This window comes from Microcoleus sp. bin38.metabat.b11b12b14.051 (assembly GCF_013299165.1).
Lineage (GTDB): Bacteria > Cyanobacteriota > Cyanobacteriia > Cyanobacteriales > Microcoleaceae > Microcoleus.
Genome location: NZ_JAAFKD010000005.1, coordinates 114353 through 172023, shown reverse-complemented (window position 1 = coordinate 172023; position 57671 = coordinate 114353). Strand labels below are relative to the sequence as shown.

The following is a 57671-nucleotide window of genomic DNA, read 5'->3' as shown; positions in this document are numbered from 1 at the left end:
CTTCGGCTGACTGATGCAGCACTTGCGCGAAATATTCAGATGTTGACTCTTGATGAAGCACCACACCGAGCTGGGCTTCAATTGCAGCCGTTACCTCAGCGCAGGAAGCACCGACAATGCCGGTGACTGTTTCCTGTACGCGGCCATCTGGATAAATCACAAACTCTAGTGTTTCCATAATTCCGAGCTGACTGAATAGGAACAATAAGACCAGACACCGACGCCAGCAAGCTGGCTGCGATGACTCATGAGGTCGCTTCTTGAGAGTTGGCTGACTCGCAAACCGCTATATCAATTTTGACTAATTGATAGGTTTTGAGTCACAACTTAACAGAAGTTATTAATATCTAGAGGCATTACGTCAGTGTTATGTAAAGTTTCGCGTACATTGTGACATCAGTCAAGTCGATCTATAGCCTTTCAAGGGAAAGCTCGGGTACTCATGGGCATCGGGCATAGGGCATCGGGCATCGGGCATCGGGCATAGGGCATAGGGCATCGGGCATCGGGCATCGGGCATACCTGACTTTTTTGAGAACTGCTATATTTTGGATTTTAGATTTTAGATTTTAGATTTTGAAGCCAAAAGTATAAATGCTCGCACTCTCCCCCTTTCCCCATCTGCCCCTCTCCCCCTCTCCCACTATTCCCCTCTAATTCCCTCTGGGGTCTAAAACGTCTCGCAGCCCGTCGCCTAAAAGGTTGAAACCCAGAACTGTCAAGGTAATTAGCAAACCGGGAAATACAATAGTCCAAGGAGACGAAAGAGCGTATCCGCCTTTGAAAGCATCGGAAAGCATAGTGCCCAACTCCGGGGCTGGTGGCTGCGCGCCCAAACCGAGAAAACCTAAACCGGCAGCTTCTAGCGTGGCTGTGCCCGTGGAAAGAGTTGCTTGTACAACTAACGGCGCGAGACTTCCCGGCAAAATGTGGCGAAAAATAATCCGCAAGTCGCTGGCGCCCAAGGCTTTGACAGCTAACACAAATTCTTGTTCGCGCAGGGATAGCACCATGCTGCGTGTGAGGCGGATGTAAATCGGAATTTGTACGACGCTGACGGCGATAATTACGCTTTGCAGGCTGGGCCCGGTGACGGTGACAACGGCGATCGCCAGTAAGATTGAAGGAAAAGCTAGTAAAATATCCGCCAAAGTGCCGATCGCCACTTCCACCCATCCGCGAAAATACCCAGCCAGCAATCCCAACAGCGAACCCACAAATAATCCGGCACCCACAGAAACCAAGCTGACAAGCAAAGATATCCCCAATCCGTGCCACACTCGCACCAGCAAATCCCGCCCTAAACCGTCGGTACCGAACCAATGTTTGATGCTAGGAGCGACTAATCTGGACAAATAATCGCGATCGACCGCAGCATTGTAAGGGGAAAGTAGAGGGGCTAACAGTGCGGAAACAATCAGCGCTAAAGTCAAAATTAGGCCGATTTTCCCGGAGGTCGATCGGGAAAATCGCCGAACAGCTTTTTGCTGAAATATTAAACCCTGCTGCAATTTTTGCTGTTCCATTACAATCTAAAATCTAAAATCTAAAATCCAATGTACCTAGCAAATGCTAAGCTGTAGAGCATTTAAAATGGTATTGTAGGGTGCGTCAGTTTTAAGGCATTTCCCATGTATAGTGAGTGTTGTAGCTGACGCACCCTACGTAAATAGTTAGTGGTTTAAATGCTCCACAGCTTATTTACCAAATACTTGATAAGTCTAGAATAGGAAATAGGACTTAATTTTGCTTGACGTATTGCTTGACGTATTTTAACGTAAACGCACTCACTAAGTAGAACAAATTTAATCGGGCAGGACTTACTCACGAGTGGTCAGAAACCGGGTTTTTTGCGAGAATATTTCGTTACAACCCTTGAACCTGGCAAAAACCCGGTTTCTTTGGTCGGAGTGCGTAAGTCCTGTTTTACATCTTCTACTGCCACCTAAAAAAACTCAGGATTTAGGCAACACATAGATATAATCATAGGAACCATCTTTTGGTAAAATAACTTTGTAATCGATGGTATACCCCGACGCACCTGTAATATCTATTGAGTCACGTATAGCCTCACCACGACCAAAATCTAAAGTTTTTCTGAGTTCACCATCGACGTAAATCTTGACAGATACACGAATTAGATTAGAGTTGTCAGGTAAACCGTAAGCTAGTTTTAGTTCACCTGGGTTGTTAATGATTTTACAGGTGATAGATCTGGGCCTTGAATAGTTCATGTAAAAACGGCTTGTAGGTTCCTCAGTGCGCTTGCCAATAGTAATTAAGTTATCATAGTTTTCTGCTTTCGTTCCGTACATTAGTTGGCATTTAAGATCCTGAGTTGTACGAGTAGTAGGCTTGGGAGGTGCAGCAGGTGCAGAAGAAGCTAGAGTTGGTATTACTAAAGCAATAGCAAGACCTAAGAGAAAACCCAATTTAGGGTGATTGAATTTGCGATAATTTTGGCTCATGATTTTTTTTTGCTCGTTTGACTTGACAACCCACATAAATATCAACGTCGCTAAATCCGATCGCCCTGACTTACAAAAGACTCCAAGTTTATCAATTACACTTTTGAGCAATTGATAAACAAGTTGCGACGCAGTTGATTATATCATGTCTACAGAGAATACACTGTATCTGGTGTTACCCGATCGCCCCCTCACCGATCCCCACGGCCCACCAGCCAACAGTCGATCGCCTGCTTATCACTGATGACTTCCTTAAACACCCTTTAAGATATAGAGAAGAAGATAAATTTAAAACCCAAATGACATCAACCCTGCTCAAATCAACCGGACGATCGCCCTTGAACGCTCCAACAGTGCGCCATTTCCCCAACGGCCTCACAGTTATAGCGGAACACTTGCCGGTCGATGCTGTGAACCTCAGCGTGTGGATGAATCTAGGATCAGCCGTCGAATCCGACGAAATCAACGGCATGGCGCACTTTTTAGAACATATGATTTTTAAGGGAACTCCCAGTATTCCCAGCGGAGAATTTGAGCGGGCGATCGAGCAACGCGGCGCTGTCACCAATGCAGCCACCAGTCAAGATTACACGAACTATTACATCACCACAGCGCCTAAAGATTTTGCTGAACTAGCGCCGCTACAAGTCGATGTCTTGCTCAACGCCAGCATTCCCGACGACGCTTTCGATCGCGAACGGCTGGTAGTATTGGAAGAAATTAGACGATCGGAAGACAATCCCCGCCGTCGTACCTATCAGCGATCGATGCAATTAGCCTTTGAAGTCCTGCCCTACAAGCGACCCGTACTCGGCCCGACTTCCGTCATCGAAAATCTTAAAGCCCAACAAATGCGGGATTTCCACAGCAGCAGATATCAGCCAGGGGCGATGACAGCAGTCGCTGTTGGTAACTTGCCGGTCGATCGACTAATTGAAATTGTCGCCGAAAGTTTTGCCGCCAAAAGCACAGCACAAAACAGCACCATAAATCTGCCCGCCATCAGCAACTTCGACCCAAAATCTGAAATTCTCAACTACGGCCAAGAATCGCCGTTTACCGAAACAGTCCGCCGCGAATTCGTAGACTCAGCCCTTCAGCAAGCCCGATTGATTATTATGTGGCGAGTCCCCGGTTTTGTGGAAATGTCCGAAACCTATGCCCTCGATGTTTTGGCGACAGTATTGGGTCACGGCCGCACAACTCGCTTGGTTAAGGATTTGCGCGAAGATAGAGGGCTAGTTTCGTCAATTTCCGTCAGCAACATGACTCAACGGCTGGGCGGTGTCTTCTCGATTTCTGCTCAACTAGCGACAGAAAATATAGAAGAAGTCGAAGCAGCCATCGTCGGACACATCCGCACCCTGCAAACCGAACTCGTGACAGATGCCGAAATTTCCCGCATCCGCACCCAAGTAGCAAATCGGTTTATCTTTGGTAACGAAACTCCCAGCGATCGAGCAAGCTTGTACGGTTACTATCAGTCGATGGTAGGAGATATCGCTCCCGCCCTCAACTACGCCGCCTGTATCCAAGCTCAAACTGCTGAGGGTATCCGGGAAGCCGCCGTCAAATACCTATCTCCCGACGCGATGGGTGTCGTGGTAATTCGCCCCGAAGCAGCATAAACGCGACTGCTTCCTTCCCAGCCGCAATCCTTTGCTTGTCAAGCTAGGAAGACTTACCACAGCACAAAGAAAGTAAATCATCGCCTTCTTTGATAGAAAAATACTGCGTCATATCATGTCTGACCTACGAGCCTAACAAAAAAAGGTTCGTAGTACGGACTTTAGTCCGCTCTTCATCTGCGGACTAAAGTCCCCACTACAAAAAAAGGTTCGTAGTACGGACTTTAGTCCGCTCTTCATCTGCGGACTAAAGTCCCCACTACAAAAAAAGGTTCGTAGTACGGACTTTAGTCCGCTCTTCATCTGCGGACTAAAGTCCCCACTACAAAAAAAGGTTCGTAGTACGGACTTTAGTCCGCTCTTCATCTGCGGACTAAAGTCCCCACTACAAAAAAAGGTTCGTAGTACGGACTTTAGTCCGCTCTTCATCTGCGGACTAAAGTCCCCACTACAAAAAAAGGTTCGTAGTGCGGACTTTAGTCCGCTCTTCATCTGCGGACTAAAGTCCCCACTACGAACCAATCTTATTGCGATCGATCGACTGGACAGGATATCAAGTTCGATCGGCTCTCGCCTTAAAGGTTTGTATCGAATCATGAATACAAAGCCCTTAAGGTGCGGACGATCGGTAAAATTGCCGTAAATTTCTGAGATTATAAACTTGGAATCTTTGAATTGTGCAGGGAAGCATGAAATTACAAAACTTTCTAAAGTCAAAACTTAGGTATGATTCTAGGGCGATCGCTGCTGACGGCGAACTCAGTCGCCAAATTCAAAGTCGCCTCATTGACCTGGGTTTACTGAAACCTCCGGTAGACGGTAACTTTGGCCCTCTTTCAACCGCAGCCCTGCACCGATTTCAAACCCTGATGAAGTGTGGCGAACCGGGTTTTTTGGGAGCAGTCACAGCCGAAAAGCTGATCGAAGCCAAACCGGCGGACATTCCCAAACCTCGCCCAATCCTGAAGATCCTCAAAGACACGATTTTTAAATCAAAACCGCTGGCGTCTTCTCAACTTCAGGAAGCGGAAAAACAAGTCATCCCAGCCGGAAAAGAGTTTGAACTTCTAGCTTTTGCTCCGATTCGCGGTCACATTAGAGTTGCTCTCCGCAACGAATCTTTCAAAGGTTCAGGAATTTGGTATGTTTTCGGAGGACACGCTCAAATTACTCTCGACGGCGTTTTGCTGTATCCCAAACCGAATCCACCGACGGTCAGACTCGGCATTCCTTATCGATCGCAAATGGATAACTTGTACAATCCTACAGGTGCTTGCAATGTCACTTCCATAGCGATGTGTTTGGACTTTTTGAGAGTACCGCGGCGCCAAAAAACCGGACAATATGAAGATGAACTCTACCAATATGCGATCGACAAAGGTTACAGTCGTTGGGAACCAAAAGATTTAGCAAAAATCGTTAGAGATTACGGCGCTCAAGATTACTTTACCGAGAATGCAACTATTGACGACGTTCAAGACTGGCTCGCCAGCGGAAATCCCGCTGTCATCCACGGATACTTCACCTCTTTCGGTCACATTATAGTTGCTGCTGGTTACGACAGCGAAGGATTCTTCGTCCACGATCCCTATGGTGAGTGGTTCCCCACGGGTTATGACACAACTGTTAGCGGTGCTTACCTGCATTATTCCTATCGATTAATCCGCAATGTTTGTATGGCTGATGGGAATTTTTGGGTACATTTTATCTCGAAATAATTGGGCATTGGGCATCGAGAATTGGGAATTTGGAATTGAGCGTTGAAAATTGGAAATTAATTATTAGTTATTCACACTAATAAATAACCAATAATATCAAATCTGTTAGCATCAGAATTACCGCTCTCTCTCTTCTCTTTCTCTGTGTTCTCTGTGTTCTCTGCGGTTAAATCATTCCGATGCAATTAGAATTGATATAACAATAGTGAACAGCGAATAGTCAATCAAAATAATCGATTACCCTTGCGAGGAAAAGACGGCAATGCCGTTTCCCTACCCTAATTAATTGTAGGAAAACGGCATTTCCGTCTCCTGATATCAGTAACTAACTATTAATTTTCATGCTCAAATCTAGCCAAGTCGATCGCGTAATTGGAGCGCTAGTTGAAATATAATCAACACCCGTTTCCGCCACACTTCTAATTGTTTCTAAAGTAACATTCCCAGAAGCTTCGATTTTTACGCGATCGCTCTTTTCGCGAATTATTGCCACAGCCTGCCGCATTAAATCAAAAGACATATTATCCAACATAATAATATCAGCCTTGTGCTGCAAAGCAGTTTCCACCTCAGCAAGGCTTTCCGTTTCCACTTCAATTGTCAGCGGATAGGGAATAGAATTGCGGATTTGGGCGATCGCCTCACCAATTCCTCCAGCCGCCGCGATATGATTGTCTTTAATCATCACCGCGTCATCCAATCCCATGCGATGATTGCAAGCACCGCCAACTTGAGTCGCGTACTTTTCCAACAATCTCAATCCCGGAGTCGTCTTGCGAGTATCGACCAATTGCACTGGTAAATCGGCAATTTTGTCAACATATTTGCGAGTTAAAGTAGCAATTCCGCTCAAACGCATTGCCAAGTTTAATGCAACTCTTTCCCCCGTTAGCAGCGCATCGAAATTGCCAGAAATCTCGGCAATTACTTGTCCTTTGTCGCACAATTGCCCTTCAGACACTTGCGGGATGAAATTGAGGCTGCTGTCTAAAAGTTTAAATGTGCGATCGGCGATCGGCAATCCAGCGACGACTCCAGCCTCCTTGACAATCCATTTAGCAGTACCTGGGACGCTGGCTGCGGGGAATAAGGCCGATGTTGTGCGATCGCCCCTACCGATATCTTCTAGTAGCCAGTTGTGCAACAGCGAGTCTAAAATAATCCAAGGCGGTAATATTGCTGTCATGTTTTCTTTGTTATTCCTGCTACTGGGAACAATAGTCGATCGGGCAATTTTCGGCAAGTTGCAAGATAGTGATGGTGTGAATGCGATTTTGGGCGATCGGGCTAGATAATGGGCTATTCTGTTGCTGACATTGGGTCAAGAGTGCTTTAATGGGATAGATGGGCGATCGCGAGTAAAAACAATGATACAGCCAGTCATCTTAGAAAAACTAGAATAACTCCCTGAGTCTCTTCAGACAGAAGTGCTTCATTATATTGAGTTTTCGCTAGAAAAGCAGGCTAAAAACTTAAGTCAAGAAAAGCCAACAAAGCGAGGCGGACTTGGAATTTGGAAAGATAAAATCTGGATCTCTGATGATTTTGATGAACCTCTCGAAGATTTAAAGGATTATATGTAAACATGAATATTCTACTGAATACCCATACTTTTCTCTGGTACTTGGAAGACAGTAAACAATTAAGTTCTAAAGCAGCAGAAACTATTGAATGTCGCCCTTATTTATGATATTTTACCCAATATTTTGTTAACAATCGCATCCGGCAAACCAAGCAACTGAGCGATTTGAGATGGTTCGATACCTTGACTGTGCAATTTGCAAACGACTTCAGCGACATCAATTTCCAGCCGTTCGATCTGAGTTTTAAATGTGGATTCAGTGGGGGGATTGTTGTCGGAGTTGCTAGGCGAAAAAGGACAGGGTTTGAGGTTGAGGGTGTGGACGTATTCGACGTATTGATGAATATAATCTCTGCCGAAGTTGGAGGTATTGCTAATATTTCTGCGATCGATCGCAGCTTTGAAATTGGCTTTTTGCATCTCTTCATCCATAACTACGGAGAGATTTTTGAGCAGCTTGTAGCCGACTTCTCGGACGTATTTTGTGGTGTAGCGGGTGTCGCGGGCGATCGTTTCGTAGGTTTTGCCATCATACATTCCCTCAAGCACTAGCCGTTGTAGCGTATTGAGATGTTTACCAGTTTTCTCAAATATTAGACCATCGACCAATTTCAGCAGTTCGTTATCGTCAGGGACGGCTTGCAACGGGCGATCGTCGTTGGGCTGCATGGGTTAAGTGAAGGAAAAATAAAGTTGGGTGAAACTCCGGGCTTTTTCAGTCTTTTTCGGGCTTTTTCAGCCATGACATAGATGAGACAGGTGAGGTACAGTTCCTAAATAAGTTTATTTGTACCAACACGAAGGAGAGCGACACAATGCCTGACAATTTGGCTCTGCTGGAAAAAACCGAAGACTTTTTGAATGGTAACACAGGAAACGAATTCATTTCCGATCGTTCTGGTGGGGATATTGGGCGATCGAGTTCTCAAGTCAGCGATGGTCGAGCCCTTCGCTTATCTGAGAGTGGCGACCTGTTTACGGCGACACCCGATCAGTCAGGTCAGTATATCCAAGGTATCCTTGGCTTGGGGGGCAACGATACACTACAAGGCTCTGTCGCAGAAGACTTTTTGAATGGTAATGCAGGAAACGACTTCATCTCCGGTCGTGCTGGTGACGATTTGCTCTCCGGCGGTATCGGTGCCGATACGATCGCGGGTGACGAGGGCGATGACGTTATTAGCGGTGGCGAGGGCAACGACCTATTGCGCGGCGGAGCGGGCATAGACGCTCTCAATGGCAATCAGGGAGAAGATACGCTGTTTGGCAATGAAGATAACGATGTTTTGCAGGGCGGTCGTGGGAATGACCTTCTCGACGGCGGGGCTGGTAACGATCTGCTCATCGGCGATTTTGGCATTGATACACTAACGGGTGGCCCTGGAAACGATACATTCGTGCTGCGTTCTAATACGGCTACCTCTGTCGTGAGCGAGGCAGATATTCTGACAGACTTTAACAAAAGCGAAGATTTTATCGGGATAGATCTCGATCTCGCCGAGGCCGATCTATTGCTACAACCAACAGTCGCCAACAATCGATCAAGTACGATTATCCGTGTTGCTGCCACCAATTCAGTATTGGGGGTCGTTCAGGGGGCGACACCTGACGATTTACGCGGTCGCTTCGTTAATTTGGATGCTAACCCCGCCCTCCCAGAAGAGACTGTAACCTATGAAGCGCCAGTTGTCCGCAGTACCGGGTCGAATACCTATGATTTCATTTTGAACGGTAGCGATGGTAGTCAATATGTTGTCAATATTAAGCGATCGAGTGATGAAATCAGCGCTCGTGAGTTACGCTACCAACCTGGCCCTCAAAGCAGTATGCCCGCTCACACCCTTAACATGAGTGCTGATGGTAAGCGGATGGAGGCTCAGGTTCAAGGTTCGACCAGCAAATCAATTTTCGATCGGCAAGATGACGGTTCGATCGTTGCCAAGCGAAAAGATGGGGCTGGTCGTGAAGAGACGATTGCTACCGTAGTTGGCCCAAGTGACCCCTCAATACCAACCACGCCGACGACCCCAGCCGCACCAACATCAATAACCCCCTGCGAATTATTTAAGGGACTTTGCGAACTTTCACAAAAGAATAATGTCTCTGATAACCTTGCTCTTGGAGGCCTTTTCGCGGTAGGAGTTGGAACTGTGGCGGCTCCAGCGACATTAGGGACGAGCGCACTGATAGGAGCAACAGTAGGTGGTGCTTTGGAAATAGCCGCTGCTGGTGTCAAAGTGTTCGATACTGTTTGCCTTGTTCTCAATGGTAATGATGGAGCTATAGCCGAGAAAGCCTTTGGTTTAATTCCTTTCGGTAAACTATTGGCTAAAGGTAGTGCACTCGGTAATGCTGCACGTCCTCTCCAAGCTGGTGTATTGAAAGTAACGAGAAAGGCAATCAATTTTGTTACAGAAAGAAGCGAACTGGCTGGTAATGTAGTTAAGACATATGGTAAGATAGCTGCTAATGATCTTTTTGGGCAAGTGGGGGGTGCAGCAAAAAATATTGCTTATAACTTCACTTCCAAGCTTTACGACAAGGTTGCTAATACAGTTGGATTTAGCAAAGGGGATGGAATGAAGACGCTCAGAAAGAGTCTTGGACTAGATTTCTGTGATCAACCTTCGACTACTCCTGTAACACCTCCACCAACACCATCCACTCCCTTCTTAAAAATAGAGGTAAAACCTTCTGCTATCCCTTATCAGGGGACTGCTAACCTGAATGTCAAATACTCGAATCCAGACAACAACAGCAAAAATATAGAGATTTCGGGTAGTGGTCGAAAAGGTATTGGAAATCCCACATTTCTAATTCCAGAAAATAAAAAAGGTCAAGGAGAGTTTAATTTCACTTTGACCAATATCGGTACAGAGCTAGGAGGACCTGGTAGTGCAAGCCTGAAGAATTTCTTAGACGTTTCGATTGGAACTGGAGGGGGAGGACAATTATTTGATACTGTTAATTATCGTCAACAATCATTCGATCTTCTGGCAGCGCCAAATGGTGCGAATAATATTTTGCCTAATGTCTATACGCTTAGTTCGGCAGATGGGTTGATGCGGCGATAACGGTTATAATCGGGCGGGCACGGGGGCACCGCCCCTACAGTCATCATTTGGTGGGATATCTATTGGTAGGGGAAATCCCCCGTGGTTGCCCCTTTTACTCGTATTATCAGCGGGCTACCATTTATCAACTTTATTTTGGATGGCAACGGAGGTATTTGTCAACTTTGTGGCTTTCAAATTACACCTATTTAATTTAAATTCTGCGTGGGGTGGGGGCGGGTTTTTATCATTTGTCGATGGGTATCAATATGATTCGAGAAACAAACTAATATCAACTCCGAAAAAATCGGCGAGTTTCCGGGCTTCATCTATTTCGAGCGCCCTTCCACTAACAAAAACTTTCTCAACCTCTGTTTCGGTTCCCAAAACAGGAATCAGATCGAATTTTTCCAAATCTCTCGCATCCATTAAATGTTGCAACATTAAACCAGCATTTCCTGCCGGAATTGGATAATTTTCAGCTTCAAATTTTTCAATCAGCGTTATCAAAAGCTCCAGAAATAGCTCTGACTCCAGCGATCGCATAGGACTATGCTCCAGTTCGCAAGCGAGAGCGATCGCGGCATCGTTTTCTGCTTCATTTGCGATCGGTTTTGGTTGATAGCGAACAAGTAAATCTGTATAAGATTTTGCATCAAAAGTACGGATCATTTTTCCACTCATCCTTATCATACTCAGCGTGAGTCAGAACATATTTGATGTAGATTCTTTGAGAAACATAAACCAAATCAACAATCAGCCGATATCGATTTCCCTTAATATTAAATACGGTAAAATTGCCGACTGACTCAGCTTTTGGATAAATCTGCTGAACATCAATTAAGTTCTGCCATTGGGCTTTACTTGACACTCTATACCAGTCATAAAGTGCATCGCAGGAATCCGCATGGCTTTCACAGAAATCTCGCAGGATTTTTCGGCTGATAACACGCATTTCACCCTTGTTTTCCAAACTACACCAGATTTTGTTCTGGACTTACGCACTTGTTATATTATAAACATCTGTAAGTCCGTAATAAACTAAAGCTCTTTTCCGTCGTTGCTGGAAAAGAGCTTTAGTTTATTATTAACCTGGCACTGAGCTATTTTACCGGGCAGTGACCCGCCGAGTATCTTCGCCATAGTAACGTTTAACAGCCGAGTTCGAGATGGATCGGAGTGGTTCCATTACACCATAAGCACCAGGAAAGCTTTGAAAACTTTAAATCCTGTGTCTGCGTTAAGTTTGATGCGCTGCATCTCTTTCGCTTGACCCAACTAGATTACCAAGCATTCCCCAGTTTGTCAACCCCTTTGTCAAAAGTTTTTTTAAAGGTCGTTATGAGGGGCGAGAAACCGGGTTTTTTCGGCAAATCTTTCGTTGCGACAGACAGATTCGGTAAAAACCCGGTTTCTGGGAGTTGGATGAGGGGCGAGAAACCGGGTTTTTTCGGCAAATCTTTCGTTGCAACAGACAGATTCCGAAAAAACCCGGTTTCTGGGAGTCGAAGCGCGTCAGCCGTATCACAAATCCAAGAAAGCAGCATCAGTTCCCTGCTCTCGGCGAATCTTCCCGTCCTTTACAAACCACGCCACGACCTGCTTAACTGTTAATTGCTCGATCGCCCCCTCAGCCTCTACCGCAATTTGCCTCAACGGTCGCAAAGACGAAACCACCAAATTGGTAAAAAAGTTCTCAAAACTAGCATCAACTTGAATCGACTGTCGAATACTCTCATCATTCTTAATCCAATCCATCACCTGCTGATTCGACACCTCAGTTATCGGCAAACCAGTCTCCTCAGCAATTTGCTTGAGCACCCTCAAACCATAAATTGCCAACCGAGTCGAAAACTTTTCCTTCGACGACAACAGCGCCATATCAACTTCGGCGCACTCTTCCGGCTTTAAAAAATCTGCTAATGGTTCCATATAAATTGGTAATTGATAATTGGTAATTGGTAATTGGTAATGGATAATTGGTAATTGGTAATTGGTAATTTTAAACCCTCATCCTTATTTATTCTTCCCTCATCCTTCTTCCTTCTTCCTTCTTCCTTCTTCCTTCCTCTTAGCAATAGAATAACCGCAGCGCTGTTCCCCATCAATAATCCAGTGAGTCCGTTCCACGGTGCAATCGGGCAAAACCGCAGCAAACATTTCCAACTCATTGCCGCACACACTCGGAAAAGTTTCAGCCACATTAGAAATCGCGCAGTTGTGTTCCATCAACACAAATCGATCGCCCTTAACATCACCGCACACTTCCACATCTACCGATTCTACAGGATAACACTCAGCCATGTAACCTTCAGCCCTGCGGAGTTCCACCAACTTACTCACCCGCTCGGCCAACAAACCAACACCCACCAACCGCCGATACTCCGTAGCCTTGCGCTGCCACTGTTTTTGCAGGATAGTAATAACTTGCTCGCGCCCGACGGTTTCCGCCAAAGTATCGAGGAAAGACACAGCAAAATCGCCGTAACGATTCGGGAAGCGATCGCGCCCTAGACTGGTAAGCTCATACATATGCTGGGGACGCCCCATACCAGCCTGAACCGACTGATATTGAATCGCCCCCTCCGCCTCCAAATCCTTCAAGTGACGGCGAATCGCCTGCGGACTCATCTCCAAAGACTCCGCTAACTCAAGAGCCGTCCCTTGACCTCCCTTGAGCAAATATTGCAGAATGTCTTGTTTCGTGGAAGTTTGCTGAGTTGTCTCCATCATCTTCACAAAAAATTATTTATTTGACTTTGACAATATCACTATTGTTAATGTAGCTTAAAATATACTAAAGCAACAAAATAGTTGTTTAACTCGCCAGCAGCCCCCAGAACTCGCCGGGCCCCCGACAGTTCAAGCGTCTGCCATCTTTGAGAGACTTATCCAGAACACTCGAAAGCGCAAAATTAATGAGCTCTACAGTCACAACCCTAGTCAACCAGCCCTATAAATACGGTTTCGTCACCGACATCGAGTCCGACACCATCCCCCGCGGCTTGAGCGAAGATTTGGTTCGCCTGATATCCTCCAAGAAAAACGAACCGGAATTCATGCTGCAATTCCGCCTCAAAGCATACCGGAAGTGGCTGACGATGACCGAGCCTACTTGGCCTCATGTCAACTATCCCGCGATCGACTACCAAAACATTATCTACTATTCCGCGCCCAAACAAAAGCCCAAAAAGCTCAACAGTTTGGACGAAGTTGATCCGACACTATTAGAAACCTTCGAGAAACTCGGCATTCCCCTCTCCGAACAAAAACGGCTGGGAAACGTCGCCGTCGATGTCATTTTCGACAGCGTTTCAATTGCTACAACATTTAGAGAAAAGTTAGCCAAAGACGGCGTTATCTTCTGTTCAATTTCAGAAGCCGTCAAAGACTATCCCGAACTAATAGAAAAATATCTTGGTAGCGTCATACCAATCGGCGACAACTTTTTCGCAGCTTTAAACTCTGCCGTATTCAGCGATGGTTCCTTTGTCTACATTCCCAAAGGTGTCAAATGCCCGATGGAATTGTCAACCTATTTCCGCATCAATAACGGAGATTCTGGTCAATTTGAGCGCACGCTAATTGTCGCGGAAGAAAACAGTTCTGTGTCTTACCTCGAAGGCTGCACCGCGCCAATGTTTGATACGAACCAACTGCACGCCGCCGTCGTGGAATTGGTAACCATGGATAATGCTGATATCAAATACTCGACTGTGCAGAACTGGTACGCCGGCGATGCGAATGGTAAAGGCGGGATTTATAATTTTGTTACCAAACGTGGTTTGTGTCAAGGAGTCAATTCTAAGATTTCTTGGACGCAAGTAGAAACAGGTTCGGCTATTACTTGGAAATATCCCAGTTGCGTGTTAGTCGGCGACAACTCGGTGGGCGAATTCTACTCGGTAGCGCTGACAAATAACAAACAGCAAGCTGACACCGGTACTAAAATGATCCACGTCGGCAAAAATACTCGCAGCACGATTATTTCTAAGGGAATTTCGGCGGGTAATTCTGCTAACAGTTATCGCGGCTTGGTGAAAATGGGGCCGAACGCTAAGGGCGCTCGCAATTATTCTCAGTGCGATTCGATGTTGATTGGCGATAACGCTCAAGCAAATACTTTCCCCTACATTCAAGTGCAGAACCATACTGCTAAAGTGGAACACGAAGCTTCTACGTCTAAGATTGGTGAAGAGCAATTGTTCTTCTTCGCTCAGCGGGGAATTTCTGCGGAAAATGCTATTTCGATGATGATTAGCGGTTTCTGTAAAGATGTTTTCAATCAGTTGCCGATGGAGTTTGCGGCGGAAGCTGATAAGTTGTTGAGCCTCAAGCTCGAAGGCAGTGTCGGATAGAAACAACTTATGATTAGGTTTGTAGTAAGGACTTTAGTCCGTCTTCTTCTTAACGACCAAACTCTGATTCATCAGCAACAATTCGGCTCGTAGTGAGGACTTTAGTCCTTCTATTTCCAAGATTACGCAAAAAACAACAATTCGGCTCGTAGTGAGGACTTTAGTCCTTCTATTTCCAAGATTACGCAAAAAACAACAATTCGGCTCGTAGTGAGGACTTTAGTCCTTCTATTTCCAAGATTACGCAAAAAACAACAATTTGGCTCGTAGTGAGGACTTTAGTCCTTCTATTTCCAAGATTACGCAAAAAAACAACAATTCGGCTCGTAGTGAGGACTTTAGTCCTTCTATTTCCAAGATTACGCAAAAAACAACAATTCGGCTCGTAGTGAGGACTTTAGTCCTTCTATTTCCAAGATTACGCAAAAAACCAACAATTCGGCTCGTAGTGAGGACTTTAGTCCTTCTATTTCCAAAGTTACGCAAAAACCAACAATTCGGCTCGTAGTGAGGACTTTAGTCCTTCTATTTCCAAGATTACGCAAAAAACAACAATTTGGCTCGTAGTGAGGACTTTAGTCCTTCTATTTCCAAGATTACGCAAAAAACAACAATTCGGCTCGTAGTGAGGACTTTAGTCCTTCTATTTCCAAGATTACGCAAAAAACAACAATTCGGCTCGTAGTGAGGACTTTAGTCCTTCTATTTCCAAGATTACGCAAAAAACAACAATTTGGCTCGTAGTGAGGACTTTAGTCCTTCTATTTCCAAGATTACGCAAAAAAACAACAATTCGGCTCGTAGTGAGGACTTTAGTCCTTCTATTTCCAAGATTACGCAAAAAACAACAATTCGGCTCGTAGTGAGGACTTTAGTCCTTCTATTTCCAAGATTACGCAAAAAATGGTTGGATGCGCTACTTGTCTGGATACAAAGAAGGACTGAAGTCCTCACTACGAACCTAGATTGTGGAAGGACTGAAGTCCTCACTACGAACCTAGATTGTGGAAGGACTGAAGTCCTCACTACGAACCTAGATTAAAGAAGGACTGAAGTCCTTACTACGAGCCAAGATTGTTGAATCGCAAAAAGACCAAAGAATTAGAGGAGTCTGGAAAAAAAGAGATGATTGTAGAAAATAGTCAAGTGGTGTTATCTGTCCGCGATTTAACTGCGAATGTGGAAGATACCCAAATCCTTAAGGGTTTGAATCTGGAAATTAAAGCGGGAGAAATCCACGCGATTATGGGTACGAATGGTTCGGGTAAAAGCACTTTATCCAAGATATTAGCCGGCCATCCTGCTTATACGGTGACGGGTGGAGAAGTTACGTTTTTGGGACAGAATCTGCTGGAATTACCGCCGGAAGAACGTTCTTTAGCTGGAATTTTCCTCGCTTTCCAATATCCTTTGGAAATTCCAGGCGTTAGTAATGTGGATTTCCTGCGCGTGGCTTACAATTCTCACCGCAAACATCGCGGTTTGGAAGAGTTGGATGCTTTTGATTTCCAAGATTTAATCGAGGATAAGTTGGATGTTGTTAAGATGAATCCGGCTTTTTTGGGGCGCAGCGTGAATGAGGGTTTTTCTGGTGGCGAGAAAAAGCGGAATGAGATTTTGCAGATGGCGCTTTTGGAGCCGAAGTTAGCTATTTTGGATGAGACTGATTCGGGTTTGGATATCGATGCTCTCAAGATTGTCGCTGGTGGTGTGAATCAGTTGTCAACTGCTGAAAATTCGATGTTGGTGATTACTCACTATCAACGGTTGTTGAATTACATTATTCCTGATTTTATTCATGTCATGGAAGCTGGCAGAATTATCTTGACTGGCCCGAAAGAGTTGGCGCTGGAATTGGAAGAGCGCGGTTATGACTGGGTTGTGGAAGAGGAAGCAGCAGGAGTTGGCGCGCGATGATAAATACGCAAGTTGCTACTAGGGAAATGTTTTTGGCTGATTTGGTGAATCAGTGCGGTAAGTTGGATGTTGCTAATAGCAATTCTTCGGCTTATGGGTTGCAGGATTTGCGGGATGCGGCGACTGAATACGTGCTTGCTGCAAGTTTTCCGACGGTGAGGGATGAGGAATGGCGCTTTACTGATTTGTCGCCGGTTTTGCAAGTTCCTTTTCGTATTGCTCAGAGTAATCAGTCTACGGTTAAGCTGGCTGATATTATTATGCCTGTGAAAAATCGGGATGATTTACCGTTGAGATTGGTATTTGTTAACGGTTTTTATGCGCCGGATTTGTCTACTGTGGATGGCTCTGTTTTGCCGCTCGACTTTTATGCAGGTAATCTATCTAACGTACCCGAAAAATATCGATCGCGCATTACCGATGTTTTGAGCCAGCACAAACAGCAAACGGAAGTGTTTACTGCGCTGAATACTGCGGGTTTAGTGGATGCTGCGGTGGTGTTCGTACCGGCCAATATGTCGATCGACCTTCCGATTCATTTACTCTTCCTGACCGCACCAGGCGCATCTCCGACGATGTGTCAGCCGCACTGCTTAATCATAGCTGAGGCTGGCAGTAAAGTTACGGTGGTTGAGGATTACGCAACTATCGGCAATGTTTCGGCTTTTACAAATGCTGTGACAGATGTTGTGGTTGCTGAAAACGCCACGGTGAATCATGTTCGGCTTCAGCGCGAAGGTTTGAATGTGGTTCATGTGGGCAAAAGTGCGATCGGGCAATCCCGCAACAGCAGCTATACTTGTCATGCTATCAGCTTGGGTGGCAAAATATCGCGGCACAATTTAGAAGTATTTCAGCACGGCGAAGGCACGGAAACAAATTTAAACGGCTTAACCGTAGCTTTTGGCGAACAATTAGCAGACACTCACAGTTTAATCGATTTCAATCATCCCCACGGCACAAGTCGCCAATTGCACAAGTGCATTGTTGGTAACAAAGCTCGCGCTGTATTTAACGGCAAAGTTTTTGTTCGCAAAGCCGCACAATTAACAGATGCCGGACAGTTGAGCCGGAATTTGTTGCTGTCGCCGAGGGCGCGCGTCGATACCAAACCGCAGTTAGAAATTGTGGCGGACAACGTTAAATGTTCCCACGGTGCAACTGTCAGCCAGTTAGAAGACGATGAACTTTTTTACTTGCAAAGTCGCGGTTTGGATTTAGATAGAAGTCGCTATTTGCTGATTGATGCTTTTGCGGCGGAAATTCTCAACTTGTTGCCGATTGTGGGAGTGGCGAAAATGCTTTCTACCTGTGTGGCTGTGCAAGAGTAACTGAATCGAACGCCAAGTAGAAGGCGAATAGAATTCGCGACTACACAAACAAAGTCCGCCTCCGCGGACTGAAGAGAAAGAGTGAACTCAATAAAAAATGTCCACTCTTTCTCACATTTCGTACCATTTTAAACAAGCCTGTAGGGGCGGGTTCACCAATAGCCCCAAATAGTACAAACAGCTTAAATAAACCCGCCCCCACCCCACCCGAAAACCCCTGATTGCTGTTGGTGAAAAATAAAATGTCACCTAAAATGGAATTGTGCAATCACATTGTAAACAACTAACTTCTCATTATTAACTTCAAAAAATATGACACTTATTCAAGAAAAAACTCTAGCCTCAAAAGTTCGCGGCGACTTCCCAATTTTGACGCAAAAAGTCAACGGTAAACCGCTAATTTATTTAGACAACGCAGCGACTTCCCAAAAACCCCTAGCTGTACTCAACGCTTGGCGCGATTACTACGAACAATATAATGCCAACGTACACCGCGGCGCCCACACTCTCAGCGCTAAAGCGACTGATGCTTACGAAGGTGCTAGAGACAAAGTTGCAGCGTTTATCAATGCAGCTTCGCGCCAAGAAATTGTTTACACTCGCAACGCCACCGAAGCAATTAACTTAGTTGCTTATTCTTGGGGTTTGAGCAACCTGCAAGCGGGAGATGAAATTATCCTGTCAGTGATGGAACACCACAGCAATCTCGTTCCTTGGCAAATGATTGCTCAAAAAACAGGTGCGGTACTAAAATTTGTGGAATTAACCGAAACTGGCGAGTTTGATTTAGAACACTTCAAAACGCTGGTTTCCCATAAAACGAAGTTGGTTTCAATCGTTCACGTTTCCAATACTTTAGGCTGCATCAATCCAGTTAAAGAAATCTGCGACATCGCCCACGGTTTCGGCGCCAAAGTTTTGATTGATGCTTGCCAAAGTGTGCCGCACATGGTAATAGACGTGCAAGCAATCGATTGCGATTGGCTCGTTGCTTCCGGTCATAAAATGTGCGCTCCGACTGGTATCGGTTTTCTGTACGGTAAACTGGATTTGCTCAGAGAAATGCCTCCGTTTTTCGGCGGCGGCGAAATGATTGCTGACGTGTTTCTCGAATATTCCACCTATGCTGATTTGCCGCACAAGTTCGAGGCGGGTACTCCGGCAATCGGTGAGGCGATCGCCCTTGGTGCTGCGATCGACTATCTTAATAACATAGGCATGGAGCAGATTCACGCCTGCGAAGCCGACTTGACAGCTTATCTCTTCCAACAATTGCGGCAAATTCCAGCCATTAAAATTTACGGGCCACAACCAGACAGCAATGGCGAAGGTAGGGCCGCGCTAGCATCCTTTAGCGCCGGAGAAATTCACCCTCAAGACTTGTCTACCATGTTGGATCAGGAGGGGGTCGCGATTCGTTCCGGGCATCACTGCACGCAAGCTTTGCACCGCTATTTGAACATTTCATCTACTGCGCGGGCGAGTTTGTATTTTTACAACACCTATGAGGAGATTGATTTGTTTGTGAAAGCGTTGAAAGAGACGATCGACTTTTTCAGTTAGATTATAAGCTTTTGGTAAGGACACGGCAATGCCGTGTCCCTACATCCGCGTTCCTCCGCGTGCATCTGCGGTTTAAAAAAGAGCGTCCGTCCTTACAGAAATTCACGATGAAGCCTTCAGAAAATAAATCAGTACCGTCCAGTTTCTTTGACGAAACCTTTCAAGGAAGTCCCGATCCTTGGGAATACACATCGAATTTTTATGAAATTAGTAAATTCCGAGCAACTATCAGAGCTTTGCCAAAACTCCAATTCAAAAATGCTTTGGAAATCGGATGTGCCATCGGTGTAATTACGCAGCAACTAGCGCCAAAATGTGACAGACTGCTTTCCGTAGATTGTTCGGAAGTAGGATTAGAAGAAGCACGGAAACGCTGCGCCAATCTCCCACAGGTACAGTTTGAGAAGATGCAGATACCTCAGCAGTTCCCAACAAAGAAGTTTGATTTGATTTTATTCTCAGAAATCGGCTATTATTTGACAACAGAAGACCTCCGGGAAACTCAGGAAAAAATTATTGAGAGCTTACTTCCTGGAGGTTATCTCTTGATTGTTCATTATCGGTTTCCAGTAGAAACTTTTATCCTGAATGGCGAGATTGTTCATAATAGTTTTCTCCAAAACTATACAAAGTATTTGAAACATCTTGGCGACCCGCGAAAACGTTTCTTGATGCTAGATTTAGCGCGCCATCACAAACGCTATCGGATGGATTTATTTCAGCGGTTGTAAAGGATGGGATATAAATTTGAAGAGGTGCATCTACGATTGGTTTAGGGTTGCAGTTTATTCCTCTGCTTTCATCTGCCAGTAATATCAATTCCGCGTCAAGAGACAAGATTGCCTCAGTCTTTTTAATCAAATTTTGGGACGGGCTAGAAGCCCATCCCACAAGAAAAAAAGATTTTTGTGGGATGGGCTTCTAGCCCGTCCTAACTATTTTTGTAATTCAAGTCTAATAACTCAAATTAATTTTGTAACTAGGACTTCAGTCCTATGAAAAATCTGAGGACTGAAGTCTTAACTACCAACCAATTGTTTTAGCGGGCATAATATAAGTCGAAATTAATTAAAACTCGGTAATTTCAGGATGGATAAATTGATAACCAGCCGCCTTGATCTTTTGATTCGATACCCTAGCATTATAGGGCCGCACGCTGCTGGCAGATGTATCCCAAGTAGCTTTCGGTAGATTGTTAGTTTCAAAAATGCGATCGAGCAATTCGCGACTCGATAGAGACACATCCCCAACTAAATTGTAAATCCCCTGCAACCGATTGTCCAGCGCAAAGGTTAATCCCCCAACTATATCATCCCGATGCACCCAATTTGTCGCATCTTCCCCCGCGCCCGGACGAGTGATCCCAGCCCAGCCTCGGAATATTTTAACTAATTCTCGCCCGGGCCCGTAAATGCCACCCAAACGGAGAATGCAAACTTGCAGATTGGGACTTGATGCTGCTAATAAAACTCCTTCGGTTTCGGCGAGAATCTCACCGTTGGGATTGGCTGGTGCTACGGGCGATTCTTCATCTACCAGTTTACCTTGACAGTCGCCATACACAGAATAAGTACCCGTATAAATCACCTGCTTGACTGTCGGTATCTGCTGTAAAACCGATACCAAAGTTGTCGCAGTCTCTAAGTAACTTTCTCGATAAGCCTGAGGATTTGGAGCACCGACGCACAGCATAACAGCATCTTGGTCTTGCAGCAAACGGACGATCGCCCCTGCGTCATTTCCCTTGACTACAGCCACCCGCTGGGCGACACCCTGCAATTCACTGACTCGGCTCGCCGTCGTAGTTGTCGCCGTCACGGTACAATCAGATTTACCTTGTAAATGTCGGGCTGTCGCAGTACCCACATAGCCGCAGCCGACGATCGCAACTTTCATCAAAAATTCTCCATTTTGTCCTACCCTCTAAGATTATTGCCGATTTTTGCGATGATTCGAGGTCAGTTTTGTGGTACGATCGAGGTCGTTGCGATCGAGCTCAGTTGCATCATGTCCGAAAAAGATATTTTTGCTACATCCTCAGAAACTGAACTTTTAGCTTTTTACGGTTCTTTATTTGCGATCGCCGCCGCCGACGGTTCCGTTGATATTGACGAACTAAATTTATTGTTTAAAACCATAAATTTAGACAAATTTTCGGATTCAGCAAAGGCTCAAATCCAATCCTACACAGCTAATCCGCCGTCTCTGGACGATTGTTTGCAAACACTCAGTCAGTCAGCCGAGCCGCTGCGTTTGGGAGTCATGTATTTTTTAATTAGCATTGCTGTAGCAAATAAAACGCTGCATCCCGGAGAAAGCGAGGCGATTCAATCGGCAAAAAAAATGCTGGAAGTTTCCGATTTGCAACTTCAAGCCATGCAGGAATTCATCGCAGACATGAAACAAATACAGGAGGTAGCGCCAAATAAAAATCAATCACCAGCATCCTTCAATACTGGTGTTTCGCAGCTCAAAAATCTGGGCATTCCTATCGATTTAATTGATTCTAAAAGAGTTACAACAAACCTCAGCAATCCGGAAACGAACTATTCCGATGAAAATTTTTGGGCAAAGCTTAAGAAATTTGCTTTAACCGCTGGGCGAGAAGTAGTTGAAAAAGCTTTGACTCTTTATTACACCGCTCAAAATCCTAACGTACCGCCTTGGGCCAAAGGAGTTGTTGTGGGAGCTTTGACTTATTTTGTATCTCCTTTAGATGCGATTCCTGATATCTTAGTCGGGATTGGATTTACAGATGATTTGGCAGTGTTGCTGGGGGCGATTGCTACTGTTTCGGTATACATTAGCGCTGATACTAAAGCACAAGCACAGCAGAAAATGAATGATTGGTTTGCTAAATAAGATTATCGGCGTTTGATGACTCGCAATTTAACAAGTTTGATCGTGCTGACTTTAGTCCTAATTAACTTACAAATTTATAAAAAACTGAAGTCCTCACTACGAACCTTTAATCAGGACTGAAGTCCTCACTACTAACTTAATTATTATGCAATACGGTTTACTTAAGACTGTTCAGTCTATAAAATCATGTTAAAAATAAACACTGCGATTGCTTCGCGGGTACGCTCGCAATGACAAAAAAACTTTAAGTGAACCGTATTGAATTATTATGGATTCTTAGTCTTTCAGTGGCTTACCTTCAGGTTAGTAGTGAGGACTTTAGTCCTGATTAACTGAAAAATTAAGAAAGGACTGAAGTCCTCACTACTAACCTTTAATCAGGACTGAAGTCTTCACTACTAACTTAATTATTAATGGATTCTCAGTTTTTTAGCGGCTTGCCTTCTCGATTGACAATGCGGCTTTCACCATCTTTAGCGGTGACATTTTCATAAACCCCTTCATCCCGCTTTACGTACTTGCTGAAACCAGAATTTTTATAATCGGTGTCGGATGTCGGCTTCAGCAACCTCGGGGCGCTCAGCATTCGGCGTACCGGAGCATCTGCGGGAGTGTCCCCTAGGGAGCACTTAGCCAACTCGCACAGTTGTCCCCAAGTCGAAACTTCCAGGTTCATGCTGTGCGAAACTTCTAACTGCTGCTTGTTTTGGGTACAAAAATAATCGTATACAGGCATATTTAAAATCTTGTTGGCAACTACTAAAATTACTAATTGCACGGTGAATGTGAGTATTATAACTCAAAATTACTAATAATTCAAGCCAAAAAAGCAAAGTTTACTATTTTTAACGATTGTTGAAACACTAAATCAGCTATATTATTAACCCTGTGCAGTTGCTCCCAGATGCGATCGAGACCAAGCCCAAAAGTACGCTACCCTGAAATCCTCTGACTCGCTCGACCGCTAGCAAATGCCCGCAATACTTCCGTGAATTCCGTCACAGGATTTATCGTCATTTTCAGACTGCGCGCAAATCACAGATTCTAAGTTTCAAATTTATTCATCTACTCACCAGCGAGGATTTACCGATGAGCGATTTCAAAGTTACGCCAGAAGTTGAGCTAAGTACAGCTCAAATGTTGGAGCGATACCAACTGCAAGATGAGGCAATTCTGCGGCGTTGGGCTAAACTGCACGGCATCAATAGCACTCGCGGTTTCTTCTATCCCAGTGAAGTAGATTTGATGGATCACGCTCACCACCACCTTTACAATTTAGGCATGAGTGTTGCTGAGTATCAAAGTCTTTTAGACCGACGCCGCAGCAATTCCCAGACATCAGGCGACGAAAATAAAACAGTAGCAAGTCAAGTTGCAGACGAAGCATACGATGCGATAGAAATGCTGACTGATCAGTATTCTGAAGCTATTGATTTAATGGGAGAACGCATCGCCGATCATTTTATTGACGAACTGGATTTGTCTGTGATGCGACACCTTTCTCAAAAAGTGAAAGACCGCCGCACTCTCAACGGTCAAGCGAAAAAACCAAACCGTTTTCTCCAGGTGATTAAAGCTGTGTTGCAACCGAGCAGCGAAAATACGCTTTTAGTTCCCAAAAAAGACGATAATTCTAGTTTAGAATTAGAACACCATCACCGACTAGGCTAGCGATTTTTGTTGCTACAACGAGCAACTTTTTATCAAATTTACTGGTCAATTTTTGAGTGATAAAATTTAGTAAGATAACCGACCCGAACCCTCCCCTTGGCAAGGGGAGGGAGCGAAAGTGTTATTTTTTGATTTTTCATCAAAATTACCGACAATAAACTCAGGATTTTTACAATTCTCCCCATTACTTTTTAGCTTTTCGGTTTGCTGTATCTACCTAAACTAAATATAACTAGAGACAGATTGCGCGATCGGCAAAATCAAAGACAATATTTCCTAATCGAACCAGTCAACCTCGCCAAACAAAGTAGAGATCATGATTAAATCCTGGATGGTAATTGGAGGTGTCGTTTTGGTAGTAGCTTTAGCGATTAACAGACTCGCGACCAGCGATATCCAATGGTTCAACAGATTAGTCCGTCCGAGATGGCTAAAAATTGAAGCAGCAATTCCGATAATTTGGACAGTCATTTTTATTTGTGGAGCTTGGTCGGCGGTGATTGTTTGGGAGCAAGCGCCGGGAACTCAAGATACTTGGCTGAGAATGGGTTTTTACCTGCTTTTAGAAATAGTAACTATGTCTTATACGTCGGTTATGTGCAAACTCAGGAGTCTAAAAATCGGTACGATAATCGGCGGAACTGGCGCTATTTTAAGCGTGCTGCTAGCTATCAGCGTGTTGCAAGTTTCGCAGCCTGCTGCGTTGCTGTTGCTGCCTTATATCCTCTGGAGTCCGATCGGCACTTACACCACTTGGGCAATGATGCACCTCAATCCTGCCGATGTTTAATTGAGAGCAGAAGGCTATCAAGGCTTCGCAACCGGGTAAAAATAAGGCACAAACTCGCAGGTGCCGATATACGAGATTGTCTGTTTTTCTTGAAAACGATCTAGGGCGACACACCTAGGGAAAAACAAATATTAATTATCTATTTTTTCAGTACACCATAATTCAATACGGTTCACTTAAAGTTTTTTTGTCATTGCGAGCGTACCCGCGAAGCAATCGCAGTGTTTATTTTTAACATGATTTTATAGACTGAACAGTCTTAAGTAAACCGTATTGCACCATAATTCTGATATTCGTTATTAATCAAGCTTCAAACTCAGAAAAAAATCTGTACAAATTCGCCCTTATTTGTACAGATAAGTAAAGATATTAGGTAGCAGATTCTCGCCCTCAAACCTAGCGAGTCGGAGACTTGTTCGGAGGCTCGGTTTCCGGTGGCTCGGGAGCCGGAGACGGAGACTCAGGAGCCGCGGGAGCTAAAGACTGTTCCCAAATTTGGAGTTGCGATCGCGCTTGCTCGAAAGCTCGATTGCCCGAGGGAATTTTCTTCAAAGTGGCGATCGCCCCAGCCAGATCCGAGGACGACTGTTCCACACCCATCGCCAAAATCCGCTGCGCCCACTCCTCAATCGCCTCGCTCGCTTGCCAGCGGAGCGAACTCGAATCCGGTACCTGACTAGCCAGAGAAATCGCCGTTTGCAAAGCCTCAGCAGTCCCGGCTCGGGCTGCCTGACGGGCGCTCTGCAAACCTTGCTCGCCCTGAAATTGCGATTCCCAAATCTGAATGTTCGATCGAGCTTCGTCATACAGCACCCGTCCCGATCGAATCCGGCGCGCCATATCAATGGCCTCCGCCAAATTCCCCCTGGCTGCTAGCTGCTGAGCTCTTTCCAAAAACGGCTGGTCTTGAAGCCGCTGTCTTCTCTCGATCCAAGCTTGAATTTTGGTTTGAGCTTCCCCGTAAAGCGCCCTACCTTGGCCGATCCGAGAAGCTTGAGCTACGGCGGCTTCCAGAGCATTCGGATCACCCGCAGTCGCCAAATCATTAGCTCTTTGCAGGTACGGACTGTCTTCGAGCAGCTCGATTTGACGGCTCAAGCGAGCAATTTGAGTCCGAGCTTCAACAGAACGGGGATTTGAAGGCCCAACTGTTTGCAATTGGGCGATCGCAGCCCTCAAATCCTTAACTGTTCCCGGCGCCGCCAGCCTGCTTGCCAAATCCAAAACTTTCACATCAGCCATTTCTTGTTGCCAGCGGCCGACTGAATCTTGAGCTTGTTTGTACAAAGGGCGGCCCTCTTTCAACTTTTGAGCAATCTCGATCGCCTTAGACAAACCATCAACAGAGCCGGTCAAAGCCTGAGCCGTAGCACCCGCCAACTGATTAAAATCCTGTACTTGTTCCTTTAAATTTGCCGACTCCGGAATCTTGTTAGCCATGGCCACCGCCTGCTGCCAATCCCCTGCCTGCAAGCGTTTTTGGGCCAAACCCATGATTTTTTTGCTAAATTCGGCGATCGCCCGATTGGCAGCTTGATACAAATAACTGTTTTGACCAATTCCCTGAGCCAGCTTAATCCCCGTCACCAGATTGTCGAGTCCTCCCTCTGCGGCGGTATTCCGGGCTTTTACTAACTTATTGCCCTCAGCCTTGGTCGTTGTAATTGCCTTAGTTAGTTCCTCATACTTCACCGATTCCCAGAAAGTATTTCCCGAGTCCAACAGCAGAGTTGCTTGGCGGAAAGCCAGCCCCCACTCTTCCTGACGCAAGTGGTCTTCTGCGGTGCGGTAAAGTTTCTGTGCGTCGCTCCATGTAGACTGCCACTTGTCAATCTCCTTTTGCACCATCGCGTAAGCGGGAACGTCTTGAGGAACCTTGCGGGCGATCGCAATTGCCTCTTCCAGCTTTCCTTCTTGCAAGCTAGCATTTCCCAACTTGACAATATCCTGCGCCCATCCCTCGATTTGACCGTTAATTCTCGATCGCAGCGGATGATCCGGCGGCAAAGCATTAACTAATTCGATCGCGCGGAGCAAATCATCAGCCGTGCGCTTGCTAGCTGCTTCTTGAGCGCAAAAAAAGCGATCGTTAGCAGAAGCCGCCGGCCAAAAAATCTTCGAGCAATTTGACTGTGCAGTCAAGTTGAGCAAAGAGGAAATTGCCACAAACGCCATACCCACTGACAGCATCAAGCTCACGGCCAGCCAAAACTGCCATTTATTCGACCAGTTCCGCCACAGCCGATAGGGATCTAGAAGCGGCGAATTTTCCCCAGACTCTTTCGTTGGTAGTTCCAGATGCCCTCCCGGCAGTTTTCCCGAAGTAACCAATTCTCGGAGCTCTTTAAGTCGCTCAGCGCGGTTTTTCCTGGCTGGAAGTGGCACTAGCGAGGAACTATCCTTTGTTTGATCCAGCGATTCTGGCGCAGACCAACGACCTGGTGTTTTGCGATCTTGACTCATATCCTCACCACAAACAACAACCAGCCTGTGTTAATTATTTCAAAACAGCGATCGCTGTTATTAACTTTTCGATACAATATATTCATCACTTTTACTTGCTCAAGCAGGCGAAAGACTGCAAGAGCCGATCGCCCGCACCGCCCAATCAAAATTTTGTGATTAGGTAATTGATAATTGGTAATTGGCAATTGGTCAAGGCCTCGATCCCTAACTCGCCGTCAATAGAGCTAATTACAGATTACCCTCTCAAGAACCAGAGTTCGATCGCAACTCCCCGATCAGCTCGGCGAGTTTGTCGCTGTTAGCCTTGTAAACCTGATTGCAGAAATGGCAAGTAGCCTCAGCCCCGCCATCTTTTTCGATCATGTCTTGGAGTTCGGCTTCGCCCAACATTTTCAAAGCGCCCAAAACTCGATCGAACGAACAGCCGCAATGAAAGCGCACCATCTGAGTTTCCGGGAAAATTTCCAGGCCCATATCACCGAGTAAATCTTCGAGAATCTGATGCAGCGTTTTGCCCGATCGTAGCAGCGGGGTAAAACCCGAGAGTCCAGCCACTCTAGATTCTAGAGTTTGCACCAATTCTTCATCCGTTGCCGCCTTCGGCAGAACCTGCAACAGCACGCCCCCAGACGCTTGCACCCCCGCAGCCCCCACAAACACTCCCACAACCAGAGCCGAAGGTGTCTGCTCGGAGGTTGCCAAATAGTGAGTCAGATCGTCACCAATTTCGCCGGAAACCAACTCTACGGTACTTGAATAAGGGAATCCGTATCCCACATCTCGCACCACGTACAAATAACCATCACCAATAGCTCCGCCCACATCAAGTTTGCCGATCGCATTGGGAGGCAATTCCACTTCAGGATTGTCCACATAACCTCGAACCGTACCATCAAGTCCGGCATCAACCAGAAGTCCGCCCAGGGGCCCATCTCCTTTAATGCGAATATTGACTCTCGATTCAGGCCGCTTCATGCTGGAGGCGAGTAACAGCCCAGCCGACATCGTGCGGCCGAGGGCGGCTGTAGCGACGTAGGAGAGCTTGTGGCGCCCTCTTGCTTCTTCGGTGAGGCGGGTGGTAATGACGGCTACAGCGCGAATTCCGCCATCTGCGGCTGTTGCGCGAATTAATTGATCGGCCATGAAAAACCTGACTTTTGCGTTTTGATACTTCCTTGAACTATTTTAGAAGGTTGTCACAGGAGATAGCAGGAGTTGACTCGGCGGGTGGGGGCGATCGAGCTTCACGACTTCCCTATTTTTCAAACTAAATTTTTGAGCGATCGACTATTTATTAACAAATCGCCCGAAGGATTCTTCAAAATACAGTCCGCGACACCTAATTCCTATCTGTAGGGTGAGATTCGCGCACCGCGCATATATAGCTGAGTCTCTCAAAGATGAGGTATGTCAGCTAATTGGTAATTTGGAAAAAAGTAATTGCTTGTGCCTGTAGGCTTTTTTAGGTTTTGGGGAGTAAAAAATATCGCTAGTGCAAACACCCGATCGCACAATTTGCCATACCTCATTTTTGTGAGAATCGCTATAAATCAATACAGTTCACTTAAGATGGTCTGAAGACAGGAACGAAGCAAACAAGAGTCTCTATTTTTCATCGGTTTTCCCTGTTGTTACCTCTTAACTTAACCGTATAGCACTATAACGGCGTTTAAAACTTTTTTGTGAAACTTATAAAATAATAAATATTTATTCAAGCAAACTGCATAAAAACTGCATTTATTCTCTCATTCCAGCCCGTACTCAGAAATTGGAATTAAATAAATTAAGCGATTGGCTTGTTACTTTCGATCTGGCTGCCAACGCAGATTGGCGAGGAAGAGCATCTTTTTACATTACAGCTTATATGATAAAAAACTGTAAAAGGTGTTTTACTTATTAAATTTTAATTCCTCAATCAAGTGATTTATACTAATAATTAACTCCTAACGACTAACAATGTCAATTTAAAAAAATATGGCTAGCAGCATCAAATTTATACCAATTGTCAAAAATTGCCTTTAGCAAAAATAAGGACACGGCAGTGCCGTTTCCCTACTACGACTGGTCGCGTACAATCCATATTAGGAATTACCGGAAATAATTGATATAACTAAAAACAACTAATGACCAATGACCACCCTTCGGCTTCGCGAGCGGGCGAGATGACCAATGACCAATGACCAATGACCACCCTTCGGCTTCGCGAGCGGGCGAGATGACCAATGACCACCCTTCGACTTCGCGAGCGGGCGAGATGACCAATAACCAATGACCAATAACCAATGACCAATGACCAATAACCAATGACCAATAACCAATGACCAATGACCAATGACTAATGACCAATGACTAATGACCAATGACTAAAGCTTATCTTCCCGCTAACCAGACGATTACCTAACCTTTACCTTGGTGCGTTAAAGTGAGGGGGCTAAGTTTGAGAGTCATGTTTTTTAGCTGGAAATAACGGATATGCCACCAACATCGAAAGCACTTTTAGCGGAAGTCCAGCATAACACGGGAGCGACTCGAAACTTGCATTTTTATGCCAAGGGCGAAAGCATTCCTTTAATGTCCCAAGGGCTGTGGCGCGTCTGTCAAGGTTTAGCACAACTGAGCACGCTTTATCCCACCGGGGAAGAGGGACTTTTGGGTTGGGTGGGGCCTTCGATGTGTTTTGGTTTGTGGTTGACAAGCTTGCAGACTTACCGAGCTACGGCTACATCTGATGTTTATTTGATGTGGTATTCTATGGTGGAAATCGAAGCTTCTCCTCAATTGGCTCACGAGTTGCTGCCTCAAATGGTGCGGCGGTTGCGGCAAATGGAGTCAATTTTGGCGATCGCCGGACAGCGCCGAGTAGAAGACCGTTTGTATCAACTTCTGCTATTATTGCAACAGGACTTCGGTCAGCCTGTGGTTGAGGGAACTCGTTTGAGCATCCGCTTGACACATCAAGATATTGCTAATGCTATTTGTACGACGCGGGTAACTGTAACGCGAATGTTGGGAAAATTGCAGCAACAAGGGTTAATCAGTCGAGATGGCGATCGGCATTTAATACTTAATAAAGGTGTTTTTGCCTCCACATCTGATTTGTTTGGCTGCAATCCTCAAGCAGTTTAGCAAGCCCAGATAAAAATCTTATTCTGCTTCACCAATCAGCGTAAACGCCGCCCAAGACAGGCGGATCAGGGTGCATCTTCATTGTCATCAGCATCGCTTGCCGCAAAGCTTGAGCTTTATTCGGGTTTTGCTGTAACTGGCGATAAAATTCTACCATTAATTCCGCTGTCGCCACATCGGGTACTAACCACAGAGAAACCAGAATACTCGGAACTCCAGCACTAATTAAAGCACGAGATAACCCAACCACGCCATCACCTGTGAGTGTTCCTCTGCCAGTATTGCAAGCACTTAATACCACTAATTCAGCATTTAATTTTAAATCTAATATTTCGCTATAAGTCAGCAATCCGTCATCATTTCCTGATGGAGCAAGGGCGATCGCTCCCGGTAAACCTCGTGTCTTCACTTCATTGAGTAATCCGTGAGTTGCCAGATGAATAATCCGCGCTTTTACCATCAGTTGCGCGATCGATGCTTTAGTCGCTTGAGAGCCTGTAATTGCTTGAGTATTCAGAAGTTGGGCAATGGTAATTGCTTCCTGTTCGCTGCCTGGTAAGGGAGGTAATTGCTGCGGCGGGTTGCCAATCTTGGGCATAATGGGATTGCCGACAACCAGGTTATTTGAGAGAGCAAGTTGTCGGTTTTTTTGCCGTGATTGGCGGGTTAACTGCAAAATTTGAATTGCCGGAGCGGTGAGGATGGTCTGTTTTTCAATCAGATATTGACCTGTTTCATCTTGTAATGTCGCAAAGAAAACTAAAAACAGGGATTGATGGGGAATGAAGATGATGGGAGCATTGGGAGCTGCGGGTAAAAGAGTCGCAATTGGTTGAATGAGTATTTGATAAATTTGCTGTAATTTGGGGTAGATTGTGCTACGAGAACGAGCAGGGGTAGAATTAGGGCGATTAGCTGCTTGTTGATTGGTGATGTCTCCCGCCGACATACCCAGAGCATCGCGAGTGCCGCGAATTATCTCAGAAATGGCGGTATCTTGCTCGTTCAATCCTCTTGGCGGTTTTTAATTTGCCGATAAATTATTAGTGCCTGTTGCCAAGACTATAATGCAGCTTGAAATTGACTAATTTGATACTGCTGAAACCCTTGCTTTAACAGCCGATATGCTTCGGCTTTGGGTTCAGCTTGAGTTTGAGCCAAGGCCTGAGAATTGATGATTTTAAATTGAGAATTAGGGATAAATCTAACTTCGCCTACAGTCAGCGCCGCTAAGATTGAAGTCAGTACCGACCATCCTATTTTTTGCAGTTTCATAACTTTTGATAAGCCTCTGGTTGGAAAATCCGCTTGACGTATCAAGATATTGCTAAGCTGTCGCGCATTTAAATTACATATTCGGTACGCTGCTCTGAGCAACGTACCACTCATTGTTTGATTGATTTTTTATACACAATTTAAATGTAGAACAGCTTAACACGATTTGCACTTGTGGCGAGTAAGAGTAACGCGAATGTTGGGGAAATTGTAGCAGCAAGGGTTAATCAGTCGAGATGGCGATATCGGCATTTAATTTTTAACAACGGTGTTTTTGCGTCACCTTTGATTTGTTTGGCTGCCACTCTCAATCCGTATAGCAAGCGACAGGGATTTTCATCTACATAACCCTGTCTAATATTAAAGCTTATATCCCAATACAGTTCACTTAAGAAATAACAACAGGGAAAACCGATGATAAATAGACATTGCGATTGCTTTCATAAAAGATCGCTTCGAAGAGCGTTCCTCTCTTGGGACTATCTTAAGTAAACCGTATTGGCTTATATCCTAATACTGTTGACTTAAGACCGCCCTGATGGTAAAATTATATGAAAAATATCACCTTTCTCAGAAAGATGAGGAACTGGAACATAATTGGTAATTGGTAATTGGTAATTGGTAATTGGTACATGACTGACGCGCTTCGAGCCAAGAAACCGGGTTTTTTACCGAATCTGCGGGCTGTAACGCGTCTTGTCGTAAAAAACCCGGTTTCTGACCACCCGTGTGTAAGTCCTGTGGTAATTGGTCATTGGTTGTGCCTATAGGTTTTTTCAGGTTTATGGACGTAAAAACTCTCGCTAGTGCTCTCAACCCGATCGCAGAATCTGCTATACCTCATGGAGAGTGAGAACCGCTATAGATACGGAGATTGCTTCGTTCCTCTCGAAGGGCTATCTTAAGTGAACTGTATTGAGTTATAGTTAGATAGTACGAAAAAATAATGCTTAACTCGTTTGCTGTGAAATCAATTATTTTTAGGTAGCTTGCGTTCATAACATATTCCTCAAACTCTCAGCAAGACTGTACCATTTTTTGGTGATAAGGTATAATAGACAAGATTCGATCCGAAAAAATATAGTGCTGAATCATTGGCTAGCCTCATCTTTTAAGGATGGGTATCGGTATCAGTTTCGCGTGTTGATGGAATAGTGCAGCAAGGTATTAGGCAACATAACGATTGTCAGAGGAAATGGCAGTAGCCAAAAATCATTATTTTGTGGAACAGCCATCAATAAAATGTTGAGTGCCAGAACTTTGGATTGCCAGTTTGGGATGATTTTATAGCATTTTTGATTGGGATTTGGTAGCAATGACAGCTAATATCGAGGGAGCCATCCTGACGATCGCCAAGTTGATTAATCAAGCCCAGAATCTGGATATGTGCAAAATGGCAGCACCTCAATTTGACTCTAATTCATCTTCTAGCGATCGGCTTAATAATTTTGCCGATAGATGCGCCCGAGGGTAGCCCGGGCCTACATATTTTTCTACCAGCATTAATAACTCGCTTTCGCCGAAAGGCTTGGTGTAGAAGTCTGTGGCTCCGGCCATCCGGGCTTTAACGCGATCGATAAATCCGTCGATACCCGTCAGCATGACGATCGGCGTCTGCCGGAAGGCGCTAGAATTTCGCAGCATGGCGCAAACTTCGTAGCCGTCAAGTTCGGGCATGGCTATATCGCAGAGAATTAAGTCGGGTTTGAGTTTAAAAACCAAACTCAAAGCTTCGAGAGGGTTGCCGATCGCTGTAGCTTCGTAACCCTGTTCGTTTAAAATTGACTCAACTGTTTTGCGAATCATGTTGTCATCATCAATGCAGACAACTCTCTTGACCTTGGTTTCAGGAGACGACCATCCTGTTCTGTCGTTTCCCGGAGCCACAGAAGGCTCGTAAAATAGTTGCACCAATCCCTGCTGCACAAAGGGGTAAATCGCCTTAGCCACACTCAGCACGTCTCGGTTGAGGTAGCGCGCCATTTGGCGGATAGAAGTGTGGCCGTCGGCCCAGCGTTTGAGAGTATTAAAGGTATTGATCGGCAGTGCGGCTCGCAACTCGGCGGGATCGGAAATCACCGGGCATTGATTGGGTGACTGAATGTGAGGGTGAAACTGCTTCCACTGCTGCACTTGTTTGACAATCTTCGCCAGCAACGAGCTAATTTCTAAGCTGGTCAGTTGAGGAGCCAAAGCCGGGCCCATTTCAAAAGTGAAGGAACCCTGGTGGAGACTGAGCAAGTCAAATAGGGTTTCATGGATCATGCTGTGGATAATGTTCCGCCCTTGAGCTGGGGTGAGAACGTGGTTTTCTAGCAGGGCCCACAGGTAGCCATATTCTGGGGCATTGGTAGATGCCATATAGGGAACTTGGATTTTGTCGAGGGCGCTATCTGCTTTGTAGCGGCGCAGGTAGTCGCGCAAGCGAAACAAACTGCCCGCACTCTGGGTAGCGTAAATAATCTGACCGTTGAAGCAGAAGACATACCAGGATTGTCCTGCAAGGGAGCGCTGGCTAGGTTGACTGCCCGTGCTGCTGGTGGAGTTGTAGGCCTCTACGAACAGTTCTCCGGTGCGCTGACCTAACTCGATTAATTGCAGGATGCTGCGGATGTCTATTTCACTCAAATTTCCCTGCATGCAGCTAAAGTGTCCTCTTTAAAACCGTTGGCGTCTGAGCTCGGAAAGACTGTGTGCTGGCGCCAAGATTGACTGTAGTTTTCTTGACACTCCCCATGCGCGAAAGCAGGGGATGCTTGAATCTATGGGAGTCCACTGACTTTAGCCTCCAGAGAGCTTCAGTGCGGTGTGCCCGACTGTTGAATATCCACGCGGTGTCATGCTGGCGCGACTGCTACATCTCGATTAATTTCATAACCGCCGCCAGTTTGACACTTGTGGACTGGTTCGGACAACGCTTTATTGACTTGTACGAGTTTGAAAATAGCGACAAGTTTTGCTTGTGCTGTTGGCATCTACTTTTGCTTCACAGACATCTGGATTGAAACACCGATGAGCCAAGATATTCACAAACTGTTCAAACCCAGCATCAAGGGTATGTTTGCACAACATTCCGGCTGACATTGCTTGGAAATTTAAATTAAGACCAAATATCATTCCAGCGCTGTCGCACAAGTGATGAGTGGTTTTAAAATGAAAGTCCTTTTGAGCGTTCCAGATGAATTCGTGATGAAGAGCAATTCTGCGTTGGAGCCGTTGCAATTCTCTAAAACCTCTAGTCTGGTGCTTTAATTGACGTTGCAGCAATTTCAGCTTGCACTGTCGCCGCACAAAGAACCGAGGTCTAGCAATTAATTGGCCGCCACAGGTTGCCAGAAAATGCTGCATTCCTAAATCCATGCCAACTCCACAACTATATGCCATGGATTGAGGAATTTCTACTGGTGCTTGCGGTGCAAGCTTGACAGAGAATCCATTTGCCTGTTTTGCTACCCTAACTTGCCTGACGAAGCCGCCCAACGGCAAGGGGTGAGATAAACGCATCTTGAGCGGGCATATTTTAGGTATGTTTACCCTCTCTGGTTTGACTGACACTTTGTTCAATTGGGCAGATACAAATGAGTCTATCTGCCGATCGAACAGAGACCAACCGCGACCTTGATCGCACATTGCTACAAATAATAACGCTTCAAGGCTTGTGAGAACCTGCGGCAGTACATGAGTACGTGCAATCTTGAGGTTTCGATTAGTTTCTTTGGCGCGAGCCAGCGACTTGCATTGAGTGTAGAAAGTACGTCTAGGTGCCCCCACAGGCAAAATATATTCCTGCTTTAAACTGCCACTATTGACACTACACTGACGAGAATTGACTCCTTCCTTGCGTTTTGGCAAGGTATAGTTGTAGGCCGCCAGACAAATCTCAAGCGATTTTTCATCATCTGGTGACTGTTCCGGCGTCGGGTCTAATTTGTACTCGTAGGTTAGTGTTTGCATACGTTGATTATAGGGATTGAATAAACAAGTATGTATTTATTCAGGGCGGTTAAAACTGCTGCCTTTTGCCTCTAAGTGCCGATCGCGCTGGGACTGGCGCCCGGTTCTCGGCTCATTACCCTATTCTAAGGCAGCGCGGTTCCAATCCCTAGTCCGCCTCAGGATGGCGCAGGATTTGGGTTGTATCAGGCAAGAGGTCGCGATCGACCCGCAACGAAAGCCTGATACAATCAAAAGAAAGTTTTTGACTGACTGACCTTTTTCGGTTTTGGGCGATCGGCTCGAACCGCAGTTTTGCTAGTCTTGAATCAAGCGGCATCGAGACTGCTCCCAAGCTGGGTCCAAAAACCGGGCGGCGGCAGTGCTTTCAGGAGCCTGCTAGCAAGGCACTGCTGTGCGTGAGTGCTGAACACAGTTGGGAAATCATGCTATCCCCGGATCGGGCAAACGACACCTTCATAGAGGACTATTAGTGTGCTGTATCTAGCGGAAGTACAAAAACAGAGAAGCGGCTTTGGTCTCGGTGGCGGTAAGGCTGAACTGAAACTGCTAGCTTGTCAGCGAGGCGAACACAATTGGGCCGCCGTACCGGGCGATGACGCGATTCCAGTTGAGGAAGCTAATAAGTTTAACGACGGCACCCTAGTGCTGGTGGAGTTGAGCTCTAACAAGCAAGTGCAGCGGATTCAGGAGGCGGCCCGCCAGTTGGTGAGCATTCTGCAAAATTTCTCGCGCTTGCAGGACAAGTTTAAGGATAAGGAAGAGGAAATTGAACAGTGGAAGGCTTCTCTGACGTTTTCGAGTCAGGAGCTCAATCGCCGGGAAATGGAAATGCAAGCCCGCGAAGAGCAGTTGGCTCAAATGGAAGACGAGCTGGAGCGACTTGAGGCTCAGCGATCGGAAATTGAAAACACTCGAGATGAAGCTAACCGACTGCGAGATGAGGTCGATCGCAGTCGCACAGAAATGGAGATGGCTTGGGAACAGTTGCGGGGCGAACAGCAGCAGGTGGCGGCCCAGCAGTCTCAAGCTCCTCAGGGAGCGGTTGTTGACGAGCAACAGGCGATCCGGATTCAGGAGTTGATGAACAAGCTGGGAGGAGCAATTTCTGCGGCCCAAGGAGTTCGAGAACAACTGAATCAGTCTTTTGGTGTTGTGGGATCTCAGCAGGCAATTCTGGATTTGCACTGGCAGCAGTTGGAGCAAAAACGGGCAAACGCTCAGCAACAGCAAGAAGAGGTTGATCGACAAAATCAGAGCCTTCAAAGTCGCTGGCAGGAGTGGTATCAATCCCAAGATGCTTTGGCGCAAGCTCGCGCGGAACTCAAAGGGAACCAATGTACCCTCAGCGCTAAGCAGGAGCAGGCTCAGTCTATGTCTTTGCAGGTGAAGTCTGTTGAGAATATGTACCAGCAAATCTCCGGGCTGGCGTCTGGTTCGGGTGCTGGAGCTACGGAACAGTTAGTAGATGTGTCTGCTCTGGAGAAGATGCCGGTTGACGAGTTGCAAGGGCTGGTGCAACACCTGCAACAGGATTTGGAAAAGGTGTTCCGGTTTGTTAACGATCAAGAGGAAGAGTTGACTCTCCAACAGGAGACTATCGAGGAACTTCAAGCCAAAATTCAAGCTGCTAGCGAGTACGATCGCATGGCTTTGGAAAATGAAATGGCTGATGAACTCGAAAGTTATCAGATGTTGAATGAAACTTTGGTAGGACAGCGCCTCCGCTTGCAGGAACGGGAAAGTGTTTTGAAGCAGCATCAGGGGGTGCTGTGGCGTCGCTTGGGTACTGCTAATCCTCAAAAAACAGAGCCCGGAGATATTGATTTGGGGCCGATCGTTGCACAGCTCAATACTCAACGCCAGCAGCAAAGCCAAAATTTGCAACGGCTGGAAACCGAAATTCAGCAGGTGCAGGAGGCAATATCTCAAATTGAGGGAAATGTCAACCGTCAAAATCGGGAAAATGAAGCAAAACGCAATGAACTTAAGCAGTTACAGCAGAATTTGTTCAACCAGAAAGGTGCTGTGGCTGAACTCTGGGGCCGGGTGAATGTTTATCAAGAAATGTTGCAACCGGTACAGGACAATTTGAGCGGGCTGCGCCAAAAGCTGGAAGCGGTGGGGGGAGAACTCGATCGCGTGCAAGAAACTGGACAGCAGCAAGATAGCCTAGTTTCCGATTTGCGGCAAGCTCTTTCGAGTTTTCTGCCCGGTGCTTAAATGATTAAATGCCGATCGCGATCCAAGGATTTTCAACTCTGGCGATCGCTCCTCCAGGAAAAGGATCGGTTTGCGATCGGTTGGCTGCTGCAATTAAGCTGGTGAGTTTTTCTACGTGTTCAAAACTCGGCGCACAGGGCAATATTCGCTGCAATACCTGCCGCATTGCGCGCCGTTGCAATGCTAGGGGTGCGTCTCGCAAAGTCTGGCGATTTAGCTTGACGGGAAGTTGAATTTTCACCTGCTCGTTGTCTGCAATTGGAGAGATTGCTCGCTGTAGCAATTCGGTAGCTGCAAGTTCGAGATATTCTACGTCGGCGCGCAGGAGTTCGGCTGTTTGAGCCAGGGCTTGTTGCGCTTTTGGATTGAAATGAGTTTCTAAATATGGCAATAATTGCGATCGAATTCGGTTGCGGGCATATTGCAAATCTTGATTGGTGGAATCTTCCCAAATAGGTAGTTTTTGGTCTTGACAAAATTGACCTGTTTGCGATCGGGTTATTTCCAGCAAGGGACGAACCAAGTAGATTTTAGATTTTAGATTTTGGATTTTAGATTTTGGATTTTGATCGAGATTGTCCGATCGAAAATTAGCCGATATTTGGGAGTTATGATTTGCGTCGGAATTCCCCAATCGAAAATCAGCAGACATTTGGGAGTTATGATTTGCGTCGGAATTCCCCAATCGAAAATCTAAAATCGGCAATCGAAAATCGAACAGGGGCCGCGTCCAAGTCAGGGCGGAAAGTCCATCGGCGCCGCTACCGCGAATTAGGTTGTAGAGAAGTGTTTCGGCGCGATCGCTGGCTGTGTGGCCTGTCACAATGTAGGGGTAGTTGTGGGCGATCGCAATTTCGATTAAAGCTTGATACCGCCACTGTCTGGCGGCTGCTTCAGTTTTCAGGATGTCCGAGGCTGTTTGCAAATAATAGGATATTCCCCAATTTTTAGCTAAATTTTCTACATGATTTGCATTAGATTGTGAATCTGAACGCCAGCCGTGATCGCAGTGAACAATGGCTAGATTCCACCCCCATTTTGGCTGCAAATCGAGCAATAATTTGAGCGCGCATAGAGAATCTTGCCCGCCGGATACTGCTACTAACAATCGCTGATTTGAGGGCAATATTTGTCGTTGCAGCAGCGTCCGGTGCAGTTGAGCGTGGAGGTGCGTCCAATTGGAAGATTCAGGCATTACAGCAGTTGGCAGTTGATTGTTGGCAGCTTGCGCTGAGCGAAGTCGAAGAGTTGCCAGTTGTTAGCTGACTCCGAAAGTAATTGGGAGCATCTCGTGCTTTGCAACACCGGATATTTCTTTACAGCGCTCTCCTCGCACAGGAAAGCTTTACACAGCAAGCGAGTGGGGAGATCGCTATTAAATGCAAAACCCAGATGCTCCCCTTTCCCTCTGGCGGAAGCAGCAGCTTAGCTCCACATTCCTCGACTCTGGGGGTGGTTGTCTGAATATCTATAAACACTAAAGTCACTACTTGCTTGTACTGAGTCGCTGATATCTACTTGCTCGTCTCGATCGGTTTCGTCTGAGCTATCTACGACGCTGTTTTCGGCGGTGTCTGATGGTTCCGGGGCAGCGGGAAGGGCTTTTTGTTCTTTTACCTCATTTGCGATCGGGTAAAACTCCAAACGCATCCTAAGTTTGCCTTTTGTCCAATCTTTCCCGGCACTTAATACCTCGCAATCCATGCCATCTAAAAATAAGTTTTGTTCTAGTATTCTTGACTGCATAATTGTCATAAATTCGCTGACTTTGAATGTACATTGATACATCAAAGCGCTGCTAGGAGCAGACAAAACATCGTCTTCTTTGAGAAATATTTGCGAGTCGTCAATGTCGATTGTCATTTTTTTAATCTAGAAAGGAAGTTCGGCAGTGGATTGTGTAGCGGATTTAAGGGATGTCCGGAAGATGTTCGAGGAAAGTAAAATTTTCAGTCTCGATTGTTTTATAAGGTGGCATCGCATTGGTGTTGACATTGCCTAAAAACGTTTGTTTATAGCATTTCTATGAAATATTGGCGGACGTTTGGGGTAATGGGTAATGGGGAAAAAGGCAATCAATAAAAAGCTTGGCTCGTGCCGCAGATGGTGTCGTGCCAATTATTCATTACCCACTACCCATTACCCATTACCCATTACCAGACATACCCGATTTTTTCGAGAAAGGCTATGTATTTTTCGCTTATAGCTTGGTTTCGATTCCCGCTAGCGCCCCTTGGGAAGGGGATTGAAAGGGCGATCGAGACTAGGCAATAAACGATAGATACAAAAGGTTTTAAGCGATTTTGACACTGATGGATGGAATTTTTCACCCTACAACCGGAGACGATATTAATCCCTATTGTTTGAGATAGGCTGTTTTTCTGTGGCTGATTGGTGGCTAAAAAATTAGAAAAACCAACCGTAGGAATGTAAACCTTTGCCTAACAGATTGACGCCTAAATAGCAAATCCAAACTACTACAAAACCTGTGGCGGCTAAAATTGCGGGGCGTCTTCCCTGCCAGCCGCGAGTGATGCGGGCGTGCAGGTAGGCTGCAAATACTAACCAGGTAATCAGTGCCCAAGTTTCTTTCGGGTCCCAACTCCAGTACGAACCCCAAGCTTCGTTAGCCCAAACGGCACCGGCAATAATTCCAACAGTTAGTAAGGGGAATCCTAAACCGATGATGCGATAGCTTATATTATCAAGAGTTTCTGCTAGATTCAAGCGCTGGGGCGAGAGAAGTTCTGCGGTTTCTGTCGGCGCGGTTGATGAGGTTTGAACTGTTGCTAATTCCAGCACTGCGGTGGTGGCTAAACCGTTATTGTTGGAGTTGAATGAGGGTTCGTTGAAGGCTAAGGTGCTGTCGGTAACTGTTTCGAGGGTTTGAGATTCGGGGTTTTGACCGCGTTGGATGCGGTAGTTGACGTTGCGGTTGCCGTTTGTACCGAAGGAACTACCTGTGAGTTCGATTTTTTGACCGCGGGTGACGATTAAAAATGCGATCGCCAGCAGGGCTCCTACCATTAAAGTTGAGTAACTGAGCATCATCACGCTAACGTGCATCATCAGCCAGTTGGATTTGAGGGCTGGTACTAAGGGCTCGGCCGCTTGCATGGTGTCGGGTAGAGTCAGGGCGGCAAAGGCGGATATTGCCATTGCTACGGGGGATGTGGCTACTCCGACTAGGCGGGAACGGCTCATGTTTTCCGCGACTAGGTGGATGGCGGTGATTCCCCAAACTAAGAAAAATAAAGATTCGTAGAGGTTGCTTAAGGGGAAGTAGCCTGCTTCTATCCATCGGGAACCGAGTAGGGCGGCGATGGAGAGGTTGGCGACGGCCATTCCTGCGCTTCCTAGGGCGGATAGGTAGGGGATGCCGGGGAATGCTGCGCCAACCCAGTAAACGAGCATTGTTGCGAACAAGACGGCGAAGGAGATGTTGTCCAGCCAATTCTGGAGTACGACCAGATCCATATAATTTACTCCGGTAGTGTTTTTACTTATTTTTGCTAACTAGATCGATCGTACTGGGGTTAGGCAGTTTTGGGTTTGGGATTTTGAATTTTTGTGGCAATTCTGAGTTTTTGGCGCTGGTGGAGGTGCGGGGGCGATCGGGCTACGATCCTGTGGGCGCATAAAAAAAGCTACTATTGATCTACCGCACGACTGTCTACCGGTCAATGACTCACGTTTGTTGATTCTGGCTTGCGGATTTTGGATGAGTTGGGTGCGCTAGATGAGATGTTGGGCTTCAGACTGTTGCCAAAATACCTAGATTTACCTATGATTTAGAGGAAGAATTCTCGGCACGGCATGGACAGACTGATCATTATTGGGGAATTGGCCCAATTGAAAGCAGTCAGCGTTGACACTATCAGGTGTTGGGAAAAAACGGAAAAATAGAATCAGTCGGTACCTGTAAGATGTACAGATATGATTACATTGAGAGGTCGAATCAGTGCCATCCCTAACCTACGTCAAAGGATTGTCCACTCCAGAGTCGGAACTGAATGCTTTAGGCTTCAGTCAGATGGAAATGTTTTTGACCGCATTTGCTCCTATCTTTAGACTTGCTGCGATTGAGACAGTCAATCAGTTGTTGACCTTTACCGAGTTCAATAAGTCGAAATGGAATACCCACCTTCAAGCAACCTACTCCATCAACAAGCGTCACGCAAATGGCGTTATCACTTACTCAAAGGGCAAAGTTGACGGTGCTGCATTGCATCGCTCATTGCATATCAAAACATTGACGGGTAAGGCGAAGTCGATTGAAATTTGGTTAGGTAAGGCAGAGAAAAAACTTAAAGTGGCGAACAAATTCTACTCAAAAAAAAATTGGCTAGGTAGCAGAGTAGGTTGCAATTTCCCTTTGTCTTGTTCGCTCAAGTACAAGGAAACTAATTGGCAAAACTTACGATTTCAGATTCACAACAAAAAGCGCAAACTTTTCCTTGTTCAAAACAAGCTAGCCACGCTGAAGGTATCACAAATCAAGGTATTCGTACCTCACAATCAAGTCTTTCTTGTGGGTTCTAAGGACGAAACACTGGGGAATGGTATCGCGCAATGGAACGGCTCTATCTTAAAGATTCGAGTTCCAGCTTGTCTTGAAGGGAGTTTCGGCAAAAATGTTTCAGCCGAGATTGGTAATTTTGACCGTAATATTAATCGCTTACCGACTTGCGGTGCAAAGACTTGGCATCTATTCAAGAAAGAAGGTAAATGGAAAGTAGCGGTATCTTTTACGCCAAGCCCTGTTGAGTCCCAGTCTTTTGATAGAGCTTACGGCTGCATTGGGATTGACATGAACCCCGGTTCAATTGGTTGGGCTTATACTGATACCGATGGCAATTTAAAGGCTAAAGGTAAAATCCCCTTACAGATTGGTTTACCTAATGGTGTACAGCAGGCTCAAATCGTTGATACTTGTCTTCAGTTGGCAGTTTTGGCGACAACATTTCAGTGTCCGATTGTTTGTGAGGAATTAGACTTCTCGGACAAGAAGCAGCGCTTAGGTGAAGCCAGCAGAAAGTATTCTAGAATGCTCTCAAGTTGGGCGTACAATGAATTCTACAAGCAACTAAATGCTATTCTTGCTAACCGTGGTATTGAACTAATTACAGTCAATCCTGCATTTACAAGTATTATTGGCTTGTTCAAGTATTTGAGAATGTACGGGCTTGCTAGCGATGAAGCGGCTGCTTTAGTGATTGCTCGTAGAGGCATGAGATTAGGTGAAAAACTCCCAGACTCCATAACCGCCTATGTCGAGGTGAACTCGAACAAGCACGTATGGGGTCAATGGGCCCAATTAAATAACAAGACTAAGCAATCCGGTAAAATAGCTCGTAGACACGATTATTATACCGTTTCTAACTGGAGTTTTCTGGTCAACCCCAAAGAAGTCTGCGGGGAAGCGTTCGCGCACTAGAGAAGATTTGCTTAAACTTACACCGCAGAAGTTTATACCTAGGTTTACCTAAGTTTTTAGAAGCGGTTAATGCGTCGAGATTCAATCTTTTACAAGTTATTTCAAGAAGCTCCAACGCTGCTGTTTGAGCTACTGTCCGAGTCACCATTGAATGCACAACTGTATCGATTTGACTCGGTTGCTGTGAAGGAACCGAAGTTTGAAATTGATGGGGTGTTTTTGCCGCCGGATGCTGAGCCGGGAGTTGTCTATTTTTGTGAGGTGCAGTTTCAGCGGGATGACTTGCTGTACGAGCGTTTGTTTGGCGAGTCGTTTTTGTATTTTTATCGCAATCGCCAGTGGTTTACTGATTGGCAAGCGGTGGTAATTTATCCTACACGATCGACTGAGCAATCAGAAACGCATCCAAGAGCGATCGCTCTTGAACAGCAATCAGGTGCATCGGGTATATTTGGATGAGTTGGGTGCGATCGAACAGTTGCCGCTGGGAGTGGCGCTGATGGCTTTGACGACTATCGACGAGGCGAGTACGCCCTCCGCGGCGCGATTGTTGTTGGCGCGATCGCAGCGAGAGGAATCTGAAGCGGCGAGTCGCGCCATAATAGAGATGCTGACGACGATACTGGTTTACAAGTTTACAAATTTGAACCGAAGGGAGGCAGAAGCGATGTTAGGGATTACGCTTGAGGAAACTCGGTTTTATCGGGAAGCTAAGGAAGAAGGCATTGAGCAAGGTATTGAGCAAGGCATTGAACAAGGCATTGTGCAAGGCATTGTGCAAGGCCGCGAACAAGGCATTGTGCAAGGCCGCGAACAAGAAGGAAGAGCCTTGATTTTACGTCAGTTAAATCGTCGTCTGTTAAATCAGCAAGTGGGAAGTTTGCCGGAATCTGTGACTACCAAACTTGCTGATTTGTCGATCGAGCAAATTGAAACTTTAGCAGAGGAATTGCTAGATTTTCAGTCGATCGCAGATTTAGAGGTTTGGCTGGAGAATTTGCCACAGGAAGATTGAAGCGATTTTAGGGATTACGCTTGAGGAAACTCGGTTCGATCTCGAAGCTCAGGAAGAAGGGCGCTGTTGATGGAGAAATCATTGCCAGATATCGCAACGCCCAATCCTGTGATGCCAGCTCTGGGGTATGACGGGATCGAGAAAAATTATGGCGTTGCGATATCTGGTATGAAACGATCGCTGAAAGCTCAATCTACACTGCGATTAATTATAGTATTCCCCAATGCCGTCGATCGCTCGCACAGTCAAACAGTCGATCGACTAAAATAAATCTGATTACCAAGGATTGCCAATCATTCTAAAAGCCGCCCAATAATAGGGATGAGAAAAATTCCGAGTCCCCGTCTTTGTGATTTCCGCAGGTAGCGGCACATCACCCACAGAAGTCCGCAACATTCCCCCTTCAACCTGCACCTCTTGGCGCAACATCGCTAATTGAGCTTGCCGCACGGCTTCTGTTTTAATCGGAGCATTTTTCAAGTGCCCGTAAAACTCCGCCATCAATCCCAAACTGCCTTCGTCGCTGACATACCAAAGAGTTGCTAGAGCGGATTTAACCCCGGCTTGCACGGCTAAACCGCCAAAGCCTAACTCCGCCTGTCGATCGCCCACAGCAGTCCTGCAAGCGCTCAAAACCAACAGCTCAACTTGGGGGCTGCCCCATCCCATTTGGCGCAACTGATCTAGACGCAATCTACTATCCCACAATTGAATAAAAGATTGGCTCGGATCTCCTGATCGAAATTCGGCGTGAGTAGCCAAGTGAATCATGCCAAATGGCTGCTGCTGGCGCTGCGATTTCAAATTTGCCAGAGTGAAAGCTTGGTTCAAGAAAGACTTTCCGGGCCACCGCTGCGGGGTGATTGCGGATACTTCTATTTCCACCGCAGGTAAAGGACTCATCTCGGGAAATTGCGACGCCCCCATTGCCAGAACTTGGGTATTTTTGAAATTGGTGGGGCTGGTATCTGTCAAACTCAGACTCGGCATCGAGCCGACGCTGTAACGCTCTATCAGAAAGCCTTTACCGTCGTGCAGGGCGGCCATCGGAATCGATCGCAACCCCAGATCCGAGATAAAAGATAAATTCTGAATGCCTTTGGCTTGCAGCTCTGCTTCCAGCGGGGCTACCAGCCACTGGTAGAGCTGCTGGGCTAACGGCAAATAGCTTGTGGTATTGCGCTTTACCGGATTAGTCAGTTCGTTACGAAATCTCCGAACAGCTTCCATTACCTGGAGGCGAGAAGTTCCAGAGATGCGCTGGCGAACAGGAACACCTTCGGGGGTGATCACCATTAGTTCCAGTTCGTCAGAGCCTTGAATTTGCTGTTCTACACGCAACAGCGGCGAACTGTTATAAGGCCGATCGAGTGTAGAACCTCTGGGTGAAAAACTCATATAAACGAGAGCTGGTTTGATACCTGTGGCTTGTTGGACGCTGCGAAGGGTATTTTGAGTATCTGCTAGGGTGGCGATCGTATTTGTGGGCGGCAAACCTAGATAATCAACAAACTCGCTGGTAAATCTGTTTTCTACCTGAAAAATAACCGCGTTAGAGTTGCTTGGTAAGTTGGAAGCCTGAATATCCGGAGATACCGGAGGTGAATTGCGCTGCTGCAACGAATTAGATATCTGGTTTTGCTGTTGCAAGCTGGCGGAAAATAAAGGATTTGTGCTCGGCAGCTCGGTGGCCGAGAGCGACGGTGGGAATTCCGCTGTGGGTATCGGTGCGAGATTGATTGGGGCGGGTGGAGGGACAATTTGAGTAATTGTCGGTGCGGCATTTTGAACGATTGTCGGTGCTATTGCTGCGGGCAAATTCAATACCGGCACGGGATTTTGAACGATTGTCGGTGCTATTGCTGCGGGCAAATTCAATACCGGCGACGGATTTTGAACGATTGTCGGTGCTATTGCTGCGGGCAAATTTGAGATCGGCGACGGATTTTGAACGATTGTCGGTGCTATTGCTGCGGGCAAATTTGAGATCGGCGCGGGATTTTCAATGATTGTCGGTGCTATTGCTGGCGGCAAATTCAATATTGGCGACGGATTTTGAACGATTGTCGGTGCTATTGCTGGCGGCAAATTCAATATTGGCGACGGATTTTGAACGATTGTCGGTGCTATTGCTGCGGGCAAATTTGAGATCGGCGCGGGATTTTGAACGATTGTCGGTGCTATTGCTGCGGGCAAATTTGAGATCGGCGACGGATTTTGAACGATTGTCGGTGCTATTGCTGCGGGCAAATTCAATACCGGCACGGGATTTTGAACGATTGTCGGTGCTATTGCTGCGGGCAAATTCAATACTGGCGCCGGATTTTCAATAATTGTCGGTGTTGGCGCTGCGGGCAAATTTGAGATCGGTGCTGGTGCTGGTGTTGGTGCTGGTGTTGGTGCTGGTGCTGGTGCTGGTGCTGGTGCTGGTGCTGGTGCTGGTGCTGGTGCTGGTGTTGGTGCTGGTGCAGGCGCGGGTGCAGGCGCGGGTGCAGGCGCGGGTGCAGGCGCGGGTGCAGGCGCTGGTGTTGGTGCTGGTGCAGGCGCTGGCGCTGGTGTTGGCCGGGGAGTCGGTGCAACTACGAGTGTTGGCCGGGTAGTTGGTGCAACTACGGGTGTTGGTGCGGGTGTTGGTGCTGGTGTTGGTGCAGGCGCTGGTGCAGGCGCTGGTGCAGGCGCTGGCGCTGGTGCAGGCGCTGGTGTTGGTGCGGGTGCAACTACGGGTGTTGGTGCAGGCGCTGGTGCAGGCGCTGGTGCAGGCGCTGGTGTTGGGGCGGGTGTTGGTGCGGGTGTTGGCGCTGGTGCAGGCGCTGGTGTTGGGGCGGGTGTTGGTGCGGGTGTTGGCGCGGGTGTTGGTGCCGGTGTTGGTGCCGGTGTTGGCGCCGGTGTTGGCGCTGGTGTTGGTGCGGGCGAGCCTGAAGAACCCGTAATCCTAATTTCCGTCGGTTCTACTATTTGAGGGCCGGGGTTGGAATAAAGTCCGTATGCGATCGTATTTTCCTTCTTCGGGCCCCCAGTCGAAATGCTGCCAGCAGTACCGTTGAGTCTGTTATAGTCGCGCCCGACGCTGAAAAGACTATTCGATGCTTGTTGGCCGCCGTGGCTAATGGCGATATCTCCACCGTTAGCGCTAATAGTCGCGGCGGCAGAAATGCTGCAAGAAGCTGGGGCCAAGCAGTTGCTATTGTTGCTGAAAGTGCCTGTGGCTCGGAAATAACGGCCGGCTGTAATGTTAATATCTCCTCCGGCTGTTCCGCCTTCGGTGTTGATACGGGTGACTTCGATGTCGTTGCTGGCTTTGAGGGTGACTTCGCCGCCTTGTTTTTCTGCGGAGTTGGCTTCTATGAAGCCTGTTTGAATGCTGCTTGAGGGTGCTGCTATGCTAACGTCTCCGGCTTTGCCGGTTTTGTCGCTAGAGCCTGTGTTGATGTTGCCTGTTTCTACTTTTCCTGTACGGCTGGTGACGCTGATATTGCCGCCTGCTGCGGTGGTGGAACTCGCATCGATAGCTGCGGTGCTAATGTCGCCGCTAGCTTGCAGCCCGATCGATCCGCGTATTGAGTTGCTTGGGGTACTTAGAAGGTTTCCGCTGGCTGCAATGCTGTTGGCTGCTTGAATTTCGATCGCCCCACCGCTGGCACCTTTTAGTGCTACGTCTCCCGCCCCTATTGCTCTGTTGGACGGCGTGAGTACCACTTCACCGCTAGCGTTGACGCTGATGCCTGTAGCGTTTGCTTGACCGATTCCTGTGAGCAATTCTGGCAATGATGCGATCGGCAATGCTGTGCCGGATGTTGCTGAGAGCGGTTTGATTTCCAAATTCAGCAGGCTGTTTTCTGGGGCGATCCGCACTAAATTTTTGCCGATGACTGATGCTACCGTAATTCGACCGCCTGGGGCCGCCAGATTACCGGTGCTGACAACGGTACCGCCGATTAAGGTTAAGTTCTGCCCTGACTTGACTGCTAAGTCTGCCGTGCTGATAATTGCTGCGGCTCGATCGGCTCCAAATGTAAAGGAATTGGGCGTGCCCGTCAGAGATGTGTAGGTATTAGTACCTGTAGCATTAAACGAGTTAGAACCTAATCCAATAGCGGTGGCGGTGGTTGCAGTGAAAGAAGCAGGCACGTTTAAGCTGGCACTGTTGCCAAATATAATACCGGATGGATTCATCAGAAACAAGTTAGAATTGCCACCTGTTACTTGAATTAAGCCGTTAATAATCGAGGGACTACCGCCCCCGACGCGCACTAAAATATTGCGAATGTTCGGGTTTGAGATAAAGTTAGCAATCTGATTTGGCGATAAGCCGAATTGTGTAAAACTATGGAAAAGATTTTGGCGATCGCTCGATAATTGTCCGCCTTGAATGTCTAAACGAGTTTGCCCTGCTGGAGTTACCGTTGGCGATGCAGGAGTTACTGTTGTACCCGTTCCGTCCGCCGCCGGCACGATGGTTTGAGCTGCGGCTTTTGCTTGCAAAAAGTAAAGATTTATTAAGGCTAATTGCAGAGAAAGTACGAGTTTGCTGATTCTTGATAGAGACAGGGGTTTAGCGTGACTTTGCATATTTTGGGCGGTTTTCATAGCTTTTTAAAGTGTAAAATTTATAAGTTACAGGGTTCTGTTCCCAACGCCTGTTCGTAGAGAAACTTTGGTTAAAGACGCTATATTTATGAAGCAACTGGCTTGCTGACCGAAAGTTTGTTGACGGCTAAATGAGTAAAAATGGCCACCGCATATGCAATTCCCCCTGGCGCATCTTCTCCCCAATCTCAATATAACTGACCTTGGCTAAAAGCTGTATATTCCGCATGACATAAAAAAGGGCTCTCCCTCACAAATGCACTCCGAGGTCGATCAACCTAGTTGTTTAATTATTATTGAGATTTGCGTTGCAACGAATTATGGCTATTGAAAAATCGGCGTTGTTGCTTCCCATGCTGACTGAAAAAATTCGCCCAAATTTAGGGTTTCATTTTATACAAAAAAACAATCATTCTCTACAATTGTATGCCTTGAAAATTATGACAATAAAAAGTAAGTAAAATTTTTAAGGTATTAAGAAATTCGGTTTTGAACGACAATACTTAGTTGCAGTCAAAAACTCAAGTAAAAAAAACTTGGTTGTGAAGGTTTGTGTGCCTGTGGCAGAATCTGGGCAATATGAGCTAGGGTGGGAAATTGCAAGGTAATCGGTAGAATTGTTGCCTAAATTTTTGAGCGATCGGCAAATCGCAGATTAAGGTAGATAGACGCAAATTAAGGTAGATAATTTCCCGAGCTAACAGCCGCAGGCGATCCGATCGCGAATTGCTCGCCTGCGCCACAAAAATTCATAAAGGCTATAAGTCCTGTTCTTGGATCACACTTTTCCATCGACTATGGGCTAGCAGAAAAATCTTCTTTCTATCCGTTAAATCGCTGATAGTGCAGCGAAAGTCGAACTTCTTGATTCCTTGGCCTCTAAGTCAAATTTTTAGAGGGTTCAGAAACCCGGTTTTTTAAACAACCGGGTTTTTCGGTTTCTTGGTGTGAGAGTGAAGTAAAACTACTTAAATCCGGCTCAATTTTCCTCTAACAGCCCGATCGGCTATTGTCGGTTTGGAGCGGCTGCTTTTAGGTTTTAATCGATCGCGCGGTGTTGCTGTTTAATGGGTTGTCGCGGCGGATTTGTGGAATGATTTAAGAGTTAATTTGGAGAATTTTGGACGCTGGGCGAGGGACTGGGTGATGCAGCACTGCTGGGTGATGCAGAGCTGCTGGGTGATGCAGCACTGCTGGGTGATGCAGAGCTGCTGGGTGATGCAGGGCTGCTGGGTGATGCAGGGCTGCTGGGTAAGGGATTGGGTGCAGGAGTGGATTGGTCGGATTTTTTGAGACCGACAAAAGCGTCGTAGCGGGTGGTACGATCGCCAATGACTGCTGCTGTAATGCCGATCGAGCGCATGGCATCGATCCAGATTTTTTGGTTGGGAGGAAACTCCGGTAAAGCTAGGTTTTTCGGGTTAAACGCAGTCTCGGTGTCGATGAAGAAATTGCCGTTGTGGGGTTTAAGTTGCGATCGTACAGTTTTTTGGAAAAATTCGCTGCTTAATAGCGGACTTTTCGGCGCCGGAACGATCGAGTCAACCACCGGAGCTCCTACTGTAATAAACGCCACATCGTTGATCCAACCGCGAGTTACCGTAATTCCTCCGAAGGGCGATGTCCATTTAGTTGCAGGTTGACCGCCGAGTTGAATGTCCTCAACTCTAAACCCTTTGGTTTTCATCGTTTCATCAAGCTGTTTCAGGGTTTTGTTGGCTGCGCTGCGGTTGTTTGTTTCTACCATAAATACAAATCCAGCAGCATATTTGTCTTTAGGATTCTGCGCCGGAGCAGGTATTAACGATACAGAAAATTCTCCCGCCATCCAGTTGATTACGTCTTTGTCTAAATCTAATCCGGTAGTGGATTTTAAACCAGTCCGCAAAACTTGGGGATTGATCGGGGAAAGGGGGTTGGTATCGGCTCCAGATACGTAGTCTTGCCACAGACGCTGCAAGTTGCCACCGGAGACCATCATGATTGTATTGCTGGGCAGGCGGTTAGCCATTTTGAGAGCGTTGTTTTCTACTGCTATACGAATGCTAGAGTCTGGTTTTAGCCAAGAGATTGATTTGAATTCAATTCCTTCTGCATCCAGCGTCGCTGTGGTGGCAAATCCTTGATTTTGTTGCAGTTTTTCGAGGTTTTGGGCCGAAATTTCTCGGGATGAGTTGGCGGCTGTATAGGCAGCGGCAACGGGGATGTTGACGTAGATTTGACCGAAGGCGCCGGAATTTTTTATTTGTTGGATGGCGTCTCCATAGCCAGGGGTTTTAGCGAGAGATGGTTCGCCTTTGTAGGTGTCGATGATTCTGTCTGTGGCGCTGGGATCTGTGGTGACTGCTAGATAGTTGGTGCCGAGTACCGCGACTGAGAAATTGCGATCGGGTACGCCTTGAGTTTCTGTAACTTGCACTCCTTTGTAATTGCGCTCAACCATTTTTCCTTGGTTGAGGGGTCTGGGTTTTGCTAATAATTCTTTGGCTTTGATCGGGTTGGCAATTGGCAGGATAATTGCGACTGACTGTTGAATTGGCGGACGCGGGGGCGCGTTGGGTGCTGTTGGGGGGACTGGTATGGCTATTTTGTTTCGCAGGAAGGCCACCATTGCGGTATTCCCCACCCACGGCTGAATGTCTTGTGCGTAGGCGTAACCGTTGTTTGTCAGCAGGCGATCGCGCATTTCGCTTAAAAATCTTTCAAACGAAGCTTTTGACTCGGGCGTACCAAATTCTTGGAGTTTTTTCCACTGCGATTCATCGGTGCTGATGGATAGCGCCATCATCGCATCTTGGGGCACGACGGTTGCTCCTGGCGGCAAATCTTTGGCTGGGCCGCGGGAAATGACGATCGAGTAGGTGAGAAAGCCTAAACCGATCAAAAGTGTGGCGGCTCCGATCGTAAACAGCAGGGAAGATTTATCTTTCTTAAACATTATTCGTAAGGTTCGGGTGCTCGCAACATGATAGATGATTCTTGGCTAATGTAGCAGATAGCTGGTAAAACTATAGTCATTTATTGCAATGACATGGGAGGCGTTAAGTCCCTCCCCTTTCCGTTTTACTTTGAGCGGATTAACCCGCCTCGGCTGAACTACGCAGCTCCCTATCCCATTGCTGAACGCATTTGGGATTGCTTTTCTGAGGATATTGTACGCTGCATTCACATCGGAATTAATTAGCTGACCAACCGATGTTTTGTACAAACCCCGCTTAATCCGCTTACCAGTAAACACAGGCTCTTTTTCGGTTTTTCCATAAACAGGAATGGGGTCTAAACCTAAAAAACTGGAGCGGGATGTGTAGGATTCTTCCTGCACAATTACATTGATTCCAGCCAACCGAGCTTTGTACTCCAACATTTCAATTAATCGAGAGTGAGGAATATTAACAAAGTTTTGATTGGTTTGCTTCCCTAGATCAATTTCTGTTTTCCACTGCGCGTTCTTGCCAATTACTAGCGTCCCAATCTGCTTGGTGAGCAAAAGGTTAATAATTAGACGGCTAGCATGATGTAAGTAATTGTCAACTTTCTGATTGATCCAGCGAGTTAAGCGCTGAATGCGGGGCGAAGTTTTTCGACTTCCTTTTAATTGAGATTGTAATTGTGAAGAGCGTTTGTTATAAAACTGATTGATAGATTTCAGTGGTCGCCCGTTAATCAGGATCGGGGTAAAACCCGGCTGATTTGAAGTTAACGCCACCAAGTTATCTAGTCCTAAATCAATACTAGCTACAGAATTAGCGTTGCCAAGGGTGGACTCCGGTTCACTTCGACTACGCTCAGTACAAGCATCATAAATTACCTCAATTACATAGGAATCACATTTCGGAACCAGCCTAATTTGGCAAACCTGGTGGGGATTGACTTGGGTTTTAATTAAAAGTTCTGTACCCGAAAGTTTAATGATTCCTTTCTTCAACTGTTTGCTGCTAATTGCTTGAATCGTGTAGACGAGAAGATTTCGCCCTTTAGTCTTATCTTTGTACTTTGGCAATTTTGGGCGACCCGTGAATTTTGAAGAATCAACTTTGTAAGCTTTAACGGCTTCAAAAAACGATTTCCAATTCTTGTCTAGCACCATCAAGATTTGCTGACTTACTTTAGCAGGCAAAGCCTTATATGCTTCGTGAGACTTCATCAATCGGTTCATTTCGTTGTAATTGACATAACCCCATCCATAAATAAAGCTCTGACGAATGACGTAATTGGCTGCATTGTAGAGGTTTTTGGACTTGAAAGCTAGTTCGTCTATTTGGGCGAAACGGTGTTCCGTTGATTTAATGATGTGCCTCTCTGTTAGTTGCATTTGAGACTTGCGTTTTTTGGGCTATGCGTATTCCTTGTTCAACACTCACAACAATATAATACCATTATTGTTTATAATTGCTTATAAACTCAATGAAGTTTTACAATACGTCAAATCTAATACCCGCATAATGTTTGAGTCTGCGATCGCCTAAATTCTGCGGCGCTCCCGGGGGATGCGCCACAGAATTTAGATGATTGCGCCCCCGTGTTTAAGAAAGATGCCAACGGGAGCGATACTCCTCGCTGTCAGCGAGGGTTTTGCAGGGTTTCGGTTTCAAGTTGACACCCGTGCAGCCGGATTGAATTGCATCAATTTTTGAGCATCGTTCAACCGCAGATGTAGGGAAAATTAACGCAGATAATCTTTCGATAATTTTCCGATGGAGGCAATGCAAGTCTGAGTAATTAGTTGAATCAGTTTCTCGCCTGAAAGTCTTTAAATATAGTTTGAAATGAGTACATTAGCCGGTGAACATTGTTCGTGGCTCTTGGAAAAATGTTGAGTTCCCATTTTTTGCGAGCGGTAGTTAGCAGTTTGGCTGCGGGTTGCGAGTAACTATTAGAGATGAAATAGCTGCCTCCTTCGTAGCGAATATCTGACGCTAATCCGATAAAAGCCCCGGCCGTTTCTAGTTGGAGTTCGGAGGTACAGTGCTCGGATTTTACTGCTAAAATTACCTGCGAGTGTCGCGGCTCGCGTTCGAGCAAACGGCAGATATTTGCTTCTTTTTGGTACAAAATTAACAGGTTGCAGTTGTGCAGAACTCCGGCTCTACCTTGGACTTTTACTCCGAGGTGAATTTCGAGGGCGGGTTTGTTGGGAAATTCCACCACAGCATGAGTGTATGGATGTGCATTTCCGTGAATTTTTCCCGCGGTTTTTCTAAATGTTAGATATCTTGGTGTTTCGTCGTCTACGACATTGTTGTAATAAACAGTACCACCTTCATTAGCAACTGCTTTGAGCAGGATGGTGAATAGGTAAGCGTCAAAAATGCTTGCTTGTTCTCCCGCTTTGTTGAAATCTGGGTCGATCGAGCTTTTTAATTTGCTTTTAATTTCGGAGTTGATGGCGTAGTTGCTGGGCCCGGAGGGCAGTTTTTCCAGCAGTTGCTTGAGGGCGATCGCCTGTTTGTGGCGCGGGGCTGTCACGCTGGATGTAAACTCGATGGTTTGGGCTGCTTCTGTACCTGAATTGGCAAAGCTAATTTTTGTACCTAGGGGAGAGGTTTCAGATTCTACTTTCAAGAAATAAGCAATTTCGTCTTCCATTTCCGAAGAGTTCACCGTCGCTTGCTCCACAGCCTGAATTAACAGCAAAAGCTGTTCTTTTGCGGTATAATCTTGTATCTTCAGTAGCGGTGTTTTTCGTTTGAGCGATCGCTCTTCTATTATTTTGCCAATCTCTACAGTATCCGCTACTTGTTGGACGACCCAATCCAATTTAAACTCATTTAGAATTGCCGCCAGTTCTTGATAGACTTTGGCATACTCGATCTCATCCATAATTGCTTCTGCGCTGCACACTATTCTAAATTATACAAGCAGATTTGATTTTTTGGTCAATGGTCTGCGAGCAGAGAGCGGGGACAGGATTCTTGCTGCGGCTGCGCTGAGTGACAAGTCGGCGCTGATCGTGGTACAGAGGGATGGGACTGTGGGGGAGGATGAAATTTTCGGTTCCTTGAAGCCCGATCGAGCTTACTGATGGCAGATTTGATATTATCGAGCTGGTTCTACACTGTCTAATCGGTACTGCAAGTTCCCAGAGTTCCCTCTTTTTGGAAATTCATCAGATATCTTGCAAAAGTCTTTTCGATCGACTTTTGGAACGGGTAAGATGCCCGTTCCACAACAGCTAGGAACGGGCATCTTGTCCATTCCTAGCTGTTTTTACAAGAGGTCTATCAATTCCTCAATTCCTCAAATTTTAAATCTAAAATCTAAAATCTAAAATCTCACGGCTAGCCTCCACAGTTCTCACTGCTTCCCAATTCCTCAATTCCTCAATTTTCAAATCTAAAATCTAAAATCTAAAATCTAAAAGCTCACGGCGAGCCTCCACAGTTCTCACTGCTTCCCAATTCTTCAATTCCTCAATTCCTCAAATTTTAAATCTAAAATCTAAAATCTAAAATCTAAAATGGTATAAGCTATTGTACGACATTTGCAGCGATCGAACTATGGCAACTATCAACGACAATTACCTGAAACTCAAAGCCGGCTACCTGTTTCCCGAGATTGGGCGCAGGGTGAAAGCGTTTGCGGAGGCGAATCCCTCTGCGCCAATCATCCGGCTGGGGATTGGCGACGTGACGGAACCGCTACCGGCTGCTTGTCGCGAGGCGATGGTGAAGGCGGTGGAAGAAATGGGTTCGCGGGATACCTTCAAAGGATACGGCCCGGAACAAGGTTATGAGTGGCTGCGCGAGAAAATTGCCCAGCACGATTTTCAATCGCGGGGATGCCAGATTGAGGCTTCGGAAATTTTTATTTCTGATGGTTCTAAATGCGACTGCGGCAACATTTTAGATATCTTTGGCAATAATAACACGATCGCAGTTACAGACCCAGTGTATCCGGTGTATGTAGACACTAACGTGATGGCGGGACACACGGGAGATGCCAACGAAAAAGGCGAATACGAAGGCTTTGTTTATCTGCCAATTTCCGCAGACAACCATTTTACGGCGTCTATTCCCACAGACAAAAAAGTTGATTTAATTTACCTGTGTTTTCCCAACAATCCGACGGGGGCGACGGCCACGAAGGAACACTTGCAAGCTTGGGTAGATTATGCTAAAGCTAACGGATCGATTATTTTCTTCGATGCGGCCTACGAAGCGTATATTACCGATCCGAGTTTGCCGCATTCTATTTACGAGATAGAAGGGGCGAGGGATTGTGCGATCGAATTTCGTTCGTTCTCAAAAAATGCTGGTTTTACTGGTACTCGCTGCGCCTTTACAGTAGTCCCGAAGAATTTGACAGGAAAAGCTGCTGACGGTTCGGATGTGGAAATTTGGAAGCTGTGGAACCGCCGCCAGTCTACTAAGTTTAACGGCGTTTCTTACATTGTGCAGCGCGGTGCAGAGGCGGTTTATTCTGAGGAAGGCAAAGCACAAATTCAGGCGTTAGTCAATTTTTATATGGAAAATGCGAAGATTATTCGCGAGAAATTGACAGCAGCCGGAATTCAGGTTTACGGTGGCGAAAATGCGCCTTATGTGTGGGTGAAAACGCCTCACGGTTTGTCAAGTTGGGAGTTTTTTGATAAGTTGCTGAATACTGTGAATGTGGTGGGAACACCGGGTTCTGGTTTCGGTGCTGCGGGCGAGGGTTATTTCCGAATTTCGGCGTTTAATACTCGGGAGAATGTGGAGGAAGCGATGAGACGGATTGGGGATAAGTTTAAGGTTTAGGCTCGAAGGCGATCGCCAAACTGAGCGCAGTAGAAACACTGGAAAATACAGCAGCAACTATTGCAAGGCTCGTTTGGCAATTTGCTTTGAGTGGCGGGCGATCCTTCCTGTGCGGGCGGTTCGTAGTGCGGACTTAAGTCCGCTCTTGGTATGCGGACTTAAGTCCGCACGCGCGAACACATAGCCCGCCAGAGCGATCGAGCGTATCATCTGTTTGTCCCAGCGTTTTGTCTCTTAAGTCTGGCTTCTGAGCTGGATTGACTTACCAAGAAGAATGGGTTTAAACCCTCCTGTTTCTAGGGGGAAATTAAACAAAATTATTCACTGTTTCAATCCTCTTTATTGTAGCGACGGGTAGCTGTTAACTGTTAACTGTTAGCTGTTAGCTGTTAACTGTTAAGTGTTAACTGTTAGCTGTTAACTGTTAACTGTTAACTGTAAACTGTAAACTATCAACTGCATCAAAGGGAGATTCAGAGTTGTTTGCTGGTTGCGAGCAATTTCTCTCTGGGCGCGGGATTGGACGAAATATGCTGGTTAAAAAGAACCTGTCTCTGCGTGAGCCGCGTGACGCTAATCGGAATTTTGATGGCAAACTCTGTACCTTGTTCGGGTGTGGAAGTACAGAACAATTCACCATGATGTCTTTCTGTAATAATTTGATAGCTGATCGACAAACCCAGTCCCGTGCCTTTGCCTACTTCTTTCGTGGTATAAAAGGGATCGAATAACTGCTTCATTACCGATTCTGGGATGCCTTTTCCGTTGTTAGCAATGCGGATTTCTATCCAATTGCTGTCTAAAATTTTGGTTGAAATTTTGATAGTACCGAGTTCGCCTTGACTGGCTGCAAGTGATGAATTTTGTTCTTTTGCTGCTTCTGCTTCTTCTTCTAAAGCATCAATGGCATT

The 57671-nt window shown here is 46.2% G+C and carries 46 protein-coding genes, 1 rRNA gene and 1 pseudogene (2 of these 48 running past the window's edge); 21 read left to right on the top strand and 27 right to left on the bottom strand.

What is annotated here, in order from left to right; translation table 11 throughout:
• From QZW47_RS08160 to QZW47_RS08150, 3 genes are all read right to left on the bottom strand, one after another.
• Positions 1 to 178 carry the 5' portion of a DUF2997 domain-containing protein gene (locus QZW47_RS08160; RefSeq protein WP_194071124.1) on the bottom strand. It extends 32 nt beyond the left edge of the window, so 178 of the gene's 210 nt are visible here — the first part of the coding sequence; the start codon lies at positions 176 to 178; its stop codon lies off the left edge, out of view.
• Between the two features lie 475 nt (positions 179 to 653).
• Positions 654 to 1526 (bottom strand): ABC transporter permease, encoded by an 873-nt coding sequence (locus QZW47_RS08155; RefSeq protein ID WP_293125918.1) that lies wholly within the window; start codon positions 1524 to 1526, stop codon positions 654 to 656.
• 429 nt (positions 1527 to 1955) lie between these two features.
• A complete protein-coding gene (locus QZW47_RS08150; protein ID WP_293125916.1) occupies positions 1956 to 2468 on the bottom strand; it encodes a hypothetical protein in 513 nt (170 codons plus the stop codon).
• A gap of 299 nt (positions 2469 to 2767) precedes the next feature.
• Between QZW47_RS08150 and QZW47_RS08145 the strand changes: the two genes are divergently transcribed.
• On the top strand, positions 2768 to 4096 hold the full coding sequence (locus QZW47_RS08145; RefSeq protein WP_293125914.1) for a pitrilysin family protein: 1329 nt from the start codon (positions 2768 to 2770) through the stop codon (positions 4094 to 4096).
• A 689-nt stretch (positions 4097 to 4785) separates the two neighbouring features.
• Positions 4786 to 5814, top strand: a complete 1029-nt coding sequence (locus QZW47_RS08140) for a C39 family peptidase (RefSeq protein WP_293125912.1) — start codon at positions 4786 to 4788, stop codon at positions 5812 to 5814.
• A gap of 325 nt (positions 5815 to 6139) precedes the next feature.
• Here the strand turns inward: QZW47_RS08140 and nadC are convergent, their stop codons facing one another.
• Entirely contained in the window at positions 6140 to 7000 is an 861-nt protein-coding gene (gene nadC / locus QZW47_RS08135; protein ID WP_293125910.1) for a carboxylating nicotinate-nucleotide diphosphorylase, read from the bottom strand.
• Positions 7001 to 7229: 229 nt separating this feature from the next.
• On the opposite strand from nadC, the pseudogene QZW47_RS08130 reads away from it, so the two are divergent.
• Positions 7230 to 7397 (top strand): annotated as a pseudogene (locus tag QZW47_RS08130) (DUF2281 domain-containing protein); the annotation flags it as partial.
• Between the two features lie 101 nt (positions 7398 to 7498).
• On the opposite strand, the gene QZW47_RS08125 reads toward QZW47_RS08130, so the two are convergent.
• On the bottom strand, positions 7499 to 8065 hold the full coding sequence (locus QZW47_RS08125) for a hypothetical protein (protein WP_293125908.1): 567 nt from the start codon (positions 8063 to 8065) through the stop codon (positions 7499 to 7501).
• Between the two features lie 146 nt (positions 8066 to 8211).
• On the opposite strand from QZW47_RS08125, the gene QZW47_RS08120 reads away from it, so the two are divergent.
• Positions 8212 to 10470 (top strand): calcium-binding protein, encoded by a 2259-nt coding sequence (locus QZW47_RS08120; protein WP_293125906.1) that lies wholly within the window; start codon positions 8212 to 8214, stop codon positions 10468 to 10470.
• 243 nt (positions 10471 to 10713) lie between these two features.
• Here the strand turns inward: QZW47_RS08120 and QZW47_RS08115 are convergent, their stop codons facing one another.
• From QZW47_RS08115 to sufR, 5 genes are all read right to left on the bottom strand, one after another.
• Entirely contained in the window at positions 10714 to 11133 is a 420-nt protein-coding gene (locus QZW47_RS08115) for a transcriptional regulator (RefSeq protein ID WP_293125904.1), read from the bottom strand.
• On the bottom strand, positions 11105 to 11404 hold the full coding sequence (locus tag QZW47_RS08110; protein WP_293125902.1) for a type II toxin-antitoxin system HigB family toxin: 300 nt from the start codon (positions 11402 to 11404) through the stop codon (positions 11105 to 11107). The genes QZW47_RS08115 and QZW47_RS08110 overlap by 29 nt, the downstream gene beginning before the upstream one ends.
• 135 nt (positions 11405 to 11539) lie before the next feature.
• Positions 11540 to 11656: ribosomal RNA gene (rrf, locus tag QZW47_RS08105) — 5S ribosomal RNA — on the bottom strand.
• Positions 11657 to 11973: 317 nt separating this feature from the next.
• Positions 11974 to 12381, bottom strand: a complete 408-nt coding sequence (locus QZW47_RS08100; protein WP_293125900.1) for a hypothetical protein — start codon at positions 12379 to 12381, stop codon at positions 11974 to 11976.
• 99 nt (positions 12382 to 12480) lie between these two features.
• The gene (gene sufR / locus QZW47_RS08095) at positions 12481 to 13182 is read right to left on the bottom strand and encodes an iron-sulfur cluster biosynthesis transcriptional regulator SufR (protein ID WP_293125898.1); all 702 of its coding nucleotides are present in this window, start codon (positions 13180 to 13182) and stop codon (positions 12481 to 12483) included.
• A 185-nt stretch (positions 13183 to 13367) separates the two neighbouring features.
• Here sufR and sufB point away from each other — a divergent pair, with 185 nt between their 5' ends.
• The 5 genes from sufB to QZW47_RS08070 all read left to right on the top strand — a co-directional run bounded on the left by sufB (position 13368) and on the right by QZW47_RS08070 (position 20349).
• On the top strand, positions 13368 to 14807 hold the full coding sequence (sufB, locus tag QZW47_RS08090) for a Fe-S cluster assembly protein SufB (protein WP_293125896.1): 1440 nt from the start codon (positions 13368 to 13370) through the stop codon (positions 14805 to 14807).
• Between the two features lie 1125 nt (positions 14808 to 15932).
• Positions 15933 to 16724, top strand: coding sequence for a Fe-S cluster assembly ATPase SufC (gene sufC, locus QZW47_RS08085; protein ID WP_293125894.1), 792 nt, complete (start codon positions 15933 to 15935; stop codon positions 16722 to 16724).
• Positions 16721 to 18055: a Fe-S cluster assembly protein SufD gene (gene sufD, locus QZW47_RS08080; protein ID WP_293125892.1), complete on the top strand. Its 1335-nt coding sequence runs from the start codon at positions 16721 to 16723 to the stop codon at positions 18053 to 18055. The genes sufC and sufD overlap by 4 nt, the downstream gene beginning before the upstream one ends.
• Before the next feature lie 312 nt (positions 18056 to 18367).
• Positions 18368 to 19618 carry a SufS family cysteine desulfurase gene (locus tag QZW47_RS08075; RefSeq protein ID WP_293125890.1) on the top strand — a complete coding sequence of 417 codons (1251 nt, stop codon included), beginning with the start codon at positions 18368 to 18370 and terminating at the stop codon, positions 19616 to 19618.
• A 107-nt stretch (positions 19619 to 19725) separates the two neighbouring features.
• On the top strand, positions 19726 to 20349 hold the full coding sequence (locus QZW47_RS08070; RefSeq protein ID WP_293125888.1) for an SAM-dependent methyltransferase: 624 nt from the start codon (positions 19726 to 19728) through the stop codon (positions 20347 to 20349).
• Between the two features lie 337 nt (positions 20350 to 20686).
• Here the strand turns inward: QZW47_RS08070 and QZW47_RS08065 are convergent, their stop codons facing one another.
• Entirely contained in the window at positions 20687 to 21514 is an 828-nt protein-coding gene (locus QZW47_RS08065; protein ID WP_293125886.1) for an NAD-dependent epimerase/dehydratase family protein, read from the bottom strand.
• A 15-nt stretch (positions 21515 to 21529) separates the two neighbouring features.
• On the opposite strand from QZW47_RS08065, the gene QZW47_RS08060 reads away from it, so the two are divergent.
• Entirely contained in the window at positions 21530 to 22480 is a 951-nt protein-coding gene (locus QZW47_RS08060) for a DUF1232 domain-containing protein (protein ID WP_293125884.1), read from the top strand.
• 421 nt (positions 22481 to 22901) lie between these two features.
• Here the strand turns inward: QZW47_RS08060 and QZW47_RS08055 are convergent, their stop codons facing one another.
• Positions 22902 to 23258 carry a zinc ribbon domain-containing protein gene (locus tag QZW47_RS08055; protein WP_293125882.1) on the bottom strand — a complete coding sequence of 119 codons (357 nt, stop codon included), beginning with the start codon at positions 23256 to 23258 and terminating at the stop codon, positions 22902 to 22904.
• Positions 23259 to 23569: 311 nt separating this feature from the next.
• Between QZW47_RS08055 and QZW47_RS08050 the strand changes: the two genes are divergently transcribed.
• Both QZW47_RS08050 and QZW47_RS08045 read left to right on the top strand, forming a co-directional pair.
• On the top strand, positions 23570 to 24151 hold the full coding sequence (locus QZW47_RS08050; RefSeq protein ID WP_293125880.1) for a hypothetical protein: 582 nt from the start codon (positions 23570 to 23572) through the stop codon (positions 24149 to 24151).
• A gap of 316 nt (positions 24152 to 24467) precedes the next feature.
• Entirely contained in the window at positions 24468 to 24941 is a 474-nt protein-coding gene (locus tag QZW47_RS08045; RefSeq protein ID WP_293125878.1) for a TspO/MBR family protein, read from the top strand.
• Positions 24942 to 25337: 396 nt separating this feature from the next.
• Here QZW47_RS08045 and QZW47_RS08040 read toward each other — a convergent pair whose 3' ends face one another.
• Genes QZW47_RS08040 through hslO form a run of 3 tightly spaced genes read right to left on the bottom strand, consistent with a single transcriptional unit; the run spans position 25338 to position 28550 of the window.
• Complete coding sequence (locus QZW47_RS08040) at positions 25338 to 27404, bottom strand: hypothetical protein (protein WP_293125877.1); 2067 nt, start codon at positions 27402 to 27404, stop codon at positions 25338 to 25340.
• Complete coding sequence (locus QZW47_RS08035) at positions 27401 to 27592, bottom strand: hypothetical protein (RefSeq protein ID WP_293125875.1); 192 nt, start codon at positions 27590 to 27592, stop codon at positions 27401 to 27403. Before QZW47_RS08035 ends, QZW47_RS08040 begins: the two co-directional genes overlap by 4 nt.
• A 58-nt stretch (positions 27593 to 27650) precedes the next feature.
• Positions 27651 to 28550, bottom strand: a complete 900-nt coding sequence (gene hslO, locus QZW47_RS08030; RefSeq protein ID WP_293125873.1) for an Hsp33 family molecular chaperone HslO — start codon at positions 28548 to 28550, stop codon at positions 27651 to 27653.
• Between the two features lie 1329 nt (positions 28551 to 29879).
• Between hslO and QZW47_RS08025 the strand changes: the two genes are divergently transcribed.
• Positions 29880 to 30533: a Crp/Fnr family transcriptional regulator gene (locus tag QZW47_RS08025; RefSeq protein ID WP_293125871.1), complete on the top strand. Its 654-nt coding sequence runs from the start codon at positions 29880 to 29882 to the stop codon at positions 30531 to 30533.
• Positions 30534 to 30561: 28 nt separating this feature from the next.
• On the opposite strand, the gene QZW47_RS08020 is transcribed toward QZW47_RS08025, so the two are convergent.
• The 4 genes from QZW47_RS08020 to QZW47_RS08005 form a co-directional block, all read right to left on the bottom strand.
• Entirely contained in the window at positions 30562 to 31542 is a 981-nt protein-coding gene (locus tag QZW47_RS08020; RefSeq protein WP_366930826.1) for a CHAT domain-containing protein, read from the bottom strand.
• 53 nt (positions 31543 to 31595) lie between these two features.
• Positions 31596 to 31808 (bottom strand): hypothetical protein, encoded by a 213-nt coding sequence (locus tag QZW47_RS08015; RefSeq protein ID WP_293125869.1) that lies wholly within the window; start codon positions 31806 to 31808, stop codon positions 31596 to 31598.
• A gap of 1404 nt (positions 31809 to 33212) precedes the next feature.
• Positions 33213 to 34448: a response regulator gene (locus QZW47_RS08010; protein ID WP_293125867.1), complete on the bottom strand. Its 1236-nt coding sequence runs from the start codon at positions 34446 to 34448 to the stop codon at positions 33213 to 33215.
• Positions 34449 to 34727: 279 nt separating this feature from the next.
• Positions 34728 to 35762 (bottom strand): transposase, encoded by a 1035-nt coding sequence (locus tag QZW47_RS08005; protein ID WP_293125865.1) that lies wholly within the window; start codon positions 35760 to 35762, stop codon positions 34728 to 34730.
• A 474-nt stretch (positions 35763 to 36236) separates the two neighbouring features.
• Between QZW47_RS08005 and hmpF the strand changes: the two genes are divergently transcribed.
• A complete protein-coding gene (gene hmpF / locus QZW47_RS08000; RefSeq protein ID WP_293125863.1) occupies positions 36237 to 37985 on the top strand; it encodes a pilus motility taxis protein HmpF in 1749 nt (582 codons plus the stop codon).
• Positions 37986 to 37989: 4 nt separating this feature from the next.
• On the opposite strand, the gene tilS is transcribed toward hmpF, so the two are convergent.
• From tilS to ccsB, 3 genes are all read right to left on the bottom strand, one after another.
• Positions 37990 to 39180, bottom strand: a complete 1191-nt coding sequence (gene tilS, locus QZW47_RS07995; protein ID WP_293125861.1) for a tRNA lysidine(34) synthetase TilS — start codon at positions 39178 to 39180, stop codon at positions 37990 to 37992.
• A gap of 230 nt (positions 39181 to 39410) precedes the next feature.
• The gene (locus tag QZW47_RS07990) at positions 39411 to 39848 is read right to left on the bottom strand and encodes a KGK domain-containing protein (RefSeq protein WP_293125859.1); all 438 of its coding nucleotides are present in this window, start codon (positions 39846 to 39848) and stop codon (positions 39411 to 39413) included.
• 543 nt (positions 39849 to 40391) lie between these two features.
• Positions 40392 to 41462 (bottom strand): c-type cytochrome biogenesis protein CcsB, encoded by a 1071-nt coding sequence (gene ccsB / locus QZW47_RS07985; RefSeq protein WP_293125857.1) that lies wholly within the window; start codon positions 41460 to 41462, stop codon positions 40392 to 40394.
• A 32-nt stretch (positions 41463 to 41494) separates the two neighbouring features.
• Here ccsB and QZW47_RS07980 point away from each other — a divergent pair, with 32 nt between their 5' ends.
• From QZW47_RS07980 to QZW47_RS07960, 5 genes are all read left to right on the top strand, one after another.
• A complete protein-coding gene (locus QZW47_RS07980; protein ID WP_293125855.1) occupies positions 41495 to 41626 on the top strand; it encodes a hypothetical protein in 132 nt (43 codons plus the stop codon).
• 347 nt (positions 41627 to 41973) lie between these two features.
• Positions 41974 to 43422: a hypothetical protein gene (locus tag QZW47_RS07975; RefSeq protein WP_293125853.1), complete on the top strand. Its 1449-nt coding sequence runs from the start codon at positions 41974 to 41976 to the stop codon at positions 43420 to 43422.
• A gap of 69 nt (positions 43423 to 43491) precedes the next feature.
• Positions 43492 to 43881, top strand: a complete 390-nt coding sequence (locus tag QZW47_RS07970) for a DUF2887 domain-containing protein (RefSeq protein ID WP_293125851.1) — start codon at positions 43492 to 43494, stop codon at positions 43879 to 43881.
• Entirely contained in the window at positions 43844 to 44437 is a 594-nt protein-coding gene (locus QZW47_RS07965; RefSeq protein WP_293125849.1) for a DUF2887 domain-containing protein, read from the top strand. Before QZW47_RS07970 ends, QZW47_RS07965 begins: the two co-directional genes overlap by 38 nt.
• A 69-nt stretch (positions 44438 to 44506) precedes the next feature.
• Complete coding sequence (locus QZW47_RS07960; RefSeq protein ID WP_293125847.1) at positions 44507 to 44707, top strand: hypothetical protein; 201 nt, start codon at positions 44507 to 44509, stop codon at positions 44705 to 44707.
• Positions 44708 to 44713: 6 nt separating this feature from the next.
• Here the strand turns inward: QZW47_RS07960 and QZW47_RS07955 are convergent, their stop codons facing one another.
• The 4 genes from QZW47_RS07955 to QZW47_RS07940 all read right to left on the bottom strand — a co-directional run bounded on the left by QZW47_RS07955 (position 44714) and on the right by QZW47_RS07940 (position 54844).
• Entirely contained in the window at positions 44714 to 49024 is a 4311-nt protein-coding gene (locus QZW47_RS07955) for a CHAT domain-containing protein (RefSeq protein WP_293125845.1), read from the bottom strand.
• 1105 nt (positions 49025 to 50129) lie between these two features.
• The gene (locus QZW47_RS07950; RefSeq protein ID WP_293125843.1) at positions 50130 to 51962 is read right to left on the bottom strand and encodes a DUF3352 domain-containing protein; all 1833 of its coding nucleotides are present in this window, start codon (positions 51960 to 51962) and stop codon (positions 50130 to 50132) included.
• Between the two features lie 45 nt (positions 51963 to 52007).
• The gene (locus QZW47_RS07945) at positions 52008 to 53336 is read right to left on the bottom strand and encodes a transposase (RefSeq protein WP_293125841.1); all 1329 of its coding nucleotides are present in this window, start codon (positions 53334 to 53336) and stop codon (positions 52008 to 52010) included.
• 416 nt (positions 53337 to 53752) lie between these two features.
• On the bottom strand, positions 53753 to 54844 hold the full coding sequence (locus QZW47_RS07940; RefSeq protein WP_293125839.1) for a hypothetical protein: 1092 nt from the start codon (positions 54842 to 54844) through the stop codon (positions 53753 to 53755).
• 52 nt (positions 54845 to 54896) lie between these two features.
• Between QZW47_RS07940 and QZW47_RS07935 the strand changes: the two genes are divergently transcribed.
• Positions 54897 to 55046, top strand: coding sequence for a hypothetical protein (locus QZW47_RS07935; RefSeq protein ID WP_293125837.1), 150 nt, complete (start codon positions 54897 to 54899; stop codon positions 55044 to 55046).
• Between the two features lie 475 nt (positions 55047 to 55521).
• The gene (locus QZW47_RS07930) at positions 55522 to 56760 is read left to right on the top strand and encodes an LL-diaminopimelate aminotransferase (RefSeq protein ID WP_293125835.1); all 1239 of its coding nucleotides are present in this window, start codon (positions 55522 to 55524) and stop codon (positions 56758 to 56760) included.
• A gap of 473 nt (positions 56761 to 57233) precedes the next feature.
• On the opposite strand, the gene QZW47_RS07925 is transcribed toward QZW47_RS07930, so the two are convergent.
• Positions 57234 to 57671, bottom strand: partial view of an ATP-binding protein gene (locus QZW47_RS07925; protein WP_293125833.1) — the end only. 1056 nt of this gene lie beyond the right edge of the window; only the last 438 of its 1494 coding nucleotides appear in the window; its start codon lies off the right edge, out of view; its stop codon occupies positions 57234 to 57236.

Excerpts from the sequence above, each read along its gene's own strand:
- QZW47_RS08075 (WP_293125890.1), top strand. The coding sequence starts at position 18,368 with ATGACACTTATTCAAGAAAAAACTCTAGCCTCAAAAGTTCGCGGCGAC.
- QZW47_RS08100 (WP_293125900.1), bottom strand. The coding sequence starts at position 12,381 with ATGGAACCATTAGCAGATTTTTTAAAGCCGGAAGAGTGCGCCGAAGTT.
- sufR (WP_293125898.1), bottom strand. The coding sequence starts at position 13,182 with ATGATGGAGACAACTCAGCAAACTTCCACGAAACAAGACATTCTGCAA.
- QZW47_RS08025 (WP_293125871.1), top strand. The coding sequence starts at position 29,880 with ATGCCACCAACATCGAAAGCACTTTTAGCGGAAGTCCAGCATAACACG.
- QZW47_RS08115 (WP_293125904.1), bottom strand. The coding sequence starts at position 11,133 with ATGAGTGGAAAAATGATCCGTACTTTTGATGCAAAATCTTATACAGAT.
- sufC (WP_293125894.1), top strand. The coding sequence starts at position 15,933 with ATGATTGTAGAAAATAGTCAAGTGGTGTTATCTGTCCGCGATTTAACT.
- QZW47_RS08070 (WP_293125888.1), top strand. The coding sequence starts at position 19,726 with ATGAAGCCTTCAGAAAATAAATCAGTACCGTCCAGTTTCTTTGACGAA.
- QZW47_RS08045 (WP_293125878.1), top strand. The coding sequence starts at position 24,468 with ATGATTAAATCCTGGATGGTAATTGGAGGTGTCGTTTTGGTAGTAGCT.
- QZW47_RS07970 (WP_293125851.1), top strand. The coding sequence starts at position 43,492 with ATGCGTCGAGATTCAATCTTTTACAAGTTATTTCAAGAAGCTCCAACG.
- QZW47_RS07960 (WP_293125847.1), top strand. The coding sequence starts at position 44,507 with ATGGAGAAATCATTGCCAGATATCGCAACGCCCAATCCTGTGATGCCA.
- QZW47_RS08145 (WP_293125914.1), top strand. The coding sequence starts at position 2,768 with ATGACATCAACCCTGCTCAAATCAACCGGACGATCGCCCTTGAACGCT.
- QZW47_RS07990 (WP_293125859.1), bottom strand. The coding sequence starts at position 39,848 with ATGACAATCGACATTGACGACTCGCAAATATTTCTCAAAGAAGACGAT.
- QZW47_RS08125 (WP_293125908.1), bottom strand. The coding sequence starts at position 8,065 with ATGCAGCCCAACGACGATCGCCCGTTGCAAGCCGTCCCTGACGATAAC.
- QZW47_RS08050 (WP_293125880.1), top strand. The coding sequence starts at position 23,570 with ATGAGCGATTTCAAAGTTACGCCAGAAGTTGAGCTAAGTACAGCTCAA.
- QZW47_RS07940 (WP_293125839.1), bottom strand. The coding sequence starts at position 54,844 with ATGGATGAGATCGAGTATGCCAAAGTCTATCAAGAACTGGCGGCAATT.
- QZW47_RS07955 (WP_293125845.1), bottom strand. The coding sequence starts at position 49,024 with ATGAAAACCGCCCAAAATATGCAAAGTCACGCTAAACCCCTGTCTCTA.
- QZW47_RS08150 (WP_293125916.1), bottom strand. The coding sequence starts at position 2,468 with ATGAGCCAAAATTATCGCAAATTCAATCACCCTAAATTGGGTTTTCTC.
- sufB (WP_293125896.1), top strand. The coding sequence starts at position 13,368 with ATGAGCTCTACAGTCACAACCCTAGTCAACCAGCCCTATAAATACGGT.
- hslO (WP_293125873.1), bottom strand. The coding sequence starts at position 28,550 with ATGGCCGATCAATTAATTCGCGCAACAGCCGCAGATGGCGGAATTCGC.
- QZW47_RS08140 (WP_293125912.1), top strand. The coding sequence starts at position 4,786 with ATGAAATTACAAAACTTTCTAAAGTCAAAACTTAGGTATGATTCTAGG.
- QZW47_RS08120 (WP_293125906.1), top strand. The coding sequence starts at position 8,212 with ATGCCTGACAATTTGGCTCTGCTGGAAAAAACCGAAGACTTTTTGAAT.
- tilS (WP_293125861.1), bottom strand. The coding sequence starts at position 39,180 with ATGCCTGAATCTTCCAATTGGACGCACCTCCACGCTCAACTGCACCGG.
- QZW47_RS08005 (WP_293125865.1), bottom strand. The coding sequence starts at position 35,762 with ATGCAAACACTAACCTACGAGTACAAATTAGACCCGACGCCGGAACAG.
- QZW47_RS08010 (WP_293125867.1), bottom strand. The coding sequence starts at position 34,448 with ATGCAGGGAAATTTGAGTGAAATAGACATCCGCAGCATCCTGCAATTA.
- nadC (WP_293125910.1), bottom strand. The coding sequence starts at position 7,000 with ATGACAGCAATATTACCGCCTTGGATTATTTTAGACTCGCTGTTGCAC.
- QZW47_RS07930 (WP_293125835.1), top strand. The coding sequence starts at position 55,522 with ATGGCAACTATCAACGACAATTACCTGAAACTCAAAGCCGGCTACCTG.
- QZW47_RS08015 (WP_293125869.1), bottom strand. The coding sequence starts at position 31,808 with ATGAAACTGCAAAAAATAGGATGGTCGGTACTGACTTCAATCTTAGCG.
- QZW47_RS08110 (WP_293125902.1), bottom strand. The coding sequence starts at position 11,404 with ATGCGTGTTATCAGCCGAAAAATCCTGCGAGATTTCTGTGAAAGCCAT.
- QZW47_RS07950 (WP_293125843.1), bottom strand. The coding sequence starts at position 51,962 with ATGTTTAAGAAAGATAAATCTTCCCTGCTGTTTACGATCGGAGCCGCC.
- QZW47_RS08040 (WP_293125877.1), bottom strand. The coding sequence starts at position 27,404 with ATGAGTCAAGATCGCAAAACACCAGGTCGTTGGTCTGCGCCAGAATCG.
- sufD (WP_293125892.1), top strand. The coding sequence starts at position 16,721 with ATGATAAATACGCAAGTTGCTACTAGGGAAATGTTTTTGGCTGATTTG.
- QZW47_RS07945 (WP_293125841.1), bottom strand. The coding sequence starts at position 53,336 with ATGCAACTAACAGAGAGGCACATCATTAAATCAACGGAACACCGTTTC.
- ccsB (WP_293125857.1), bottom strand. The coding sequence starts at position 41,462 with ATGGATCTGGTCGTACTCCAGAATTGGCTGGACAACATCTCCTTCGCC.
- QZW47_RS08065 (WP_293125886.1), bottom strand. The coding sequence starts at position 21,514 with ATGAAAGTTGCGATCGTCGGCTGCGGCTATGTGGGTACTGCGACAGCC.
- QZW47_RS08155 (WP_293125918.1), bottom strand. The coding sequence starts at position 1,526 with ATGGAACAGCAAAAATTGCAGCAGGGTTTAATATTTCAGCAAAAAGCT.